Consider the following 56,780-nt stretch of genomic DNA (forward strand, 5'->3'; position numbering starts at 1 on the left):
TGATTTGCTGCTTATAAACTACCTGTTTTTAGTAACGGCAAGCTAAAGCTTACCCTACGCTTTACCTGGCAACCCAAAGCTTACCGCACTTAACCCGCCACGCGCTGCTGCTCCAGAAACTTATCCGCCGTGCGCAGGCTAAGTGCCATGATAGTCAGCGCCGGATTGACACTCAACGCGCTCGGGAACACCGAGTTGTCGCAGATGTAGAGGTTCGGCACGTCGAAGGCGCGGCCGTCGCGGTCCACCACGGCATCGTCGCCGCTCAGGCCCATGCGGGCTGTGCCAATAACGTGCGCATAGCGCTGAAACGACCAGATATCGGTGGCCCCGGCGGCGGCCCAAATGTCGCGCATCATCTTTTCGGCGTGGGCATTCATGCGGTGCTCGTTTTCCTGAGCCGTGAAGTGCAGGCGCGGCTTGGGAAGCTGGCGGGCGTCCTGCTCATCGCTCAGCTCCAGGTAGTTGCTGGCATGGGGTAGGCAATCACCCAGAATATTGATGCCCGCGATGTGATTGAACTGCCGCATGTAGTCGCGCAGTGGCTGGCCCCACAGCTTGCGGCCCCGCGCCACCTGGCCCGAAAACGTAACCGGCATCACGCCAATGCTTTGCAGCAAATAGCCGCCTACAAAGTCGGCATCCTTAGGCCGGTGTGTATCCTGCGAGATGAGGCCGCCCGGAATGCCTTTGTTGGGCCGCACCTCGTCGGGGAAAGTGCCCCACACCTGCACGCCGGGGTGGGCCATCAGGTTGCGGCCCACCTGCCCGCTGGTGAGGGCCAACTCATTGAGCAGCAGCAAACGCGGCGTTTCGACCGAGCCGCCGCAGAGAAACAGGTTTTTGCAGGCGAGGCGATGGTTTTGGCCGTTCTGCACGTACACCACCGCCGACACGTGACCCCGCTCGTTGCGCTCAATCTCCGTCACGAAGCTATTGGGCCGAATATCCGCGCCGTGCTTCACCGCCAGCGGAATAAACGTCACGTCCATACTCGACTTGGCCCCGTTGGAGCAGCCCGCCTGGCAAAAGCCGCGGTTGGTGCAGGCCGCGCGCCAGCCTACCCCCTCCTGAAAGTAGCGCGCCGACAGCGCCGCGTTGGGTGCCGGCGAGGTCTGAATGCCAACCTTTTCGGCCCCCCGCATCATCAACTGCGCAGCGCTGTTGAGAGGCAGCGGGGCCAGCGGGTAGCCAGCGCTTCGGGCTGGCCCCCAGGGGTAGGGAGTAGGGCCGGATACGCCAATAAAGCGCTCAACCTCTGCATAATAAGGCACCAGGTCGTCATAGGTCAGGGGCCAGTCCTCGCCCACGCTAAAGTCGCGCCTGATGTGCAGGTCGTCGGGCAGCGGGCGGGGCGTGTAGGCCGTGTAGTGTAGCGTCGAGCCGCCCACGCCGGTGCCCGAGTTGTTCTTGCCCATCGCCAGCGGGTCGCCGCCGGCTGCCAGCCGCTCATCGTTCCAGAACAGAAAATCCTGGGCACGCTCGTCGGTGGCAAAGTCCTTCTCGGGGTTGTGCCAGGGGCCGGCTTCCAGGGCCACCACCCGCAGCCCGGCCTGCGCCAGGCGGGCCAGCAGCGGCGCGCCGCCCGCCCCCAGGCCAATCACGATGCAATCGACTTCCTCCGTGGCGGGGGGTAGGGGCTGCGCTTTTTCCTGGGTAATCTCAGCCGGAGCCAGCTCATTTTCGGCCAGCAATTCGCGCAGCAGCGGGTCCTGAATAGCCGGCTCGGTAGGCGTCAGCAAGCCTTCTTCGGCAATTTCTTCGTCAGGCATAAATATAGTGTAGGGTAAGCTTTAGCTGGCACCGCAGGGCCGTAATAAATTCAGAATCAATCAACTAATAGACAAGCCTCAGCCCGGCAAGCTAAAGCTTACCCTACGCTTCTCTAGGCTCCTTTTCGTTGAGGCCGATTTTAGTCCAGGCGGGCAGGTCGGCGTAGCCCACGTAGCCAATCTCATCCTGCGCCCACGGGTGGGCGTAGTAGGTTTCGGTCAGCTCGGCCAACAACTCTTCAAAGAAACGGCCGGCCGGCAGCGTCTGCCAAACGGTGCCGGGTGGGTTTTCGCCCGCCAGCGCACCAATTACCTCATCCTTCTGAGTAGGCGTAAGCGCTTCAAAGTCAGCCTGAAACAAGCTCCGCGAAATTTCCTGAATGCCGCCCAGACCCATGCGGTGCGCCTCGCGGTCGGGGGGTAGGGCGTCGTAGCGCCAGCCATCGGCGCGGCCTTCAGCCAGGCGCTGGTCCACGGACGGCGCGAGCGGGATGGGCACCGGCCGCTCGGGCTGCGGAAACAGCTGGGCCGCCACGGCTTCGAGCAGCCGAAACGTTTCGGGTGCCAGAAACCGGGGCTCATACGCGGCCCCGGTTTCGGCCAGGCGCTGGCTGAGGGCCGCGCGGGTCGCCGCCGACACGTGCGGCGAGGGTAGCAAATCCTGAGAAGTCATAAAATAAAGGCAATTTGGCGCAAGCCTGCCGGCCACTGGCTCAGCAGATTTGCTTCAATCTCAACGGCTAAATGGGCCAGATGTTTACTCGTCGCTGCTGAGCTTGCCGCCCGTCACGTGCACCAGCGCGCCAGTCATAAACGAGCCGTCTTGCGAGGCCAACAGCACGTAGGCCGGGGCCAGCTCCTCGGGTTGGCCGGGCCGCTTGAGCGCCACTTCGTGGCCAAACTTCGCGATTTCATCCAGCGGCATGGTGCCGGGGATGTTGGGCGTCCAGACCGGGCCGGGCACCACGCAGTTTACCCGAATGTTGCGCTCACCCAAATACAAAGCCAGCGACTTGGTAAGGGCGTGAATACCAGCCTTCGTGCACGCATAATCCACCAGCAGCGGAATGCCCACGATACCCACGATGCTACCCGTATTGATGATGCAGTCGCCACTTTTCAGGTGCGGAATCACGGCCTGCGCCATCCACATATAGCCCAAAATATTGGTGTCGAACGTGCGCCGAATCTGGGCCTCTGGGATGTCTTCAAACTTCTCCTGCGCCATCTGAAAGGCCGCGTTGTTGACCAGAATATTCAACCCACCCAGCTCGGCCCGCACCAGCCGCACGGCCTGGAAAGCCTGCTCACGGTCGCGCACATCGAGCTGCAAAAGCTGGCACTTGCGGTTTTCCTGTTCCACGAGGCGCTGGGTTTCTTGCGCATCCTCCTGGTTTTCATTGAATAAGATGGCCACGTTGGCCCCTTCTTTGGCAAAGGCAATGGCCACGGCGCGCCCAATGCCCGAGTCGCCCCCGGTGATGAGCGCCACCTTGCCTTCGAGCTTGCCGGCGGCGCGGTAGGCAGCCAGGCTGCTCTGGGGTTGCAGCTTCATATCGGCCTGTTTGGCGGGGTAGGGCAGCTTTTGAGCGTGCCCTTTCATGTCTTTGGCGGTGGGGCGCTTGGGCGTCGTCGTGGGCTTGGCGGGCTTGGAAGTAGGCATGGTGGAAAAGGCTGGCGAAGACTTTAACTTACGTAAAAACCGCCCGCGCGGCCAGCCTGCGCACTAGCAGGCTGGCAATTTTTCGTCGGTCGGCCCCAAACAATCGAACAAGAATAGTATTTGTAAACCAACTTCCTGATTAGCGATAGAATAGGACTGTAGCAAGTCAAGGTATTTTTTATGAGACAGATTGCAAGTGAAGATTCACCCCTTATGGATTCTCCCGACGCAATCCAAAACGGCATGAATTTGGTATTTCGCACGGGCTATTATGCCGCTATTTTTTATTCCCCGTCAGAGTTAAAATTAATGCTGAGATTATTACTTTTTTTATGCTGCTTAAGCTGGTTCGGAACTGTTGCAGCCGCGCCGCGCGAGCCCGTTGAGCCCCCGCGCCTGAGCGGGCAGTGGCAAGGGCCGTTGAAAGTGCCCGGCGGCTCGCTCACGCTGCTGATTACCATTGTGCCGCTCAGCAACGGCACCTACTACGCGGCGCTCGACGTGCCGCAGCAGCACATCAGCCGCATGCCAGTGGAAGTGGTGCTGAAAGACGATAACCTGACGCTGCGCGTCGAGCAGGCGGGTAGTCGCTTCGAGGGCAAAGTGCTGGCCGGGGGTAGCCAGCTGAGCGGCACTTGGCAGCAGCCCGGCCTCAAAACGGAGCTGACGCTGAGCCGCGGCACCGCCCCGGCCGCCGCCCAGGCCACCAAAAAGCTGCGCCTCACGCCGCCCTATCGCGAGTCGGAAGTGACATTCTATAACTCTGACGACAAAATAAAGCTGCGCGGCACGCTCACCACGCCCAATGGCGAAGGGCCCTTCGCGGCCGTGGCGCTCCTCTCCGACTCAGGCCCGCAAGACCGCGACTCGGAGCTGCAAGGCTACCGGCTATTCGGTATTCTGGCCGATTACCTCACCCGCCACGGCTTGGCCGTGCTGCGCTTCGACGACCGGGGGGTAGGCAAATCGGGTGGCGACTACGCCCGTTCCACTACCGCCGACCTGGTTGGCGACGCGCAGGCCGCGCTGGAGTTTTTGCGCAGCCGCCCCAACGTGGCCTCCTCGCAAGTGGGCCTGCTGGGCCACGGCGAAGGGGCCAACGTGGCGCTGCTGGCCGCCGCCGCCCCCGCGCCCGACGAGGCGCCGGCCTTCGTGGTATCATTAGCGGGCTATGGGCAGTCGGGGCGCGACGTGCTGCGCCGCCAGCAGGGCGAGATTATGCGCCTCATTGGGGCCGATGGCGGGCAAATAAAAGCCGCCCAGGGCCTCTACGACCAGCTAGTGGAAATCGTGCGCCAAACGCCCAACCAAGCGGCGGCCCGCACCAAAATCATTGCCCTGCTGCGCGGTAGCAACACGGGCGTCGATGAGGCGATGGCCCGCGCCCGCGCCACGCAGCTCACCTCGCCCTGGGCCCGCTTTTTTCTCGATTTTGACCCCGCTGCCCGCCTGCCGCTGGTGCGCTGCCCGGCGTTGCTGCTCAACGGCACGGCCGACTTGCAGGTGGCGGCCAGCCGCAACCTGGCGGTGCTGCAGCGCGGGCTGCGCCAGGCGCACCAGCCCGTGCAGGCGCACCGCCTGGCGGGCGTCAACCACCTGTTTCAGCCCGACCGTGCGCAGTGGCCCATCGTGGCTGGCGAACAGCAGCCGGCCTTTTCCCAGGAAGCCTTCAACTACTTGCGTGACTGGCTACTACCCTATGTAAAACAGGCCAAAGCGCCGGTGCCCGTAACGGTGCGCCGCCCCGCTCCGCACCCCAAAACCCTCACGCCGCCGCACAATTCTAGTCGCCGGGGCGTGGCTGCCGCGCGGTAGGGCGCGGGTGGCGCTAGGGTAGGGGCCGCAGCACCACCCGGCGGTTGCGCGGGCGCTGGTCGGGCTGGCGGTTGTCGGCCACCGGGCGGCTGCCGCCGTAGCCCACGGCCCGCAGCCGCGCGGGCGCCACGCCCTGCATAGCCAGGTATTGGCACACCACTTCGGCCCGCTGCCGCGAGAGCCGCTGGTTGATGCTGGGGTCGCCCTGGTTGTCGGTGTGGCCTTGCACCTCGAGGCGGAGGGTAGGGCGCTGGGCCAGGGCCACCGCCAGCGTGTCGAGGCTGGCCCGCACGGCTGGCAGCAAGTCGGCGTGGCCTTGCTCAAAATACAAATCCCGCAGCGTCACGGCTTGCCCAGCGGCCAGGCGGGCGGCCATCCTATTGACGCGGCCTGAGTCAAGTGGCGCGGCAGGGGGTAGGGGCCGCGTAATGGGCGGCGCGGGCGCGGCGACCATTGCCAGGTAGCTCCGGGGTCGCACTTTTAGCGTAGCAACCGGCGGCTTTGGCAGCAGCGCTGCCTTGGCAGGAGCATCCTGGCGCGGGGCGTTCACCTTCACTGCCTGGAGTTGAACTGGTGGTGTGGGCCGGGCAGGAGGCGCGGGCGGCGGGGCTGCCACCACGGCCGGCTGCTGGCTAAATAAGTAGCGCGTCGGAATAACAACGGGCCCGGCTTTTTCCTCGGCCACGCCCCAGAGGTTGCGCCAGTTGCCGGGGGTAGGGCCCACGGCGGGCGCTTCCCAGGCCAGCCGCATCCGCGTGGAGAAAGAATACTGGCAGTAGTCTATTCGCAGTGAATAGGGCTCGCCGGCTTTCAGGTCCACGGCCAACTGGTAGTAGCTCAGGGACTGCCCGCGCCACTCATTCAGCAGCTCGCGGCCATTGAGCCACAGCCGGATGCCATCATCCACGCTGAGGTGCAGCACGTAGTGGCCCGTGGTGGGCGGCACCAGCCAGCCCGTCCAGCGCACCGAAAAATCCTCAGCTTCCAGGCCCGCTGCCGGGCTCTGCCCGTGCCAGTCGAAGTTGATAGTCGCGTCGCGCCGGGTCAGCACTTTGCGCTCAAAGTTGTGCCCATCGTAATAAGTCCCCACCAAGCCATTGCCGGCCTGGCGCGCTTGCGCCCCCGCACCCAGGGGTAGCAACCCCAGCAGCCACCAACAAAAAGGCCATCCAAACCGCTTCATGTGGTAAAGATGACCTTTTTCTGTAAATGGTTGTCAGCAAGCAGCTACCAAGGCAGGTGCTCGGCGTCGTGGAAGTAGCCGCCGGTGGGGCCGTCGGTGGGCAGCAGGGCCAGGCGCACGGCAGTTTTGGCACCCTCGGCCACTTCGAGCGGGGCATTGTCGCCGCCCAGGGCCGTCTTGACCCAGCCAGGGTGCGCGGCATTTACCTTGATGGCCGTGCCCGCCAACTGCTGGGCCAGCACCACCGTCAGCATATTCAGCGCGGCCTTCGACGAAGTGTAGCCCGGCGTGGCCCAGCTACCCCCCTGCCCCTGGCTGATAGCCGTGAGCGACCCCAGAATACTGCTCTGATTCACGATGCGCCCCGCCGGGGCCTGCCGCAGCAACGGCAGCAAGGCCTGCGTAATGGCGTAAGGCCCAATGACATTGGCCTCGTAGGTTTGGCGCAGCGTGTCGGGGCTCACGTCGGGGCCATCGTCGAGCTGCACCCCGGCATTGTTCACCAGAATATCGAGCCGGCCGAAGGTCCGGTCAAAGTAGGGGGGTAGGGCCGCGATGTCGGCGGCGCTGGTCACGTCCAGCTCCACGGCGTGGGCCGCGAGGCCCTCGGCGCGCAGCTGCGCGGCCGGCGCGTCGGCCTTGCCCTGGCGGGCTCCCAGCACCACTATAATGCCCTGCTGACCGAGCTGACGGGCTATTTCCAGGCCCAGGCCCTTATTGGCCCCCGTGATGAGGGCAACTTTTGAAGCGTGCTTTTCCATGCCCCTTTAAAGCCGGCCGGCCCGCAAAAAGTTGGCCCCGCAGTTATGGTCTTTGTGAAGGGAGGTGCTCAATGGAACGTCATTCCGAGCTTGCCGAGGAATCTCGCCCGCGTCGTTGACCGAAGCCCGAACGGCGCGAGCGAGATTCCTCGACAAGCTCGGAATGACGTTCTTTTTTCGTGACGAGTATAACTCAAAAATTCAGGCCGCAGTGAAAGCAGTGGTGCGCCCGCCCTTGCAGGGGGTAGCGCCGCAGCCGCGACAGCAGCGCCACAAACCAGTGCGCCGCCCCCGGCGCGGCCGCCGCGTCGTAGCTCACGTCATGCGAACTGCAGCGCGGACACGCCTGGCCGTCAGCGGTTTCTTCAGTAGGCTCGGCCAGGCCACCGCGCGAGGCCTGCATCACGGTGGGCTCGCGCAGGGCCTCGGCGGCGCGGGCCGCGTCGCGCTCATACACGTGTAGCCGCACGCCGCCCGCCACCGGGCTATACATGCGGTTGAGCGACACCATATTTTCGTTGGTCAGAAAGCATGGAATACCCGCCGCCTCCAGGCGGGTGCGGGCCAGGTGCGCCGCCAGCGGCTCGTAGTACGAGTCGAGCACGATAATATTCTCTGATTTAGGCCCGGTAAAATTAGTAGTCATGAAACAGGAGCGGCTGGCTGGGTGAAACTAGTAAGGCGCTCGTTTTTATACAACAAGCCGCCGCCCATAATCATTTTTTAGTAGCCGCTTGCAGGTCCTTGGCCGTGCGCTGGGCGCGCAGGGTCGTGAACTCGGCCTGCCACGCCCGAATGCGCACCTCGTCGCGGGCCGGCAGGTCGAGGCGCACGCGGGCCAGCTGCGTATTGAGGCGGCGGTAGGTGTCCTGCGCGTAGTCCCAGTCGCGGGCATCCCAGCCAGTGCGGCGCACGCGGGTAGCGCGCAGCAGCTCGCCGTAGGCCTCCGCGATGGTTTGCACGGTGAGGGTAGGAATACGTTCGGCGTAGCTGCCCAGCAGCTGCTGGTCCATTATTTTTTGCTTGCGGGCATCGAGCGGCACCGCCCGGCGGGCGTGGTTGGCCGAGTCGAAGCTGGCCGTTTGGCGGCCCAGCCGGCGCAGGGTGTGGCCCGCCTTGCTGGCAGCCGTATCCAGCTTACTTGCCTCCTGGCGCACTATTTCCTGGCGTTCGCGCGGGGTCGAGTCGCAGCTCGTCAACCCAAATAGTCCGAGCAGGCCAGTGGCCAGCCCCCAGTAGGCAGCTTTCATACCGCCAAGCTACGGCCGGGGCGGGGCTTAGGGTTGCGCCAGCCGAAAATTGAGAGGTAGCTCATATTCCACGGCCACGGCGTGGCTGCCCAGCCGGGCCGGCACCCACTGCTCGGGCACGGTGCGCGCCACGCGCAACGCTTCCTCGTCGCAGCCCGCCCCAATGCGCTGCACCAGGTGGTAGTTGCTCACGCGCCCCAGCGTGTCAATTACGAAGGCCACCACCACTTTGCCCTGCACGTTGCGGCTTATCGCCGCCGCCGGGTACACCAGCCTGGTTGTGTATTCGGCCAGGGCCACGTCGCTGCCGATGAACAGCGGCGGCTGGTCGGGGCGCACGTAGCTCCACTGGCCGGGGCTCACTTCGGCGTGGCACGTCACGTCGGCTCCCGGCCGGAAATAAAGCAGCTTGCCGTGGTCGTAGTCGTAGCGCTGCACCACTACTTTCTCGCCCGAATGCGTGTAGCCATAATATTCCCAGGCACCAATTTTCTTGCCTTTTTCTAAAAAGCCTTTTTCAAATTTTGTGTCCCGCAGACGCTGGGCCTGTCCAGGCTGAGCACTTAGCAAACAGCTTATTAGCACTGAAAATGCACCTAATAAATAACGAGTAGAAAGAATCATAGAATGGGTGGGAAAAGTAGAAAAACACAAACTTAGAACGCCGAATATACACGTTCCCTTCGAACTTGCCAAAGGGGGTAGGGCCGGCCAAAAAAAAGCACCGACCACCCGCGAGGGTAGTCGGTGCTTGCAGTAGCGCCGCCAAGCGGGCCACTAGCGCACTTAGGGCATCAGCACTTTGTTGATGACGTGAATTACGCCGTTACTCTGCATTACGTTGGCAATGGTCACCGTCGCGATGCCGCCTTTCTCGTCTTTCAGCTCGATGTTCTTGCCTTTCATCATGGCCGTCAGGTCTTCGCCCTGCACGGTTTTGAGCATGGCCTTGCCACCGCCAGCCTTAATGGCTTTCATGAGGTCAGCGGCAGTCATGCGGCCGGCTACCACATGGTAGGTCAGGATTTTGGTGAGCGTCGCCTTGTTTTCGGGCTTCAGCAGGGTCTCTACCGTGCCGGCGGGCAGGGCGTTGAAGGCCTCATTGGTAGGGGCGAATACGGTGAAAGGACCGGGGCCCGACAGCGTTTCCACCAGGCCAGCAGCTTTCACGGCGGCCACCAGCGTAGTGTGGTCTTTCGAGTTAACGGCGTTTTCGATGATGTTCTTCGTGGGATACATCTCGGCACCGCCTACCATCACCGGTTTAGCTTTCTGAGCCGAGGCCGTCTGAACGCCGGCCGTGCCAAGCAGTGCCACAATGGCGAGGGTTGCAAATGAGAATTTCATGGGTAAAAAAAAGGTAAAAGAAAAAATAATTTAAGGTTGCAGCCTGCCCCACCTACGGCCCAACCTTACCAAGTAGATTTTGGGTGAGCCAAAAAATATCCTGTAGGAGTTGCAGCAAGTATTCGAAAGCTGCGGTGCCTCGCGGCTGAGTCGGGGGCAGGCCGGCGCATCCCTAAACACGGCCCAATACTCCAGCTTATGCGAGTTATACAAACAATTTTATTTGGTTGTCCAGAATTTTTTTGCTTGAAAATGAAGGCACAAGCTCTCGGAAAGCAAAAAAACAGCGCCCCACCCTTGCCTGCACCCGCCTCTTGCCTACCTTTGCACCACCAACCGCCACCAAGGCGGACAAACCTCAAGCGAGAGTAGCTCAGTTGGTAGAGCGCGACCTTGCCAAGGTCGAGGTCGCGAGTTCGAACCTCGTCTCCCGCTCCAAAAAAAACGCTACCCTCGGGTGGCGTTTTTGGTTTATCCCCTTTATGGCCGCCAATCGAAAATGCCTGAGCACCGACGAAGAGTTTTGCCAGGCAGTGGCCGGCAGCTTGCCGGTGCGGCAGGTGCTGAGCCACATCGGGCTGGTGCCGGCCGGCGGCAATGACAAAACGGTGCATAGCCGCATCGCTAAGCTAGGACTGGATACGAGCCATTTTACGGGGCAGGGGTGGAACCAGGGCGCACGGCACCGAATGTTGAGCCAGCCTTTTTCGTGGCATGGTATCTTAACCGAGAATTCCAGCTAGTCTTCAACCTGCCACCTGCGCAACCTTCTGATTCAACACGGCTTGAAAGAAGCAACGTGTGCGCAATGCGGCTTGCGCGAGTGGCGCAACCAGCCCATTCCATTGGAGCTGCACCACGTCAACGGCATTAACAATGACCATCGCCTCCCTAACTTGCAGTTGCTTTGCCCCAATTGCCACGCGCTGACCAACAATTATCGGGGTAAGAATCAGCGTCGAAACAAAACCTAACTACCTGAGCCAGAGTGGTGTAACCGGTAGCCACGCAGCACTTAAACTGCTGTTTCCTTACGGAAGTACGGGTTCGAGTCCCGTCTCTGGTACGAAAAACCCCGTTTCTACGCTAGAAACGGGGTTTTTATTATTTGGGGGTACAATCTGGGGCATTACCTGCGATGGACATCTGCTCTTCAAAGTAGTTAGCCTTTTTTTAGCTTAATAGCACGCGCAAGTTTCATCATGGCGGCCAGCCAGTCCCCAGGTTTGCACAGCGCTTCGCAGTGCTGGTGCAGTTATAGTGGATGGTAGCTCCCGCCGCCCGTATGGCAGTATAGCGGGCCTTGACGGCTGCGCTTGTGCCGCGCGCGCGCGTCGGGCAGCACCAGATACAAAGCCGTTTTGTGCTCGGGTATGGAGGAATGCCAGTCCGTCAGGCGCAGGATGCCGCTACGGATGCTGGTGTTTTTTCTCCACCTTGAAGTCGCATCAGAGCAGGAACAGAGACTATCGGCAGGGAAAATCCAGGCGGGCGGATGTCTCAGAACACAGCCACTTTTTTGAGGCTCTGGCCCTTCTCAAATCTCCTTAGTGGAGATTATTGTTGCTACGCCCGCGCTACCCCCTATTACCACCAGTATTTTCAGGTCAACCAAGCCGTCTGGTCCTGCGTGATGGGTAAGCCGCCCCATCCGCCGCTCACGCCGGCCCAGTGGGCGCTCTGGGCGGAGCTGGCTGAATTGGGCCGGCAGAAAACCCAGCCTATGGGGCCGACGAACGAAAGCCGCCGCGCCGTGCTAGCGACTGCCCGTGCTAGCCTACGGCACAAATTAGCCGCTGAATTCGGGACCCTTTTTGTGGCTCCTTACTGGTCCCCCACGCTGGCGGGCGTTGAGCTGGCTGCCTCCGGGGGCGCTCCGGAGTGGCGTTTTACCTGCTCACGCAGCGGGCGGCGCAAGCAACAGGGCAATGTCGTTGTCAACTCTGGCAGTGGAAATCAGTCTTCGTACTCGATTAGGAGGGGCGAAGCTATGCCAGGCAAAGGCTACGTAACAGGTGGGCCAAACTTTTAACCGAAGCTGCCTTTTTAAGCAGGCGCGCCGCCGGTCGGGATGGAAACCGCGCCGTAGTGGTGCTGGTAAAAAGCAGTAATTTTAGGTAATGGCAGCGCTTTCTCTTGAACAGCCACTACCGGTTTATTCGCTAGCCCAACCGGCCGTCGGCAGCCGCTTGTTTCAGCTGGCCCGCGTGGAAGGCACGTTGGCCTACGCGGCCGACGTGCTGTTGCCGCACCGCAAGGACTACTACCAGCTGGTTTTCGTGCGGCGCGGCGGCAGCCGGCACTAGGTGGATATGCGGCCCTACGTGCTGCAAGACAACACCTTTTACTTTACGGTGCCCGGCCAGCTGATGGTCAAAGAGGAGCCGCAGCCCCTGTGGGCCACTACCCTGGCGTTCGGCGGGGAGTTCCTCGCTTTGCAGCAGCACACGGCCCTGGCGAAGCTGCCGCTGCTGCAAAACCTGCACGACGCCCATGAACTGCGGCTAACGGCGGCGGACGCGGCCTTCGTCGAGGACCTCCTGGACAAGCTGGCGGCCGAGTACGACCGCCCCCCCGGCCAGTGGCAGCACCGGATGCTGGCCGCCTACCTGGAAGTGTTGCTCATTCACCTGAGCCGGCTCTATACGCAGCAGTTTGCTGCCGCGGCCGTGGCCGACCAGTTGCTGAAAAACTACCGGGCGAAGATTGAAGAGAATTTCCGCGAGCAGCACGAAGTGGGTGCGTATGCCGCTTTGCTGCATATTTCCGCCGGGTATTTGAGTGAGGTAGTGAAAGCGCAAAGTGGCAAGCCGGCCATCACCCACATTCAGGAGCGCCTGGTGCTGGAAGCCCGCCGCCTGCTGTTTCACACCCCCAGCTCGGTGAAGGAAATTGCCTTCGACCTGGGCTTTGCCGATGCTTCCTACTTCACGCGCTTTTTCAACCGCGAAACCGGCGTTACGCCGGCCGGGTACCGCGCCGGCAGCCGGGAAATGTACCGGTGATGCCGAAGAATGTGCTGCTGGCCCGCCAACCGGGGCCGGTAGCTTTGTAGGATAAAACAAGCCCTCATTACCGGAGCCAATAGAAGCAGTGGCCTGGAAGCCGCCTGGCAGTTGCTGCGCGCCGGCTATTACGTGTACCTCGGCAGCCGCGACCTGCCAAAAGGCCAGCAGGCCGTGGCGCAACTACACGCGGAAGGATTAACGCAGGTAGAGCCGGTCGCCATCGATGTGACTGATATTGCCTCCATAGAGGCGGCTCGCGTGGCGGTCGGCCAAAAGACCGACGTGCTCGACGTGCTGATTAACAACGCGGGCATCAACGGCGGGCGGCCCCAAACGGCCCTCGGCACGCCCACCAGCGGGTACAAGCAAGTGTTTGATACTAATGTGTTTGGGGTGATTGACGTAACCCAGGCGTTTATCGACCTGCTGCGGCAGTCGCCCGCGCCCCGCATCGTGAACGTCACGTCCGGCATGGGCTCCCTCACGCTGCACAGCGACCCTACCTGGCGCTTTTACCCCAATAAGGGGGCGGTGTACCACCCGTCCAAAACGGCGCTGAATGCCTATACCGTCATGCTGGCCTACGAGCTGCGCGATACCCCTTTCAAAGTAAACGCCGTGGACCCTGGTTTCACCGCGAGCGATTTCAACAATCACCAGGGCACCAGCACCATCCCCGATGCCGCTGCCCGCCTGGTAAAAGCCGCTACGGCTGGCCCGGACGGCCTGACCGGCCAGTTCTTCAGCGACGAAAACGCGCCGGATACGGGCATCAGCCCGTGGTAAAACTGGCCAGTTGGGGTAGCCCTGGTTGAATTAGAATAGAGCACGCGCCGCTACCTACTGGCGCGTGCTCTATCTTGACAAGTGCCTGACTGGCTGCAAACTGGCTTACCCAGCAGCCTACGCCTTAGCAAGCACCTGGCTTGATGAGTCAGCGTAAACCTAAGGACCTTAGCTTTGCTTTCGTAAGGAACTTACTGGAAGAAACCTATTTTTTCTAATAGCCCGTTGAAACAATGGAAGAAAATGAAGCTAGTGATGCTGCCTATTGCCCGGTCTATTTAACGGGGCTGCGCGACTCAATGGACCTTCTTTCCGGCAAATGGAAAATGCGCATCATCGGCTCCCTCATCTTCGGCAAAAAGCGCTTCATGGAACTCATCAGCCACGTACAGGGCATCGCCGCCAAGATGCTTTCCAGCGAATTGCAGCACCTGGAGCTAAACGGACTCGTTAAACGAACCGTGCTCAATACGAAGCCCATCACGGTAGAATATGAGCTGACCGAATACGGGCATTCGCTCAAGCCCATCATCGACCAACTGGCTACCTGGGGCATCCAGCACCGCCGAAGGGTGAATCAGCGACCCGAACGGCAAGAAAGCGCAGCCTGAGGCTTACCCTGAGTTGCAATAAAGCTGTTTAGGAAGTCTAAAAAACCACTACTGAACGTCATGCTCACCAGGCCCTGGCGGCCGGCGGCCGGCCAGGGCCTGGGCGTGGCCTACTTACCGTAAACGGTTGTCAGGTAGGCTTTCAGGTCGGTGGGCCGGCGGCCGAGCAGCCGCTCGAAGGTGGGGCTAGCAAGGTCAAACTCCCCGTCCTTCATCGCGCCGGCCATGCCCCCTAGCAACTCAATCAGGGGCTCGGGCACCTGGTGCTGGCGCATCCCGGCGGCCATGTCTGCGCCCGAAATAGCGACGTACTCCACGGGCTGCCCGCCGGTCTCGCTCAGCGTGCGGGCCACGTCCTGGAAGGAGTAGGCGGGGCCGGGGGCAATGTCGTAAGTTTGGTTGTCGTGGCCGGTAGTGGTCAGCACGTTGGCCAGGGCCTGCCCGATTTCGTCGCGTAGCGCGTAACTCACCCGGCCCTCGCCGGCGGCGAAGTAGAAACGACCGCTCGGTACCGCCTCCTGGCCCACGAGCATCGGCAGGATGTCGAAGTAGAGCGTATTGCGGAAGATGGTGTAGTTCAGGCCCGAAGCCCGCAAGTGTTCTTCAGTAGCTAAGTGGCCTGGCGAGGCTTCAAACTTAGAAGCCGACGACGGATTGACGATGCTAGTGTACACCAGGCGCCGCACACCGGCCTGCTGGGCCGCGTCGATGGCCTGCCGGTGCTGGCGGATGCGCAGTTCAGTTTCTGTCTCGCTGGTGGAAACGAGCAATACTGTGTCCACGCCCTGAAAAGCCGCGACGAGCGAGGCCGGGTCGTTGTAGTCGCCCTGGCGCACCTGCACGCCAAGGGGGGGTAGGGCGGTGGCTTTTTGCGGGTCGCGCACGACGGCGACGATTTCCTGGGCGGCTACCTGGGGTAGCAGGGCCTGAATGGTGGCGTGGCCGAGTTGGCCCGTAGCGCCGGTGATGGCTAGCATGGGTTGGTTCTTAAAAGGGTGTTGGTTACTTTTGATAACTCAAAGGTATTCGCAGCCCCTAACCTGGCGCAAGAGGGTACGCAATTCTTCCTTAGGCACATGCAGGTAACCGCTGTTGATAATCAGACCCTTGAAAACGGCATCGCCGCCCAAAAAATCCTTGCCGTGCCGGCCGATGGCTTCGCGCTCTGCCCCGTGCGCGACATTCTGGACCGCGTGGGTGACAAATGGTCGCTGCTCTGCATTCTCTACCTGGGCAGCACCGAGCGGCTGCGCTTCAACGAGCTGCGCCACCGCATCGCGGGCATTTCGCAGCGGATGCTCACCGTCACGCTGCGCTCGCTGGAAAACGACGGCTTCGTGCGCCGCACCATATATGCTGAGGTGCCGCCCCGCGTTGAATACCGCCTCACTCCCCTCGGCCAAAGCTTGCTGGGCGCGGTCATCGAACTGGGCAACTGGGCCAAAGACCATGCGCCCGCCATTGCCGAAGCCCGCCAGCGCGTAGCAGCTTCGCTGGCGGCCTCGGCGACCCCGGTTTAGGTGCCCGGAACGCGCGGCGCGGCGGGCCGCTGTCCTATGCCAGGAGCACAGCAAAAACGCTGGGGTAGTAGTAGTTAACAGCTTCGCCGGTTAGCTTGGCGCGTCGTGCTTATTGATGAAAATGATAAGCTAAATAGCCACGTCTCCCCCGCTAATATGGATACGGCCCAACTGCCCCATAATTTTTGCGGCGTTCCCATACCCGCCGTTGGTTTCACTGGGGTGGGTAGCACGAGCCTTTGTTTAGGAGGCTGCTACAAGTTGGTGGGAATAGCTATTTCCTTTTCCAGTCTAAGTACCCGTTGCTAATTAGTTTGCTATAAAAGAACGTCATGCTGAGCTTGTCGAAGCATCTCTACCACGAGAGTAATCTCAACGTTTAGAGTGAGTTACGCAGTAGAGATGCTTCGACAAGCTCAGCATGACCGTCTACTTTACCATGAACTGTGTTAGAATTTAAGAGGCCTGGGCCAGTTTCGAGCAAAAATCAGCTTGGTAGGGCACACCCGATTTGATAATAGCAAAGGCCTGCTTGAGGAGTTTGTTGCAGACGGCAATCAGGGCTAGTTTCTTGTTCTTGCCTTTGGCCACTAGGCGGTCAAAAAGGGCCGCACAAGCCACGTTCGTTTTCTTGGCCGAAAAGCTGCACATAAAGAGCTTGCCGCGAATCAGCCCCCCACCCATTTTGGTGATGCGCACCTTCCCGCGGATACTCGTGCCCGAGGTATGCTCGCGGGGGGAGAGACCGGCTAAGGCAATGACTTGCCGGTAGTTATCGAAGTGAGTGAAGCCGCCGACAAAGAGCAGTAGCATGCCCGCTGTTTTGCGCCCAATGCCAGGAATGGAGCACAACAGCGTCATTTCCTGCGCAAAGCGCCGTTCTAACAGGGCCAGTAGTTCGGCCTCTACCGCTTCCACTTGCTGCGTTAAGGTCTTGAGCAGCTGCTGAAGCCGTTTCAAAGCGAGTTTGCTCACAATAGGTTGGTGCTGTAAGGCTTCCAACGAGTTGCTAATCATCACTTTTTGCTTGAGTAACTGCTCATTGACCTGTTCTAGGTGCCGGCACTCGACCAGGACCGCTTCGTCCGGCTGCCAGACTTTCAACGGCTGTTGCTGACCATAGCGCAACAACCACTGCGCATCTTTGCGCTCGCTTTTGCCCTTACCTAAGTGCAGTTGAATGAAGCGTCTAATTACCAGCGGATTGAGCACGGCCACCTGTCCGCCCTGTTCATGCAGGTAGTAAGCCAGGGCCAGATTATAGGTGCCCGTGGCTTCCATCACAAACTGGCACTGCCCGCCGCACGCCTTCACTAGCTGCTGAAAGCCCGCTTTGGTATTGCTGACTTCCAGGTGCTTAATCTGGTCATTTACTTGATAACAGACGGCCAGCGTGGCTTTGCTCACGTCCAGGCCGACAACGGGTAACGAAGAGGCGATAACCATTAAGTACAGCAGTAAAAGAGTGGAGAAAAAGTAGTAAAAAAGGACTTCTAGGGTGTCTTTTACTATCCTGATACAGGCTCGGTGGCCTACTGGAACTGTCCAAAGTGACCCTAAAAAAGAGCGGGGATTGTCATGTTAAACGGGCTCCAACGCCCCATAAGATTAGAATCTTATTCCGCTCCTTTCCTTTCATTGGCCCAAATTAGAGGGCGTACCTGAACATAGGATAAACTATTTACCAACGGGTACTTAGTCTGGGCGACCACAGTATCATTGGTCCCGGCGGTGTTCAGGTAACGCAAACGGGAAGTGGCATTTATCATGATGAATTACCGGAAATCCCTGGCACCAATTGCCATGCTTTTCAGATTTGGATAAATCATGCTGCCAAGGACCGGTTGGTTGAGCCGAAAGCCCTTCATCTGCCTGCAAAAGAGGTACCCGAGTTCAAAACCGAGAAGGTTCTGCTGCGGGTAATTCAGGACAACTACCAGGATTTACAATCGCCGATGAAATTGGTAACCGAAACGTTGCTTTTCGATGTCACGATGCAACCAAATGCTACCCTTGAATTAGCAGCCAGGGAAATGGCCTTTATCTACTTGATTTCGGGCAAGATTGTGGTGGATGGCAAAGAAATAGCCGGCCCCAGTCTGGTTAAATTTGAAAATGAAGGCGATAGCATACAGATAACAACAAGCGGAGAGAAAGCAAATTTTATGTTTGCTTCCGGCACCCCGCACCATGAGCCTATTATCTACGGAGGACCTTTTGTGATAGAGTTACTAACTACTTATTATCAATCACTTAACTTATAAACCTGTCATTTTGTAATTTGCTAATGCGGTGCAAATTCGTATGGCATCGGTAAACTTAGCCTTTTGTCTCATTCGGTTTTCGATGCGTAATATAAAGAATGATTTCACCTTAGCAATGGCATTTTCAACAGCTATTCTTACCTGTGAAAAGAGCGAATTAATTGCTTTTTGTAGCTTAGTTAAGGGATGATATTTGCTCGCTTTATACGGAATCCAAACGTCTTTGCATTTGACTGCTTTTGTTATGCCTGTAAAGCCAGAATCGACATGCAGCCGATACGCACTCAAATCAATTCCGCCAAAAATATCTTTAAAAATAGTAAAATCATGTACATGCCTAGGGTAGGCCTTGCTAATGAATAAAATTCGCTTATCAAGGGTGCAAATAATTAGCCATTTTAGGGTGTGAAATTTTTTTACCACTGCAATGCTATTTTTGAACTTGCTGATTAACAGCGCGTTCGATTGGCACTTCGGTTACATCAATCACCAGGTCAGTTATGCCTGCAAATTGCTCATTAACGGCCTCCTGATTCCTTTCCATAAAAGTATTTTGTACTTTTTGCTGTTGTAAAGCCGCTTGTAAGTGAGGCTTAAGGAGTTCCAGATACATGCTGGCGTTCGCGTCTGAAATACCAAAATACATGCCCATATTTTGAAGAGTGGGATACGCTTTATGATAGTGCAAAACAAAAAAAGTGCCTCTCTTTTGTCCGTTAAAACAGGCTGCACCTGCCGGGCATAACGTGGGGATTCCTTGGGAATATATAAAGGAGCGAAATGCTCATAAAGTGCCGAAAACTCTACTAGCGAAAGACCAGTTGCTGCTTTGTACTGCCTATCATTGATAGCGTTGTGATAAATGCTGGATGGCATAGAAAATGCTTGTTGTAAGTAGAATTTATTAGTTATGTACGTAAAAACTTGCTAATCAGTTGTTAGCAAGTCTGATGACTACTCAGCAACAAATGCAGGAAACCCGCCAGCGCCAGCAACGAGGTGAAATGGGTTTTTTGCTTCCAGTATAACCTTAAAATAAGTTGGTTGCCTCTTTAATCACTGATGTTACGCCACGGGGAGTAGCGCGAACTTTGTAGTTCGCGTCCCCGCGCCGTTAAAGCCAGTAGAACGGCGCGGGGACGCGAACTACAACGTTCGCGCTACTCCCCGTTACCATCTCGAATAAGGTAGTGCGTAACATCAGATGAGTAACCGGATGAATAAACGTGGCTTTTGGCCCTTCCAACCGCGCCGGCCCGACGGGCAGACTAAACGCATTTGGCTAGCGTGCTATCAGCAGACCTTTGCGGGCATGTCCCTGCTCACGCACTTGGCCGAGGTACCCGATTTTCGCCAGCCTGGCCGCAATTTTCGTCACCCCCTGCTTTCCATTCTCGTTATCAGTGTATTAGCCGTCTTGTGCGGGGCCGACGATTTCGAAGATATAGCCGACTTCGGCCAGCAAAAACAGGTTCCCCTAGCCCGCCACCTGGCCCTGCCCCACGGCGTGCCCGCCGCCGACACGTTCCGCCGCGTCTTTCAGCACCTGGACGCGGCGGCTTTCAACGCCGCCTTTTTGAACTGGGTACGCCAGTTGCTGCCCGCCCCGGTCGCCGCCCAGGTCTGCGTGGACGGGCAGACGTTGCGCGGCAGCGGCCCGCAGGCGCTGCACGTAGTCTCGGCCCTGGCCCGCGCCGAGGGCCTCTGCCTGGCGCAGGTGGCGACCAGGGGCAAGGGGCAGGAATTGGCCGCTATTCCCGACGTGCTGGCCCTGCTGGACTTGTCGGGCGGGGCGCTCGTCAGCCTCGATGCGCTGGGCTGCCAGCCCGCCATCGCCGCCCAGATTGGCAACCAGGGTGGCCATTACCTGCTGGCCCTCAAGCAGAACCAGCCCACTCTGTGCGCCGAGGCCGAGCGAGCGTTGGCCGGCGTTCGGCCCCAGGCTGAGGCCACTGGCTGGGCCAGCCACAACACACCCGTGCGCTGGCAAGTGGCCGTGCAGACCGACCTGCGCTGGGTCAACGAGGATGGGCGCTGGCCGCAGCTGGCGGCCCTGGTGCGGGTGGAAACGGTGCGCTATCCGGCCGGTAGCCCGCCCCAGGCCCAGCCCCCGCGCTACTACCTCAGCAGCCAGCCTGAGCTAACGGCGGCCCAGGCCCTGACGGCCGTGCGGGGACACTGGGCCGTAGAAAACCAACTGCACTGGCACTTGGATGTGACCCTGCGGCAGGACGCCCACCGCCTACGCGACGAGCGAGCCGCCGAAAATCTGGCCCTGGTGCGCAAAATGGCCCTAAATCTGCTGCGCGCCGATCCCTCGTCCGGCAGTCTGAAAGTCAAGCGCAAGCGCTTGGGCTGGAGTGATACCCATTTAGAGGCCCTCTTGGCCCAGATTGCCAAATGCGGTTAGTCTGCCGGTATGGTACGCTAAGTAGATTACTCGCTTAATCCACGTTACTTTGCTTTCTTTAGCTAACCCGAAGCAGAGGCTCGATTAGGATGCTAGCTAGTACCCGTGTTCGGCAGGAAGTATCATGAACCGTGTTGACCGCCTGTTTGGCATCATTATCCTGCTGCAAGCCCGCAAATACGTGCCCGCGGAGCGGATAGCTGAGCAGTTCCATATCAGCGTCCGCACGGTGTATCGCGATATCAAAGCGCTGGCTGAGCAGGGAATCCCCGTCAGTTTCGAGGTGGGGCGGGGCTATTTCCTGGTGGCGGGGTATTTTTTACCCCCGGTAGGCTTTACCGCCGACGAAGCCAATGCCTTAATCCTGCTCGGAACCCTGGGTACGGCCCTGGCCGACCAGTCCATTCAGCCGCACGTGATAACTGCCCTGCAAAAAGTAAAAGCCGTCCTCCGTGGCCCCGACCAGGACCGACTGGGGCAACTAGCGGACAGTATTCGGTTGCGGGTGCCGGAATACCGGGAGGGTAATACGAACTATCTGTCTACTATTCAAGCCGCTATCGCCAGTCACTACGTGCTGGAACTAGCGTACCAGGACAAAGCAGGCGAGCGTACCCAACGCCGAATCGAACCCATCGGCCTAGTGTTCTACAACTTCGCCTGGCAACTGGTAGGCTGGTGCCAGCTGCGGGGGGGCTACCGCGAGTTCCGGGTGGCCCGCATCCACCGGCTGACGGCGACAACCCAGCCGTTCACTAACCAAGCCCCGCTCTCCCTGGCCGAGTACCTGGCCCGTCTGAATCTACCCCACGCAGGCTAATTTTTTCGCCGGGTTACCGAGGACTGCCATAGGGTTGTCAGTGCGCGTACCGCTCTTTGTGGTATCCACTCCCTTTTTCACCCCTATCCCATGAATTTCACTTCTGTTCGTCTTATCACCGCTGATTTTGAACGCCTGTTTAGCTTCTACGAGAAAATTAGCAGTCAGCCATTTACGCGCTACACGCCCAGCTTTGGCGAGTTGCACACTAGCGGGGCTACGCTGGCCATCGGCGACACCAGCACCCTGGCCCCCTTTGGCGGGGAGCAAGTGGCCAGCCCCGCCACCAACCGCACGGCCATCCTGGAATTCCGGGTGGCCGATGTCGATGCCGAGTACCAGCGCCTCGCCCACCTGCTAGGCGAAGCGGTGGTACAAGCCCCCACTACCATGCCTTGGGGTAATCGTTCGCTGCTCTTCCGCGACCCCGATGGCAACTTACTCAACTTCTTCACACCCGCCACCCCGGAGGCTATCGAGAAGTTCGCCAGCCAGCCGGTGGATTAACGAATCCGGCCCTCAAGGATAGTAAAAGCCCTCCGCTAAAACCAATATTTTCGCGGAGGGTTTTTACATTTATTTCAGTTAGTATGTTGTTTTACAATATGTTAGCTAAAAAAATTTCTTCCGCGACAAGCCGGACGCCCGTCTTTGTCAATAATCAGAAAATCAACTGATTAAGTGCCTAACAAGTAAATCCGCCTGTCTGAAAAATGAACCTCCGTAAGGCACTTCTCGAGTCCGAAACCAGCCGTTGACGGGCCAGGCAGCCGGGGCTAGGCCGCGTCGTCTTCGCTTCGCAGCAGGTGGAAGGCCCCCGCTGGCGAAAAGCCTGAATGGTGCAGCCGTACATTTTCTTGGAGGTGCGCGAAAAGTGACGCGTGTCGGTGAAGCCCCGCTCGGCGGCAATTTCCTTGGTCGAGCTGTCGGAATGCAGCAGGCAGGCTTCGGCCAGCTTCAGGCGCGAGGTAGTAAGGTAGGTTTGCAGCGACTCGCCAGCGTGGGCGCGGAAGTACTCGCTGAAGTTGGTGGGCGATATATTGGCCTGCTCGGCCAGGGCGAGTACGCGCAGCGCCGCGTAGTCAAACGACCTTTTAACCAAGGCCACCCCTATCGTCATTTTGACTAAAACAAAGGGCATTTTGGTTAAGCCGATTTTTCAGGCAGCAGCGACCTTTGTACCGTCAACAAACCGAAAATAACTCCTTATGAAAGCGATAAGAATTCATGCTTTTGGCGGACCGGAGGTCCTGCAACTAGAAGACATCGCCCGACCGGTGCCAGCGGCGGATGAAATTTTAATCAAGGTGTATGCCTGCGGCGTAAACCCGGTGGACTGGGTTATTCGAGATGGCAGCAGCGAGGTCATGAAGTCGTTTTTGACTTTGCCGCTGACCCTGGGCTGGGATGCGGCCGGCATTGTGGAAGAAATAGGCAGCGAGGTAACCACCTTTCAAAAAGGCGATGCCGTGTATGGGGAGCCTAATTTTCCCGGTGATGGCAGCTATGCCGAATACTGCGCGGCCAAAGCCAGTCAATTTGCCCTCAAACCGAAGACCATCAGCTTTAACGAAGCGGCGGGAGTACCGCTGGCTGGTCTCACGGCCTGGACGGCCCTCTTTGAGCAAGGTAAGCTTCAGCCCGGCCAACGCATCTTAATTCAAGGGGCCTCGGGGGGGGTAGGCGGCTTTGCAGTGCAGTTTGCCAAAGCGAAGGGGGCGTATGTAATCGGTACCACTTCGGTCAGCAACCTGGAGTACGTCAAGCAACTGGGGGCCGATGAGGTCCTTGATTACCGGAGCCAGCGGGTAGAAGAGCTGGTGCATGACGTGGACGTAGTGTTGGAAGCGTCGCCCCTGCGCGATAACGCGGAGCGCCTGAAAACGGTAGCCGTCCTGAAAGACGGGGGAATCTTCGTGACGGTTAACCTGGATTTTCCGTTCAACGAGGAAGTCACCGCCGCCCTGGCCCAGAAAAACGCCACCGGCGAGCTATCGGCCAACCAACCCCGGCAGGAATGGCTCGCCGAAATGGCGGAGCTGATTGATGCCGGCAAGGTGAAGGTGCTCATCAGCCAGGTGTTTCCGCTGGCGCAGGTGGCGGAAGCCCACCGCGAAAGCGCCACCTTGCGGGTCCGGGGCAAGCTCGTGCTGGAAGTCAGAAAAGAAAGCGAGCCAGCATGAGGCGTTTTCAAACGATAAGCGAATTTCACGAGTTCAGGCAGTTGCCTAAACCCCAGCATCCGCTCATCAGCGTAGTAGATGTAGGCACGGTTCCGCCGCCGGGTGAGGACGAGCCGAGTAGTTTGCTACTGGATTTTTACACTATTTCGGTCAAAAGAATACGCAACGTCCACGTAAAATACGGGCAGCATCCGTTTGACTTTAAGGAGGGCATCCTGTCCTTTATGGCACCCAACCAGGTGTTTAGCCTGGCGGTTGATAACAAAGACGAAGCAGTAGAACAGTCAGGGTGGGTGATATTCATCCACCCTGATTTTCTTTGGAATACGCCGCTGGCCACCACCATCAAGCAGTACGATTTTTGGGATTACGCGCTCCACGAAGCCTTATTTCTTTCGGCCAAGGAAGAAGCGACCATCCTGCATATCATTCTGGCGATTGAGCAAGAGTATAGTGCTAATATTGACCGGTTTAGCAAGCAAATTATCATCTCGCAGGTGGAGGGTTTGCTGAATTACGCCGACCGGTTTTATCATCGCCAGTTCCTTACCCGAGAAAAAGCCAACCACCAGGCACTGGAACAATTGGAAAAAGTACTGCATAATTATTTCAACAGCACTGATTTAGCAGCACGAGGCTTGCCAACCGTGCGATACGTAGCCGAACAGTTGCATATTTCACCCAGGTATTTAAGTGCTTTATTGCGCGTAGCAACCGGGCAAAACACCCAGCAGCACATTCATGCGAAGCTGATAGCCAAAGCCAAAGAAAAATTATCAACTACGACCCTGACAGTAAGCGAAATTGCTTACGAGCTGGGGTTTGAGCATTTGCCTTCGTTCAGTAAGCTATTCAAGACCAAAACGAGCCTGTCACCTTTGGAATTTAGAGCTTCTTTTAATTGACCGAAAGACGGACTAGCGCCCTGTTTGCCTACTTTTTAACAACGCCCGACTCACGTAAATGCTATGAAAATAATCGTCACTGGCTCCCTGGGAAATGTCAGCGGACCGCTCGCAGAAACGCTGGTCCGCAACGGGCACCGCGTCACGGTCATCAGCAGCGACCCCGGAAAAGCGGCGCAAATCGATGCCCTGGGTGCCACCGCCGCGATTGGGTCCTTAGCCGATGGGGACTTCATCCGGCAAACGCTCACGGGGGCTGATGCCCTTTACGCGATGACTCCCTTCAGCTTTACCGCCCTTGACCAATCGGCTTATTTGCGCGAAATCGCAACGAACTACGTGCAAGCCATTCGGCACAATGGCCTCAAAAGGGCGGTGGTGCTCAGTGGCTGGGCGGCCGATTTAGTGCCGTCGGTGAGTGTGGAAGACGTATTTGCGCCGCTGGCAGGTGTCGCCGTCACGTTCCTGCGCCCGGCTTATTTTTACATAGGACTTACGCAAAAGACGTCTGTCATTGCGAGCGAAGCGCGGCAATCGCACCAGAACGACTGGCGCGGGTGTCGTTCTGGTGCGATTGCTTCGCTTTGCTCGCAATGACAGACGATTTGCGTAAGTCCTATTATAGTAACTTTTACCAGTCCTCAGCGGCCATTAAGCAGACCGGCCGCCTCACGGCAGTTTGTGGCGGTGAAGACCGAATCGTCTTCGTCTCGCCGAAGGACATTGCGGCCGCGGCCGCCGAGGAGCTGGTGACCTCAGCCCCGAGTCAGGTGCGCTACGTGGGCAGCGAAGAGCTGACCTGTAACGAAGCGGCCCGCATTATTGGCACCGCTATCGGCAACCCCTCACTCCACTGGACGACGATAGCCGAGGAGCAGCTGCTGGCGGCCTATAAAGGGATGGGGCTACCGGATGCGCTCGCGAAAAGTTTTGTGGAAATGGAGGCGACCATGCACAACGGCACGGCGTTGGCCAATTTTCACCGGGCAAACCCCACGCTGGGCAAAGTGAAGTTGGCAGATTTTGCCAAAGAGTTTGCCGTCGCCTATCAGGCCCACTAAGTAGTACCCCGTGGCAGGCCTTCGCAAGTTCTCCCAGTCGGGTGCTACCCCTGCCCATACTCACCATCTTCCGGCCCACTTGCACACCGACCACCACCACGGCGCGCGGGGCTGCCGCCTTACACGCCAAATCACAAGTGGTTTGTTGCCCTATCCTGACCCCAGGGGCCGCGCCCGCTAGCTTATCCCCCCCACGCTACTGCTCCGGCGGCTGGCGGCTGAGTAGCTGGTTGCTGGGGCAGTAGCGTCATTGACCGTCATTTGGCCTCGAAAAAAGCCAGCGTCAGGGCCCAGGCTTTGGGGTGGTAGCTGGGGCGCTGGTGACAGAAAAAGCCGTGGTCAGCGTAAGAGATGACCGCGTTGAGGTAGGGCTTGCGGGCGGCTTGCAGGGCCTGCACTACCTCCGCTACGTGGGTTGGGGGAATATGCTGGTCCAGTCCGCCCCACACGAACAGGTGTGGAGCGTGCAGGTCGGCGGCGCGGTCCAGGAGGGTGGGTAGGCCGCCGCCGTAAAACGAGACGGCCGCCATCAACGGTAGTTCCGCATTGGCCAGAAACGACACGCGCCCGCCCAGGCAAAAGCTCAGGCTGCCAATCTGGTCGGTGGCCACCTGGGGCTACGCGGCGAGCCAGGCGTAGGCGGCGTGCAAGTCGGCCGTGAGCCCGGCGGGGGTGAGCGATTGGGCGTGCGCCAGGTCGCTGGCAAGGTCGCTATACGGGATTTCCAGGCCCGGCGCGGCCGTGCGATGAAACGGCTCCGGGGCCACTACCACGTAGCCCGCCCGCGCCAGCCGGTCGGTTACGCTCCGCAGGGTAGGAGTTCACCCCAAAAACTTCCTGCAAGAGCAGGATAGCCGGGGCCGGCGCGTTTAGCTCAGCCGGGCGGGCGGAACAGGCCGACATCTGGGTACCGTCGGCCACCGATAAAATCAGGGAATTAAGCAAAGTAAGCAGACCTAAGTTCAAGTGAAACAGCCGATTAACGGCCGCTAGGCCAGGGGGCGGCCGTCTGCGCCGGGCGGGTCGAGCGGGTGCCGGGCCAGCGGATGCACGGCCACCTGCATCCACGGGTAGAGCGGCAGGCCCGTGATGAGCGCGTGCAGCTGCGTCGCGTCCTCGGCCCGCCACAGGCCCCAGTTGCCGAACTGCGCCGGGATGCGCCAGATGCGAACCAGATGCCCCTGCTCCTGAAGCAGGTACGCCTGGGTGTGCTCCTCTTGAATGAGGTGCTGGCGGGTGGTCTCCGCCACGTCGGGCGTAAAGTGAATGGTGATATTGAGCAAAAATTCCATTTGATAATTAGTTAGTTAGGAGTAGGAACCGGGGCCGCGCTGGTAGCTTCTCCCGGCTGGTGCAGCGTGTAGTCGGCCATGCCCGACCAGTCTTTTTCGCCCAGGCCCGCCGCCACGGCCGCGGCCATGCGGGCATGCACGGCGGCCAGCAGCGGGAGTTGCTGGCCCGTTTTGGCGGCGGCGGCCGTGGCGAGGCCCAGGTCCTTGAGGCCCAGCTTCATCCGAAAGCCGGCCTCGAAGTCGCCCCGTACTATTTTCTGGCTGTATTTTTCGTAGGCGCGGCTGCCGTTGAATTGCGTTTGCAGCATCAGGTCGAAGAAGGTTTCCGGGGCCAGGCCGTGGCTGCTGGTCAGCACGGCAGCTTCCGCCAGCGTCTCAATGACGAGCGCCAGCATCATATTACCGGCAATTTTGGCCGCGTTGGCCTGCTTGGGGTCTTCGCCCAGCACCCACGTCTTCTTGCCCAGCACGTCGAGCAGAGGCTGCACGGTGGCCACGAGGGCCGGCTCACCGGCTACCATAAACGTGAGCTGGCCCGCCGCCGCCACGTCGGGCCGGCCAAACACGGGAGCCGATAAGTAGCCGACCCCCGCCGCCGCGTGCGCTGCCCGCAGCTCATCGGCAAAATCGACGGAGATGGTGGCCGTCACCACATGCACGGCCCCCGCCCGCGCCGTGGGCAGCACCCCCGCGTCGAGCAGCACTGCCCGAATGGCGGCGTCGTCGGCGAGCATTGTAAAGATAACTGCCGCCTGAAAAGCCTCTTGGGGGCTCGCCACCATTTCTGCCCCCGGCAGCACTTCCGGCGAGCGGTTCCAGGCCCGCACTTGGTAGCCGGCCTGCACCAGGTTGTGGGCAATTGCGCGGCCCATTTTGCCCAGGCCAATAAAGCCGACTTCCAATTGGGGGGTTTCGGGTTCCGGGCGGGCCGCCGCGGTGTGGGCGGCCAGCCAGCGGAGCACCGGGGCGAGGGCCTGGTCGGAATTCTTCTCGTAGAGCAGGCCGTGGCCGTTGCCCCGCACGCCGTGGTCGGGCAAGTGCAAGTGCTCGGCCGCCGCGCCGGCCACCCGTAAAAAGTCCACGATGGCGGGGCCAAACGCGGCGAAAGTCGAGGCTTCGCCGGTAACCACGGCCACCGGCAGCCCAGCCAGGGCCGGCAGTTGCAGCGTGGCCGGGTTGGCGGCCCGCGCTTCGGCCGCCGTGGCGCGGGGCGGGTGGTAGGCCACGAGCGCGGCCGTCAGCCCCCAATCAAGGGTCCCGATGCCGGGCGTAGTGGCAAATGGCGGTCCCATCGGCTCCAGGCTGACGATGGCGCGGACCAGGCCCGGCCGGCGGTCGGCCACCAGCCAGCCGGCCGGGCCGGAGGCCGAGTGCGTAATAATAATCGCGGGTCCGATGCGGTCGAGCAGGCGGGCCAGCCGGTCGGCATCCATCTCCTGCGAGGCAGCCAGGTCGGCGGGAATGGGGCCGTAGGCGGCCATGAAGTCATCAAACGCCGCCGCATCCTGCGGGTCGAAGGGCCACTGCGTCTGCCGGTCGGCCGCCGCATCCGGGAAGTAAACTTCCTTGGCCCGCTCGTAGGAAAAGGGCGAGCTCATGGACCCCATAATCTCGGCGTGGTAGGGCGAGCGGCCGTGGCCGGGCCGGTCCACGACCAGCACGGCGTAGCCGGCTTCCACCAGGCGCTGCGCCCAGCCGGGCCGGCCGTCGGGCGTATCGCCCCACTCGGTGCCCTGCAAGGTGCCGCCATGCACGAGCACCACGGGGTAGGGCTGCGTCACGCGCTCGGGGGCTTCCCATTCCACGAACAGCGGCCCGCGCTGGTACGTCTGCCCGTGGCGGCTGACCCGCTCACCGGGCACCCAAAAACAGCCGCGGCGCGACGCGCGGACGGGCACTTCGGCCCAAAATGGAAGTGGCTGGGCCGGGCTGGGCTGATTGGCTGGTTGCATGGTTTCTACTGTTGAGGAGCGATTGGAAAGCGGTTGCTGCAAAGCTGCCCCGGCAAACCAGGTTGTGGAGGAGTCCAGAGCAGGGAGGAAAATGCCCTGCAAAGTTCCGACCCCGGCGGCCCGGCCGTTTTACCCGATTCAAACCAATGCTTACGAAAATCAGCACACCCGCGCCGCCGTGGGGGCCTGGCCCGTGTGCCGCCGAAAAAAAGCGGTGAAGTGGGCAGGCTCCTCAAAACCCAGGCAGTAGCCAATGTGCGCTACCGGCCAGTTGGTGTGCAGCAGCAGGGCCTGCGCCTCCTGCACCAGGCGTTCGGCCAGCAGCTGGGTAGTGGTTTTGCCCGTGGCGGCCTTCAGCATCCGGTTCAGGTAGTTGCTATGCACGGCCAGCTGGTCGGCAAACGCCTGGGCCGTGCGGAGGCGCACGCGCTGCTGCGGCGACTCAATCGGAAACTGTCGGGCCAGTAGTTCGGTGAACAGCAGGGTGATGCGCGTGGCGGCGCGGGCCGGCCGGTCCAGCACTAGGGCCGGAGCCAGCTTCTGCGCCCCGTGGATAAGCTCCAGCACATAAGCCCGCAACAGGTCATACTTATAGACGTAAGTCGAATTAATCTCGGCCAGCATCTTCTCAAAAATAGTCTGCACCGGCAGGCGCTGCGCAGCGGTAAGGGCGTAAACCGGCTGCCCGCCCGGCGCAAACACGGGGAAGCCAGCCTGCGCCAGGGCACTGGCTTCCGCTAAAAATGCCGCCGTAAAAATGCAGAATATCCGGCTCTGCGGGCCGCCCAGGGGTTCCCAGAGGTAGGGCACCTGCGGATTCGCAAACAGCAGGGCGCTGCCAGCTACCGTCACTACTTTATCGGCGTAGTGATAGCGGTTGTGGCCCGTTACCAGGCTGATTTTATAGAAATCCTTGCGGCTGTACTGCACCGGCCGGGCAGCAGGACCCGCGTAGTCCGGCTGGTCAAATACGTTGAAGTGCCCTAAGCCCTGCCGCAGGTCCGGCGGCAGCCCCGGCACCTTGGTGCGGTAGAATTCTTCTAGTGTAAGCGTATCGGCCATTGCGCAAAGTTATACGAATCAAACTTTCGGCTGGCCAGTACCAATCTTCTGGTTAGGGGAGCATTCTATTGGCTGCCCCCAGCGGCGGGGCGGGCTGGCGCGCCACAGGAGCAGGGCCAGCCCCAGGGCCGCGCTGAGCAGCAACCCCAGCAGCAGCACCAGCCCGTGCCAGGCGTGGTGCTGGAGGACCACCCCGCTGAACGTGCCCACCAGGCTGGACCCCAGGTAGTAAAACAAAAGATAGAGGGAGGCGGCCGCCGCCCGGTTGTCCGGCGCGCGCCGCCCGGCCCAGCTGCTGGCCAGCGTGTGCGCCCCGAAGAAGCCCAGCGTCAGCATCCCTACCCCCGTCACCACGAGCCCAAGCTGGTCGAACCACGTCAGCAGCAGCCCGCTCAGCATCAGCAGCGTAAAGGCGGCCAGCGTGGGGGGTAGGCCCCACTTCTCGGCCAGTGGCCCGGCGGCAAAGGAGCCGCCCAGGCCCACGGCATACAACAGGAAGACGCCGGCCACGACTTGCGGGGCCAGGCTGAACGGCGGCGCTTCCAGCCGGAAACCCAGGTAGTTATACAGGCTCACAAAGCTGCCCATCGCCAGCGCCGCCAGCAGACAGAGCCCAAGTAGGCGAGCATCCTGCGCCGTGCGGCGGATGCTGGCCAGGAGCGCCCCGCCCCGCAGCCGGTGGGGCGTGAAGTGGCGGGAAGGCGGCAGGCGGCGGCCAAATTCCAGCGCCAGCCCCAGGCACCCCAGGCCGATAAGGGCCGCCACGACCCGCCACGAATACCACCCCGCGAGCAGCGTGGCCGCCACCCGGCCCAGCATCCCGCCCAGAATGGTGCCGCTGATGTAGAAGCCCATCGAGCGGCCGAGGGCCGCGGGGGCCACTTCTTCGCCAATGTAGGCCATCGCGGTGGCCGCCACGCCCGCCAGCAAAAAGCCCTTGAGCGCGCTCACCACCAGCAGCCAGGCAAAGCTGGGCACCAGGGCGGAGGCCGCAGTCAGGGCCGAAGAACTCACCAGGGCGCTCACCATCAGTTTCTTGCGCGAAAATCGATTGGCCAGAAATGTGCCCAGTAGCAGCCCCGCCGCCAGGGCCAGCGTAGCCGTCGAAATAACCAGGCTGCTGTGCGCCGGCGTCAAGTGAAAGTAGCGGCCCAGCACGGGCAGCAGGGGCTGCAAAAAATAGAGCTGGGCAAACAGGCACAGCCCGGCCAGAAACATGGCGTAGGTAAGGCGGCGGTAGGCGGCGGTGCCCCGCTCGGCGGGGGGGGTAGGGAGTAGAGTTGGGAGGCCAGGCATAGTGCCAAAAAAGCGGCCCCTGGAGGTGCCGTTGCAGCCCAATATCTGCTGGTCGCAGGGCTTTAGGAGCGATGCCTTGACCGACGGCCAACGTTTCCGCACCCTGAATGTCAGTGATGACTGGAACCGGGAAGTGCTCGGTATCGAAGTGGATTTTTCGCTACCCCCTATGCGGGTTGTGGCCCTGCTCACGCAGGTAGTCAGCCAGTACGGCTGCGGGTGGATAACGGCCCCGAGCTTATCAGCCAGGTGTTACAGACCTGGTGCCAGCGTCAGGGAATTGACCTGCGTTGGATTCAGCCAACGAGTCCAACGCAAAACGCCTATGTTGAACGCTTTAACGGCTCCTTTCGCCGCGAGCTGCTCAATGCCCACTTCTTCACCAGCCTGCGCCAGGTGCATGAACACTGCCAACTTTGGCAACACGATTACAACCACCTGCGACCGCATGAGGCCCTTAACTTCTTAACGCCCATCGAGTTTCGTTAAGCTGCCTGACCTCTGCTTTTGATTGGCCTACTCTGACGGGGAGCTTACAGTAGGCCAGGAAGAGGCGTTGCAGTTCGGTCATGGCAGGCGGAAAAGGCTAGGGTACGAGGGTGCGGCGGGGGGGTAGGAAACGAGCCAACCTCGGCCAAGGCGAATAAAACAAGTGCCCCGCAGCGAACCGCCACGGGGCATTGCCTTTGTAAACAAGCCCGTTTAGAGGAGCTTATCCAGCGTAATCGGCAGGTCGCGCAGACGCTTGCCCGTGGCGTGGTAGATGGCATTGGAGATGGCGGCGACCACGCCCAGCAGCCCTATTTCGCCCAGGCCCTTTACTCCGATGGGGTTCACAATATCGTCGCTTTCCTCCACGAAAATCACGTCAATTTTGTGAATGTCGGCGTTCACCGGAATGTGGTATTCGGCGTAGTTGTGGTTCATAAAGCGCCCGAAGTGGTGGTCGGCGACCGTTTCCTCCATCAGCGCCATGCCGATGCCCCACACGGTGGAACCCAGTACCTGGCTGCGTGCGGTTTTGGGATTCAGGATACGGCCGGCGGCCACGGCGTTCACCACGCGCGTTACGCGCACGATACCCAGGTCCTCATCTACTTTCACCTCCACGAAAACGGCGTTGTGCGAGTGCATGGAATACTTCGACTGTTTAGCCGTGTCAGGCTTACCCCCGCCCTCGGCTTCCACGGTTGGCTCGTCGCTGGCCGCCAGCACGTCCCGAATCGCTACTTGCCGGCTGATGTCCTGGTTGGCGCCGATTACCCCGTTCACGAATTGCACGTCCTCATAAGCGAGGTCGGCGAGGGGCGAGTTGTCCAGCTGCTGGGCCAGTTGCAGCACTTTTTTGCCGAGCGCCTGGCAGGTGTCTTGCACGGCCGAGCCGACCGAGGCAGCCGTCCAGGAGCCGCCCTGAATGGGGGATTGGGGTAGGGTTGTGTCGCCTAGCACGAAGGTCACGTCTTCAATGGGCAGGCCCATTGTCTGGGCGGCCAGTTGAGTCATGACCGTGTAGGTGCCCGTGCCAATGTCGTTGCTCCCGCTGCTCACCGTGAGGTGGCCATTGGCGGCGAGGCTGGCCTTGGCTTTAGTGGGCTTTTGCTGCGCATCCCAGATGCCGGTGCCCACCCCCCAACCCACCAGCAGGCGGCCGTCGCGCATGGAGCGCGGCTCCGGGGTGCGGGCCGCCCAGCCGAACCTGGCCGCTCCTTCGTGGAAGCAATCGCGCAGGCGCTTGCTGCTGAAGGGCTTGTCAGTGCTTTTATCCGTTTCCGAGTAGTTCAGCAGGCGAAATTCCAGCGGGTCGCGGCCCGCTTGATAGGCCATCTCGTCAATGGCGATTTCGAGGGCAAATTCGCCCGTGGCGGCCCCCGGTGCCCGCATGGACTGCGGCGTGTAGATATCAAGCGCGACGATTTCGTGCGCCAGCGTCACGTTGTCGCAATTGTAGAGGACGCCCGAGTTGGCCACCACATTTTCGGCGTAGTCCTCGAACCGCGAGGTTTCGGCCACCGCGTGGTGTTGCAGCGACGTCAGGTGGCCCCACTCATCGGTACCCAGTTTCAGGTTCTGAATGGTGGCGGGCCGGTTGCCGATGCTGAACATCTGGTCTCGCGTCAGGGTCAGGCGAATGGAGTGCTGAAGCTCCAGCGCCGCTAAGGTTGCAAAAAACATCTGGTGCTGCGGCCGCAGCCCCGAGCCGAACCCGCCGCCCATGTACTTGGTAATAACCTGGGTATCATCTTTGGCCAGCCCAAAAACCCCGCACAAATACGCCTGCACATTGAAAACGCCCTGGGTTTTGTCGTAGATTTTCATCTTCTTACCATCGCCCAGCCACTCGATGGTCGTGGCGTACATCTCCATCGGGTTCTGGTGCTGCGCCTGGTGCGTGTACGTGCCGGCGTGCTGATGCACGGCCGCCGCGAAGGCTGCCTCCGCGTGGCCGTAGGGTTTGGGCGGGGGCGAATAGCTGCCCTTAGAAGCTGTTTGGGTTAAATTTTCTTGACTATTCTTCTACTATTACTTAGTAAGATAAAAGCATTTTCACTGGCTATTTTTCTTTCGTAACATCTTGCTAATCTGCGGTTATTCGTAACCCAGGCTAGTGTGCGCTCAACAATCCAGCGCTTGGCATGGATGCAAAAGCCCTTCCGCTGGCGCACTATCTGCGTGGGCACCTCCACCCGAATTCCGTACTTGTTAGCCATGTGGTCCACAAATTCGCCGCGAAAGCCGCCATCGATATAAATGATTTTGACTTCCTGCAGCAGGACGTTATGGGCGAGTAAGTCGTCCCAGAACTGGATGGCCGTCTGCCCATCATGGGCATTGGCGGCCGTCACTTTGCTGGCCAGCACATTGCCGAGCGTATCGGCGACGACGAAGCGCTTACGGCCTTTGATAAGTTTGCCCCCATCAAAGCCGATATGCGTGGTGCTGGTGGCCGAATTTTTCACGCTTTGGGAGTCGATAATCACGGCGCTTGGACAAGCATTTTTTTTACACTCTCGCGGTAATCAACGTTTAAACAAGCGTTTATACTTTCAAACAAGCCTTCTTTCTCCCACTTGCCAAAGTAGAAATAAACAGTTTGCCAAGGTGGAAAATCGCCGGGTATATCGCGCCAGCCGCACCCGTTTTTCAGCACGTATAAGATACCATTGAACACGTCCAGCAGGGGCCATTTACTGGTGCGCCGCACCACAATCAACGGTAAAATTCGCTGCCAATCCCGCTCAGATAAATCCGAAGTATAAGATTTTTGACGCATAAAGAAAATAAGAGGGTTTTACCTCAAATTTAACTCAAACAGCTTCTTAGCCTTCGGCGCGTGGCCCTCGTGGCGCACCTGCTCCAGGTCGGTGACAAACGCCGCCGCCTCGTACTCAATGTGCAGGATAGAAGCCGCGTAGCGGGCCAGCTCGAAGGTCTCGGCCACCACCAGCGCCACCGGCTGCATACTGAACAGAATTCCGGGCGATTGCAGCGCCCGGAAGGGCGAGCCGCCGGGGGCAATTTCATCCTGATAACTGCTATCTAGCCAGGCTAGTGAGGGCATATTTTCGTGCGTGAACACCCGCTTTACGCCGGGCAGGGCCAGCACCGGGGCCGCGTCAATTTTGGTGATTTTACCCTTCGCGATGGGGCTGTTCACGAGGTAGCCGTACCAGAGGTCGGGCACGTCGTAGTCGGCCGCGTAGTTGGCCGCGCCCGTCACCTTGGCCGGGCCGTCCACGCGGCTCGTGGGCTTGCCCACGTAATCGGTGCCCAGCTGGATGGTGGGCGGAGTGGCGATAGTCTGACTCATAACGGGTTACGGATTAGAATTCAGGAATGCGTTGGGGTCGAGCTGGTAGTCCATCTCCACGGCCTGCTTCAGGGCCCGCACGATGGCGCGGCGGCCCAGCTCTATCTTAAACGTGTTCGCGCCGTAGCCCTGCGCCGACTCGAACACCTGGGCGGCTACCCGCCGGAACAAGTCGGGCGAGGCAGTTTGGCCTTCCAGCAGTTGTTCGGCTGCCTGGTCGCGCCAGGGCTTGTGGGCCACCCCGCCCAGCGCGAAGCGGGCCGTTTTGATGGTGTCGCCGGCCATTTCCAGCCCCACCGCCACACTCACCGTGGCGAAGGCGTAGCTGGTGCGGTCGCGCAGCTTGAGGTAGGTAAAGTGCTGCCGGTAGCCCTGCGCCGGCAGGTCGATGGCCGTCACCAACTCGCCCGGTTTCAGGGTGTTGTCATACTGCGGCGTATCGCCCGGCAGGCGGTGGTAGTCCTCAAACCGGATGGTCCGCTCGCCCGCTGGCCCCTGCACGCGCACCACGGCTTCCAGCGCGGCCAGGGCCACGCACATATCAGAAGGGTGGGTAGCAATGCAGCTCTCGCTGGTGCCCAGCACGCCGCACACCCGGTTGTAGCCGGCCAGGGCCGAGCAGCCCGTGCCCGGCTCGCGCTTGTTGCAGGGGGTAGCGAGGTCGTAGAAGTACAGGCAGCGGGTGCGCTGATTGAGGTTGCCGCCGTTGGTAGCCGCGTTGCGCAGCTGCGGCGTGGCCCCGGCCAAAATGGTCTGGCTCAGCAGGGGGTAGCGCGCCTGCACTTCGGGGTGGTAGGCGGTGGCCGAATTGGTCACGAGCGCGCCCAGGCGCAGGCCTCCACCGGGCAGCTCCTCGATGCGCTGCAAGGGCAGCCGGCCCAGACTGGTGAGGTGGGTAGGGCGCGCCACGTTGTACTTCATCAAGTCCACGAGGTTGGTGCCGCCGCCCAGGTAGGCCGAGTGTTCGTGGCTGGTCTTGTCGGCCACGGCCGCATCCACGGCTTCGGCTTGCGTCAGGGTAAAGCTGTTCATGGGTTCTAGGTTAGCAGCTAACAGCTTAAGATATAGGAATAATAACCAAAGTGCCGTTGTCCACCACGGCCTGGCCGTCGTGCAGCACCTCCATCACGGCCGAGAGGATGTTGGGGTAAGCGCCGCAGCGGCAGAGGTTGCCGCTCATCAGCTCGCGCACCTCGTCGGCGGTTTTGGCACGGCCCTCGTTAAGCAGGCCCTGCGCCGAGCAAATCTGGCCGGGGGTGCAGTAGCCGCACTGAAAGGCATCATGGTCAATGAAAGCCTGTTGCAAGGGCGAGAGGTTGTCGGCGCTGCCCAGGCCCTCAATGGTTTCGATTTGCTTGCCCTGGTACACCGTAGCCAGTGCCAGGCAGGAGTTAATGCGTTGGCCATCAACGAGCACGGTGCAGGCTCCGCATTGGCCGTGGTCGCAGCCTTTCTTGGTGCCGGTCAGGCCCACGTGCTCGCGCAGGGCGTCGAGCAGGCTGGTCCAGGGCGCGATGTGAATGGTGCGGTCCTGGCCGTTCACGTGCAGGGTCACCGCCTGGGCGGGTACGATAGCCGGGGCGGGTGGCCCCAGCGGGGCTTGGAGAAAGTGGGGCATAAGAACAATGAAAAGCGGAAGCGTAACAGTCGTACGCCTCCACGGAAGGATTTCTAAAACCAGCGCCAAAATGGCCAACCCAGGCGTGGGCCCAGCTTCCCCAGGCCAACGGCCTCGTTTAACTAACCAGGGGGCCGCAATAGGTTGCGGCCCCCTGGCAGTTGTGACCTAGTTACTTCCAGCTAAGCGCACCAGTAGGAAGGACCGCGGGGGTGGCGCTGGAAAAACTAGTTATACCGAAACCTTCGGTAGCCGCTTGAGGAGCGCCTCGGCCAAAGGGCCCGACGAAGCCGGGTTTTGCCCGGTGAGCAGCAGGCCATCGGTGACTAAATGAACGGCCCAGTCGGCCGCCCGCGAGTAGAGGCCGCCTTCGGCTTTCAATTCGTCTTCGAGCAGAAACGGCACTGCCGCGACCCGTTTCACGCCTGCTTCTTCGGTGTTGCTGAAACCGGTGAACTGTTTGCCCGCGACCAGCGGCGAGCCGTCGGCTTTCTTCACGTGGCGCAGGGCACCGGGCGCGTGGCAGACGAGGGCCACCGGTTTGCCGGCCGCCAAAAATGCCTCAATCAGCCGGATGGAGTGCAGGTCCTCGGCCAAATCCCACAACGGGCCGTGGCCGCCGGGGTAGAATACCGTGGCGAAGTCGTCCTGTTGCACGCTGTCGAGGCGCACCGTGGTGGCAAGCTGCGCCTGGGCCGCCGCGTCCGCCGCAAAACGCCGGGTGTCGTCGCTCAGATACTTGGGCGTGGTACTCATCGGGTCGCACGGCGGCCCCCCCCCTTTGGGAGAGGCCAGCACCAGGTCGATGCCGGCATCCTTAAATCGATTGTAGGCGGCGGCTACCTCTTCGAGCCAGTAGCCGGTCTTCTCGCCGGTGTTCCCCAGTTGGTCGTGCGAGGTGATGACCATCAAAATTTTCATGGCAGTTTGTCGGTTAGTGAACGTTTGGTTGCGTTGAAACGGTGTACCCGCTCAATGGCCACAAAGGTCCGCTACCCTGCTCAGGGAAACTTGCTGCATTCAAACGGATGCTTGCTCAATTCAAACCTGGCGCACGGCCGAGGGAGCCAGGCCGGTCTGCTTTTTAAAAAAGTGGTTGAAATGAGCCGGCTCGTCGAAACCCAGGCTGTAGCCGATTTCGGCCACGTTCCAGTCGGTGTGCCGGAGCAGGGCGCGGGCTTCGCCGGCCAGGCGCTCGGCGATGTGGGCGGTCGTCGTGGTGCCGGTCGTCTCGCGCACGCAGCGGTTGAGGTAGTTGACGTGCACGCTCAGCTGCCGGGCAAAGTCGCCGGCCGAACGCAGGGCAAACCGACGGGTCAGGGATTCGATGGGAAACTGCCGCTCCAGCAGCTCCAGGAAAGCGCTCGTCAGCCGCACCTTGGCATCGGGCTGCTGGTAGAGGGTGTCGGCGGGCCGCAGCTTCAGCGCATAGTGAATCAGCTCCGCCACGTAGTTGCGCAGCAGGTCGTACTTGAGGGGGTAGTCGGAATTGATTTCGGCGAGCATCTTCTCAAACAAGGCGCTCACGGCTGTTTGCTGGTCGGCCGTGAGGGCATAAACCGGGTGGCCGCCAGGCTGAAACAGCGGCTGGTCCAGCAGGCTGGGGCTGCCCTGCCCCCGGAAGAACTCCTCGCGGAAAAGGCAGTAAAAACCGGTGGAAGGGGCAGAAATCGGCTGGCAGCTATACGGCACCCGCGGGTTGAAAAACACCAGGGTAGGCTCCAGCATCTCCAGGCTTTTGTCGGCGAAGTGGTAGGCGTGGGGGTCGCGGTTGAGGGCAATTTTGTAAAAGTCCCGGCGACCGTAAGAAATCAGCTTGGCGCTGGGGACCCGCACTTCCTCCAGCCGAAAAACGTTGACCTGCTCCACCTCTGGTTGGGGCAGCCCTTGGAAGTAGTGCTGGTAAAAAAGGGGGAGCGACTCGGACTTGAGCATCCGGCAAAGTTACCCAATCAGGACTTACGCAAAATTAGCAATAACACAGCCTGTTACAGCAGCGCCGGAATAAATGGCTAACTTAATTGCTGACGCAAAAACGCCGCCCAGGGCAGCAGACTAAACCCATTGGGATAGGCTTAACCGTCCTATTCTTCTCGAAAGCAGCCTTTTATTTTTGAATGTTGCTTCAGCCGCAGCCAGAAATTCAGAAAAACTAGGTTATCAGGCTAATTTACTGGTCGAGCTTTTCCGAATGCGTTTAGTCTGGCCTTGTAGTATGGAATGAGGATGCTATACTTGTGTGCTGATAGGCTGATAATGAGCGGATTATGAACGTTTTCTCCCTTCCTTCATCTTCTCTGCCTTCCCCATGAAACAACTTTTGCCGCTTATTCTGCTGGCTGGCACCAGCTTCGCGGCTCAGGCCCAAACTCAGCCCGCGGCACCTGCCGAAACAAACCAGGTGGCAACGGCCACGACTGCCGCCGCGCAGGGGCAGAATGCCGCCGTCCTCAAAGCAGGCAGCCTGGTAGTGCTGGAAACTACGATGCCTTTGTCCTCAAAAAATGCGCAGATGGGGCAGTCGGTAACCATGCGGGTTAAGTACGATGTGGTCGTCAACGGCAAGACGGCTATCAGGGCGGGCGCGCCGGGTAGCGGCCAGGTAACGGCGGCCGAGCATCACAAAGGCCTGGGAAAAGAGGGTAGCCTGGCCATTAGGCCCAGCGTAGTGCAAGCGGTAGATGGGCAGATGATACCCGTGGTGGGAGCCAGCACAAGTGCGGCGGGCAGTGGCACGGCCGGGGCCGCTATCGGCCTGGCAGTGGTGGTAAGCCCGCTTTTTTTGCTGCATAAAGGCAAGGAAGCCAGCATTCCCGCAGGCTACGAAATGCAGGCAACCGTGGCAAACGAAACGGTTATCAACTAACCCGCCTGACTGCTGGCGGCAAGCTGCTGAGCAGCGAATCAGGCCTAATACAAAGCACGCAGCCAGCGCTACTCACTGACAGCATAGCTGCCGAGGGGTAACGCTGGCTGAGTGCTTTTCAGTGAAATGCCCTCGCTGACAGAGGGTTGAATGGATTTGCGAGCTACTGCTGGCTGATGCCCGCCCGCAGCATAGGCTCCAGCACGGCCCATACATTGGCGGCCAGCACGTGCTGGCCGGCGGCGTTGGGGTGCACGCGGTCGGGCAGGTTGAGGGCGGGGCGGCCCGCCACGCCCGCCAGCAGCGACGGCACCAGCCCTACCCCCTCCTGCTGCGCCAACGTGGCGAACAAGGCCCCGAATTCCTGCGCGTAGCGGCTGAGGCCGGGCACGGCCAGCGGCCCCAGGTCGAAGGGCACCTCCAGGCCGGCCAGCACCAGCGGCGCGGCCGGAAACTGCCGCCGCACCTCGTGCAGGATGTAGCGCAGGTTGGCCGTGGTTTCGCGCACCGGAATGCCGCGCAGGCCATCGTTGGCGCCCAGCGCCAGCACGAAGGCGGCGGGGGCGTGGCGCGCCAGCACGGTGGGTAGGCGCTGGCGGCCGCCCGCCGAGGTTTCGCCGCTCACGCCGTAGTTCAGCGCTTGGTAGGGTAGGCTGGCCGCGTCGAGCTTGGGCTGCATAAGCGCCGGAAAGCTGGCGGCTGCCGGCAGGCCGTAGCCCGCCGTGAGGCTGTCGCCGAAGAAAATCAGGTTGTTCATAGTCAAAAAATGGCCCCTTGGCGACCCCCAAACGGGGTTGCCAAGGGGCTCAATAAGAACCTTGCCTGCGCGGCAAAAGTGCCCTTACGGTGCCAGTAGGGTCAGGCCGAAGAAGAAGAGCAGCTGCACCAGGTACACCAGCGGCGCCAGCGGGTTGCGCTTGGGGAAGGGCGTGCGCACAAACAGCAATTGCATGAGCAGCGCGAGCAAAAACCAGTCGCGAAAATTGCGCAGCGGCACCAGGTCGCCGGTCCAGTGCCAGAAGTCGTAGCGCCCGGCCACCGGCTCCACGCACAGGTCGAAGCCCACCATCAGGGCAGTGCCCACCAGCACCCGCACCCACCAGGGTATCGGCAGGTAGGCCGCCAGCATGCCCGCCAGGTAGGTGGTTATCACCCAGTTGAGCCCAATAAGCCAGGGCGCGCCCATATACTGCGGCCCCAGCGTGGCCCCGTAGGTGTAGTGCCCAAACAGCAGGCCCGTGTTGGTGCCCACTATCTCGGCCACCATGCCCAGCAGGAACGCCTGCATCACAAACAGCCAAAACAACAGGCCGCGCTCTGGCTGAAACGCCGCCAGCAGCCCCGCCGATAGCAGCAGCGTGAGGGGCGTGTATTTCAAATAGAAGGCCTTGTCGTGGCTGAACGCCAACCCCAGAAAGCCCGTGATGTGAAACAGCAATATCAAGCCTTGCGCCAGGCGCAGCCGGGCAGAAGAAGCCGCCGGCGCGGATACGTTCGATAACTCCATTTTGAGGAGTTAAGAGTTGAGAGTTAAGAGTTAAGAGTTACTAATGGCTGATACCAGGAACGACCATTAGTAACTCTTAACTCTCAACTCTTAACTCTTAACTTATTTAGTAATTAGCTCGGCGACAATTTTGGCCGAAAGTAAACACAGCGGAATGCCGCCGCCCGGATGCACCGAGCCGCCGCAAAAGTACAGCCCCGCCAGCCGGCCCGAAAAATTAGGATGCCGCAAAAAAGCCGCCAGCGCGTTGTTGCTGGAGCTGCCGTACAAAGCGCCCCCAAACGACGACGTATCGGCCGCGATACCGGGTGGCGTCCACACCTTTTCGGCCCTGATAAGTGGCTCTAAATCAATATTCAGCGCTTGGCTGAGCTTGGCCAGCACCACGCGCCGCGTTTTGGCGGTGAGGGCGTCCCAATCCTGGCCCTCGTCGTGGGGCACGTTCACCATCACAAACCAGTTTTCGTGGCCGGCCGGGGCGTCGCCGAGCGTTTTTTTGGAGGTGATGTTGACGTAGATGGTCACGTCGTCAGCCACGGTTTTCTGCTGAAAAATGGCGTCGAACTCCGCTTTGTAATCGGCCGAAAAAAAGATGTTGTGCAAATCCAGCTCGGGAAATTCGCGCCCTACCCCCCAATAAAAAATCAACGCCGACGACGAGCGCGGCTGGCCCAAGGTGCGCTCGGGCGCGGGCTGGTGGGGTAGGAGGCGGCGGTAGGTCGGCACCACGTCCATGTTGCTCACTACCAAGCCGAAGTCGTACACATCCTGGTCGGTGCGCAGGCCCGTGATGAGGTCGCCGGCCGTCAGAATCTCGCGCACCGGCTCATTAAATCGAAATTTCACCCCAAACTCCGCGGCCAGCCGGTGCAGGCTGCTAGCAATGGCGTAGATGCCGCCCTCGGGATAAAACGCGCCGATGCCGTGCTCCAAATGCGGAATGAGCGAGAGCGTGGCCGGTGCCTGGTACGGGTCGGAGCCGTTGTAAGTGGCGTAGCGGTCAAAGAGTTGCACCAGCCGCGCATCCTGCCCAAAGGCTGTTGAGTGGCGGGCGTGCATGGTGCCCGTGAGGCCGAGGGAGGGTAGGGCGGCCACCGCTTTCAGCGTTTCGGCGCTGAAATAGGTGCTGGCTTTGTGCAAAGATTTGTGCAAAAAGGTGCCCGCCGTGGCGTCGTAGGCCCGGCCGCTGCGCTGCAAGAATGCTTCAACTTGCCCGGCCGGCACGCCCAGCTTCTGCTCCACTTCGGCGGCGAATTTTGGCGCGTCGGCCCAGGCCGTGAGGCGCGTGCCGTCGGCAAAAAAGTAGTTGGTAATCGGGTCGAGGCGCTCGTAGCGGAAGTAGTCGGCCGGGTCGCGGTGGGCCAGCCGAAACACGTCGTCCACCAGCTGCGGCAGCGTGAAGAGCGACGGCCCAGCATCGAAGCGGTAGCCGCCGGGCAGGCTGAACTGGTGCATTTTGCCCCCAAACGAGCCGCCGGCCTCAAACACCGTGACTGGGTGCCCGGCCACCGCCAGCCGCGCCGCGGCGGCCAGCCCGGCCACGCCCGCCCCAATGATGGCCACGGGCTGGCGCGGGGAGAAAGTTTTCTTTTTCGTAAACACTAAGCCTCTAACCAATGGGGCCGGGGTAGAAGTTTAGCGGGCCGCGCGCTACTACTCCACGGCCAGCACGAGGCCCTTCAAATACGCGCCCTCCGGGTGAAACAGGCTCACCGGGTGGTCGGCGGGCTGCGTGAGGCGGTGCAGGATGCGCGCCGGCCGCCCGGCCTCGATGGCGGCGGCCAGCACCGCGCCCTCAAACAGCTCGGGACTAACGACTTGCGAACACGAAAAGGTAAAGAGCAACCCGCCCGGCGCGAGGTGTTGGATGCCGGCCGCGTTCAGGCGCTTGTAGCCCATGAGGGCGGCGTGGCGGGCGCTCTGGTGCTTGGCGAAAGCGGGCGGGTCGAGCACCAGCAGGTCGTACTCGGCCGAGTGGCTTTTGAGGAACGTGAGCACGTCGTCGGGGTAGGCGGCGTGGCGGTCGGCGTGGTGTGAAAGCTCGGCGTTGCGCTCGGTTAAGGCAATGGCTTTCTTGCTACTATCGACGGAATGCACCAGCTCGGCGCCGGCTTCCAGAGCATACACTGAGAAGCCGCCGGTGTAGCAAAACGTGTTGAGCACGCGGCGGCCGGCCGAGTAGCGGGCCAGCAGGGCGCGGTTGTCGCGCTGGTCGATGAAGAAGCCGGTTTTCTGGCCCGTTTCCCAGTCCACGGCAAACTGGTGGCCGTTTTCGTGCACCAAGTGCTCCTGGCCGGTGCTCGCGCCGAAGAGGTAGCCGTTTTTGCCGTCGCCCACGGCATGGCCGGGCGTGGTTTCGGCACTCTTGTCATAAATGGCGCGCAGCTTGTCACCAAACACAACTCGCAGGGCATCAGCGATTTCGGGGCGGGCGCGGTACATGCCCACGCTGTGCGCCTGCACCACGGCCACGTCGCCATACACGTCGATGATGAGGCCCGGCAGGCCGTCGCCTTCGGCGTGGACGAGGCGAAAAACATTGGTATCGGCCGTGCCCGTGAGGGCCAGGCGCTGGCGCAGGGCGTAGGCATTGGTCAGCCGCTTCACCCAAAAGTCGGGGGTAGGGAGCGCGGCTTCCGGCCCAAAATCCAGCATGCGCACCGCGATGGAGCCGCTGCCCGAGTAGTGCCCTACCCCCAGCACTTCGCCCGATTGGGTTTCGACGCGCACCGCCGCGCCCTCCCGCGGCTCGCCCACCGCGCGGGCAATGGCCCCCGAAAATACCCAGGGGTGGCGGCGGCGCAGGGAGTGGTCTTTTCCGTTTTTGAGGACGATAGTGGCGGGCATTTTTTGATGCTTGGGGGTTGGTGCTTGGTGCTTGGTGCTTGGGCGCAAAGGTCGCACCTTTCCCCTGGCTTATTTCTTCTGCCCAAACATCAGGCACCAGCCCCTAAACACCAAAAGCCCGCTGATATACCGGTCCGCGCAGCCGGAACTGCGCCCACATGGCGGGGTAAATCAGGAAGTCGAGCCAGCGGCGGCCAGTGCTGAACTGGATATCTTCCACGATAATGCTACCCCTACCCCCCGGCGCGGGCTCGATGAGGTGGCGATGCCGCCACTGCCGCAGCGGCGCGGGCAGGATTTGGCCCTCATCCACGAAGTAGTGGGTGCCGTCGGGCAGCGCGCCGTTGTCGGTAATGAGCGAAGTCCAGCGCCAGCGCTTAGGGCCGACTTGCAGCTCAATAATAACCGTGTCGCCGGTGTTGTTGCCGTCGTAGCGGATGAGGTGAAATTTTGGAAACGGCGGGGCCAGGGCCACGAATAGTTCGCGGGTGAAGCCCGCCAGAACCTTGGCCGGCGGCTGGGCCACGGGAAAGCGGAGGAGCAGATGCATGGCCGCTTATACGGCTGGCGTGAGCGAAACACCACTGCAAGCTTTTTACCGGGCCGGCTTTGGCGAAACTCCTTGGGTAAGGGGCTCAAAGAGTGGCACTAACCAAGCCAGCGCTACCTCCGAATGCGTAGCTCCCGGATAGGTTTCGGTGATGCTCAGCGTTAGCCGGGCCGAGTCGGGGCCGACCGCGGGGCTGGCCAGGGGTAAGAAAAATTCGCGGTGCTCGGTGTCGGGCAGCGCCCAAATGGTTGACTGCGTGCCGTCGGCTGAGCGCAACTGGCAGGTTTTTGCCCGGCTGAAGCCCTGGTACACGCCGCTGTTTTTGCAGTAGCCATTGCGTAGGCGCAAGCCTACGAGGCGGTGCCCGGCGAGCGGCCCGATGGTTAAGGAAAGCCGGGTTTCGGGCAGGAGCGGGTTGGCGGCATCCGTCGCCGTGCCGCTAATCCAGGCTTTCAGCGTGTCGCGCTGGAGCAAATTGCTGACTTCGTAGCTGTTATCGTTTTGCGCGGGGCGGGTAGTCGTGGCCATGATGGCCGTGCAGGTTCCGCAGGTCACGCGGCGATTAAGGGGTTTGTATGGCTTGGCTTCGGTAGCGGCCGGCTGGTCGGCAGCGGGGGCGCCGGAGAAGGTGGCGATGGCCAGCCCTGCCAGCCCCACGGCCCCGGCCGCCGCCCCCCATACCAACCCCTGGTGCAAGCGGTAGCGGCGCCGAGCGGCCAGCGCCCCGCCGGCGGCCCCCAGCCCCAGCCCCAGCAGCGCGTAGCCGGGCCAGCCGCCCTCGCCTACCCGCCCATACGCCGAAAGGTCCAGCCCCAGAAAAAGGTTGACGGCCAGGTAGCTGAACAAATAGTAGAGCAGCCCCAGCACCGGAATGGCTAGGAGTGCCAAAAAAACGTAACGCCCGGTTTTGTTGCTGCCGGGGGAGGTAGCAGAGGTCATAGCTAGTGCGCGGGGATGATAAAAAAGCCAGCTAATCGTTAGTCAAGGGTTAGGGTCATGGGGACCTGCCCGCCGACGATGGCATACTTCGTGCCCGCATAGTCGTTGCCCTGCCGCTGTAGCACGCACCGGGCCGACTGGCGGCCCCGCGTAAATTCCAGCAATTGCAACTCGCCCGAGGGAGCCAGGCTCCCGGTCAGGCGATAGACTTTGCCGGGCTGCTGTTGATAGTAATAGTAGCCGCTTAAGACGCCGGTTTTCTGGAAATCAAGCGAGTATTTTACGGCCAGGTTGTCAACCGTGCCGCTGCACTGCTGGTGGCCAACTGGCCTGGCAGCAGTAATTGCCGGGGCGGCAGTATCGGGCCGCACGGCGGGCTTCGCCTGCGTAGATGCTTTGGCAAGGGTAGCTCTCGGCTGAGCAGGGGGGGTAAGCGCTTGCTCCTCCGCAGGAGCTGGCTCGTCTTCCTCCGCCAACGGGCCCAGGCTGGCCCGGCGCACCCAGCCGCTGCCGGCCAGGCTGTTAGCTACCTGCGCCCAAGCATGGGCGCGCCGCACCAGCTGCACCGTGTCGCCCGCGTGCAGGTAAGCGAAAGGCTTGGCGGAGGAATCAACCCAGCTGGCGCGCAAAGGGGCCACGCGCACCACAATCTGCTGCCAGCCCTCGGCCGCGGTGCTGCTGGTGTCGGGTGCCGGGGCATACTTAACAATGGGTTGCTCACGGACCTCCGCCGGGGCGGGGGGGGTAGGCGAAACCGTAGTAGCCGGCGCGGTTGGCCCCTCAACTACCGTGGTCGTATTTTCGGCAGCAGTTTCTACCTCAGTAGTGGCATATATTAACCCTAGCAGCAGCACAATAGCTATCCACCCCAACACCTCCACTGGCCGGCCTAGCCCGAAGCGCCGCCGCGCGGCAATGGCCCCGCCAGCCGCGCCCAACCCCGCACCCAGCCCCGCGTAGCCGGGCCAGTGGCTGGCCGACAGCCGGCCGAAGGCCGACAGGTCGAGGGCGAGCATCGTGTTCAGGCCCGCGTAGCTGAGCGCGTAGTAAGTTATCAGCAACACCTTCCAGCCCAACCAGATAGCCAACACTAGCAGCAGGAAGTACAGGAAGGTATTGTTTTTCTTGCCCGCCGCGCTCATCGGGCCGCCGGGGTTTTAGCCAGCCGGCGCAATGCGCTGACAAACAAATACCCTACCCCCCCCAGCAGCGCCAGCGCCAGCAGAAACACGCCCCCCGTTCCGCTAACCGCCGCCTCGGCGCGGTCGAACGGGAGCAGGGTGCCCCGCGCCAGAAAATGCTGGTAGTTTTCCTCCCCCAGCAGTTCGCCCAGCAGAAAGCGAATGCTGCCCAGCGCCGCGCCCAGCGCCAGGGCCGCGCCGCCCACGAACAGCAAAAACTCCCTGACCGGAAAAACGGCCTCGGCCACTACTGGCAGCTGGCTTTTGGTATAGACAGTAGTAATCTTTAGCTGAGCCTGGTGGCGGCCATCGCGCGGCATCTGGGTCGGGTTGCCGGTCAGCCGCACGCTCAGCTGCTGGCCGGGCGCGCGCTGGTCAAAATATAGCTCCGTGGCCGAGAGCTGCACGCCCTCCAGGGCCGGCACCAGGCTCAAAAATACCCGCACCGGGCCGCCCGTCGTGTTGGTCAGCGTGAGCGGGCGCTCGGCCAGGGCCTCCCCGCTGAGGCCGGTCAGGTCGAGGCTGGATAAGTCGGCGGCGAGGGTCGGCGGGGCGGCTTGCGGCTCAATGGTTTCGAGCAGCGCCTGCACCGCCAGCTGGCGGCCCCGCTCCGAGTCCGGCTCCAGGCCGGGGCCGCGCAACGTGCTGGCCAGCTGCGCCTGCCGCTCCAAAACGCCGCTTTGGTTGAGTGTGGCCAGCCACGGGCCGAAGTTGCCGGCCGTCAGGCTGCCGTACACCATTTTCCAGGTGAACTCGTCGCGCCGGATATAGTAGGCCAGCTGCGCTAGGCTCGTAAACGACTGTTCGCCAATCCAGAGCGGAAACCGCGGGTTGGCCGCGTGCAGAAAGCGCCGGAAGTCCAGGGCCTGCGCCTGGCCGGGGCCGGGCAGCGCCGCCTTCACCTCGGCGGTAGCCGCCGCCCGCAGCCAGAGGGGTAGGAGCTTCTGCTTAAACGCCTCCTCGGCGGCGGCAAAATCGCGGGCCGAGTCGGCGGCGCGGGTCAGCAGCTGCGCTGGGCTGGTGAAGGCCGGCACCGTTTTGCCCAAGTAAAACGGCAGGCTGGGACCGAGCAGATACAGCGCGCTCAGCCGCTTCTGGTCCTGGTTGAGCCGCAGGTCCTGCGTGATTTCGCGCAGGTCCTGGCCGGTACTGCGCTCTTTGAGGTCGTCGGCAATTCCGCCTAAGAAATTGGCACTCAGCAGGTCGCGCTTCACGCGCTCATCGTCAGCCGTGAAGGCTTCGTACAGCAGCTGGCCCGCTTCGGCCAGGCTGTACACGTCCTGGCCCAGCACCTTGGTGTGGGGGCGGTTGGTGAGGGGCACCCCGCCGGGCGTCCAGTCGGCCAGCAGTAGGTTGGGGCTCTGGTTGAGGGTTTTGACCGGCGCGTAGGCGGCGGCCCGCATTTTTTGGAGCAGGTAAGTTTCGGCTTCCGATAGCGTAAAGCCGGAGGCTACCCCTTCGGTGGCGGCCAGGCGCAGCATGGTGGGGGTCAGCACCGGGCTTTGCAGCAGCAGGCGCAGGTAGCCGTCGGTTTTTTGGGCGGCGGCTTCGTGGCGGCGGCGGCTCAGCTCCGCGAAGCAGGCGGCCCGGCCGGCGGCATCGGCTAGGGCGGCGGCGGCGGCTTGCAGGCGGCCCTGGGCTTTGGTCACCGTGCCCGGCCGGTACACGTCCTCCAAATCCTGGTTGCCCGCGTTCAGCAGGCGCAGCTTTTGCTCCCAAAAGGCCGCGAGTACCCGCTGGTTGGCCGCTACCTGGGCGTCGCTCACCTGCGCGTGCAGCGCCGCCGTTAGATAGAGTTGGGTGAAAACGTTGTCAGCCAGCAAGGTTTCCCAGTCGGACCCGTGCTCGTAGGCGGCGGGCACGGCCAGCAGCGGCCCGGTCAGGGTCGCGTTTTCCAGCCGCTGAGCCAACTCGCTAGGGTTAAACTGCGGAACCGGCTCGGGCAGGGGGGTAGGGGAAGCCGCGCCCGCGCCCGCAATGCGCCGCCCGCCCAGGGGCGAGGGTGGTGGCTGAGAAGACCCAATTTTGGCCATAGCTGATTATAAGGATAGGGGTAGTTAAAGTTTTGTTGGACCGTCATGCTGAGCTTGTCGAAGCATCTCTACCGCTTCAGCCGCATTGTTGAACGGCGCGGCTGAAGCGGTAGAGATGCTTCGACAAGCTCAGCATGACGGTCTTTTTCGTTTTTAAAATTTTATATAATCTCAATATAAAATTCAGTTCGTCAACGAATCACGGCAGTTCCAGCTGCACCACCTGGATGCGAGCTTTCAGCTCCTCCAAATTCAGGCTTATGCCGGGCGGCTCAATGGTTTTTTGCACTGTCTTACCATCGTAGCGCACGCTGGCTTCGATGATGCCGCCGGTATCCTGGGCCAGCCGCACCTGCACCGGGCCGGCCGGGTTGCCGAGCTGCAATGTCCCCAGCGGCCCCCGCGGGTAGTCGCGCACCTGCGCCGATTCGCCCTCGTACACCTTGAGCGTGGCGTTGGCATCGGCCTCAAAGCTGTCCTCAAACACGGCCTGCGGAATGGGGGTGTTTCTATGAAGCAGCAGCTCCACGTAAGCCTGGCCCCGGTCGTCAAGCAGCTCAATACCGATGCTATGGGATACCACGTCGGTCACGGCCGCTTGGCGGCTGGCGTAGAGCGCCGCGCCAATGCTGATGGCCGTGTCGTAGCTGAAACCGGGGCGCACCAGCGTGAGCGGCCGGCCGGCTTCCTGGGCTAACATCTTGGCAATCATGGGCATCCGGCTGGCCCCGCCCGCCAGCACAATCTCATCAATGTCGTGCCAGCTCAGGTTTTTCTCCTGCAATACCTGCTGCAAGGTGGCGCGGCATTTGGTGAGCAGGTCCTGGCTGCGGGTCTCAAATACGAAGTCGGGCGCGGTGGCACTTTTGCCAAACGAGAACCGGGCGCTGGCCTCGCGGTCCAGCGTCAATTCCAATACTTCGGGCGGCAATTCGAGCCGCATGGTGGCCTTGGGCGCGTCGGAAAGCGCGATTTTGGCCTTGAGGGCTTCCTCCTGCACCTGCCACAGCAGCTCGTCGGGGATGGGCCGGCCGAAGCGCTCGCGGTGGGCCTGCTTGGCGTACTGCTCAATCAGCTCGTCCCAGTCCCTACCCCCCAGCTCGAAGGCCCCGTTGCTGGCTACCACGTCGGCGCGGCCGGGGCCGGTGCGCATAATGGTCACGTCGAAAGTGCCGCCGCCCAGGTCGAATACCAGCACGGTTTGCTCCTTATCGAGGTTGGCCCCGAAGGTGAGGGCCGCCGCCGTGGGCTCGTTGATAATGCCCGCTACCCGCAGGCCCGCCGCCAGGCCGGCCAGGCGCGTTTCGCGGCGCTGGCCTTCCCGGAAATACGCCGGCACGGTGATAACGGCCTCCAGCTCGGCCGTGGCTACCTGGTCGGCCGCGAGCAGGCCCACTTGGGCGAAGTGGGTGGCCGCGCCCAGCCGGAGGTAGCGCAGCAGCAGGGCTTGCAGGCCGGCCGCCTGGTAGTCGTAGCCGGCCAGGCGATACTTGCCGTTGAGCTTATCGGCCGGCTTGCCCAGGTCACGCTTGAAAAATTGGTACACCGGGTTGGCCACGTCGTGGCGGCGGGCGGCGGCTTTGCGCCCAAAGCTGGCCCGCGCCCCGGTGAAGTACACGATGGAAGGCGTGGTTTGGCCGCCTTCCAGGTCGGGCACCACCACCGGCTGCCCATCGGCCCCGATGTAGCTCACGCAGCAAAACGTGGTACCCAGGTCAATGCCCAAAATCGGAATCATAACATCTTCTCCAACATGATATTAAGCAGGTAGCGCACCTCCATAATGAACACCGGCTCCACTACCCGCTGGCTGGGCTCCTGCGAGGCCAGCCGGGCAAAGTCGTTGCGCAGGTTGTTGCGGATGGCCATGCGCTCCTGCTGGCTCAGGGTAATTTGCTCGCCGGCCGGCAGAAAGCCGTTTTCCTGGCCCACGCTGTTCAGAATTTGCAGGAAGTAGTCAAGCTGGGTTTGCTTGGCATCTTGCAACAGCGTGGTGTGGCCTTCAAATAGCATGTCGGCCTGTACGGGCTGGTAGGGCGGCACGTCTTCGGTCAGGGTAATGGTTTCGCCCATCACGATGCCTTCGAGGGTGGTTTTGGCTTTTTGCTGGCCAAACACGAAGCCGCCCGCAGGCTTGGCCGTGGCGTTGGTGCCGCCGGCTCGCTCCATGTTGTCGATGACGACTACGCCGCCGGCCGCCTCGTTCTTCTGGCCTGCCGACTGCTTCTGGTGCAGGTGGTCGTAGTCGAGCAGCATTCGGTCGGCTTCCGGGGCTACCTCGCCCATTACCACGCAGGCAAACAGGTTGTTGAGGAACTTGGCCGCCAGGCCATCGGCCCGGAACTTGCCGTGGTCTATCCAGTCCAGCATCTTGCTGGCGTTGCCGCCCCAGTGCAGGCTCAGGCCCGCCCTACCCACCTTGGTAGCGAAGGAGCCGCGCATGAACTGGTTGAGCGCCAGCGCCAAGTGCCCGGCGTAAAAAGCCAGCGCCCCAAACTCGACCACCAGCACCCGCCGCAAATGCATAATATCGCGGATGTTGGATACCTTGGCCAGCGCGGCCGAAATCTCCTTGTGTTCGCGGCGCAAAATGAAGTTCATGCGCGAAGCAAACTTGCTATTGGTGCGCGCCTCGCGCAGGGCCGCATTGGCCTCGGCGCTCAGCAGCTGGTCGCCAATGCGCGGGTTGCGGGCCATCACTTCGGCGATTTGCCGGCCGGCCAGCAGCACCGAGGCGTCGTACTTGATTTCGTTATCCACCCAAATGCTGAAGTCGGTGGTGCCGCCGCCCACGTCGATGCAAATGGAGCCGTCAATCTTGTTGGCCCGGTCCGTGGACAGCTTCACGGTCTTCTCGCTGGAGAAAAACTCGCCCGCCGCAATGCCTTCGGTCACGAACTTAGGCTCGCGTCCGATGGCCAGCTTGCCCGAGCGCGTGTTCAGGGTCAGAATGTTGCCGGGCTCCTCCACCCAGTTGGTTTCCGGCCCGTAGAGCAGCTTTTGGCCGTCTTTCAACTCGTCCGGGTCGCTGCTAAACAGGCCCTGGATGGTGCTGGTCCACTTGCTGCGGTAGTCCTGCTCGCGGGCCTTGTTGAACGACTTGGGGTAGGTGCAGCGAAACTCGATGCGGCCCACGCGCCGGCGCACCAACTCCACCATTATCACGAACACCAGCGCCTCCAAGTAGTCGTTGAGGTTGCTGGTGTCCTCCTCCTCCCATTTCAGGTCCACCAGCACGTTGTCGGGGTAGCGCGGCTTGTCGGGGAAGTACAGGAAATAATCGAGCAGCAGGTCCTTGCGCATGCCGGGGTTGTACTCGCGCAGCGCCGTGGGTGTGGGCAGCGGCACGTCGGTGGTGGGCACGAAAAAAGCCTGGGCGAAGCTCTGGCGGGTCCCAGTCTCCGCCGCCAGCAAAGAGCGCAGGTAGTCGGAGTTGAAGCGCAGCGTCATTGGCTCGGCCTGCTCCTCTATCAGCGTAAACACGTTGGTGTTAGACGTGCCAAAATCAACCCCCACGATGGCCGAGCCCCGGAACGTGCGGCTGATAATGTCGCGGTCCTTCTCCACCAGCACCAAGCCGATGGGCTGCTGGCTGCCGCGCTCGGTCAGCTCAATGCCCTCCGGAAAGCAATCTACGCCGCTGATGCGCGTCAGCTCGGCCCGCAGGCGCTCGGTGGCGGTGTCGAGGCGCTGGATGCGCTCGGTGAGGTAGAAGTGGGCGGTGCCGTAGTGCACCGGCCGGGCCGCCAGCCGCTCCGTGTCGGAGAATAATAAGTAATAGCGCGCCCAGAACTCGCCCATGTAGTTCGGGAACAGCTCCAGCACGGGCACTTCGCGCTCCACCATCACGCCCTCGCCCACGGCCTGCATGCCGCCCCGCGTGAGGTAGGTTTTGCGCACTTCCACGCTGCGGCCGTTGCGCAGGGGTAGCCACATGGAGAAAATAACCCGGTCGTTTTCTTCGTGGTAGCTGGGTTTTAGCTTGTCCACGATTTCCTCCACCGAGAAATATTGCAGCACCTCTTTGCGCAGGGGTAGTAAATAGCGGCTCGACCCGCCGTTGGTACGGGCCTCGGCCCCCGGCAGGAAGCCACCCGTGCCGGCCGCTTTTGTGAGCGTGGAAGTCAGAAAATACAGCTCCGGCCGTATCCACAGCCCCTTGTCCTTGCTGATGTCGGAGTTGTTGATGCGGGTGCCCGAAGCCTCCCGAAACAGGGTCCGAATGGGGTCGGGCCCCAGCTCCGCCGGCTTAATGCCCTGCCAGAGCTTGAGGTTCTGGCTCAGCAGGTTAGCCTCAATGACGATGACGTGCTCCAGGCCCGCGGGCATCCGCTTGGCGTCTACTTCCAGCGCGTAGTCGGAGATGTTGCCCGTCGTCGCGTTTTTGTCGCGCTGCAAGGGGCGCAGCAGCAGCTGGTAAATGCTGCGCGGCCCCAGGAAATCCGCGTCGTTGATGCTCAGCGGCAGGGGCGCAATCTCGAATTCGGGCGCGTCCAGCGGGGCGTAGTCGGCCAGGCCCAGCTCGCGCCGGATGTCGCGCTGCCAGGCATCGAGCTGCCCGTTGAGCACGCGCACGGCATCTTCGCCGGCCGCGTCCTCGTCGTTGTTGGCCAGGTCCGCAAATTCGCGCTTCAACCACGACACCCACTCGCCCACGCTCTCCAAATCCTCGCGGTTGCTGGCGGGCGGCGGGCACAGGTAGCCCTCGGCATCTTTGAGCGGAAAGGGCTTGTCGCGCAGCTTTTTATTATAATCGGCCGACGTAAAAACCAGGGTGGAAGGCGAAAAAGCGCCCAGCGTTACCCCGTCGAACTTGATGAGCAGAAAGTCCGTCCAGTTGTACTCAATGCCCCGTTGCAGGCGCACCGGCCGCGGAGCTAAGTTGAGCAGTGCCCGCGCAAAACGGCCCTGGTTGAGGCGCACCGGCGTAAACGTAAGCTGCTGCAAATCGGGCTTGATGCGGTGCAGGGCCAGCAAACTCAGCAAGCCGCGCCACTCCTGCGTCACGCGGGCGCGCAGCGGGTGGTTGGTGCTATCGAGGGCGCTCTGAAACGTCAGGGGCCGGGCGTAGGCGTCGGGCACCGACGACACGCCCCGGTCCTGCGCCTCGCTGGCCACCTCAATGCCATCGGAAATAGCCCGGATAATGCGCTTGTCCTGCGCCTCCCAGTGGCCGTGTTGCTTGGGCTCAGCCACGTTGGCCTCGGCCAGCAGCTTGGGTAGAAAAAGGTGTTTTTGAGCCATTGTAAGTAGTTGGCTAGTAGCTTCTATTCTGATTAAGTACTCTGCTATAAATAACGGACTAGGCGGCGCGGCCGGGTCACCTCACCCCCTGACCCCCTCTCCGAAAAGGAGAGGGGACACCGGACGATTGAGTTAAAAGTTAATAATTAAGAGTTGAAGCTGTATTGAATTTTAACTTTTAATTGTTTTCCGGAGAGGAGGTAGGGGGGGGAGGCGCTCGTCCGCGCCGTTGAGGTAGATAACTCCGCCGCCACCACGCTAGCGAGTAGCCGCGTTGTCTTGGTTGAATTTCTTGGCCGCCCGAAAAAAGATATTCAGGTAGCGGTCGGCTGCGTGCTGGCTGTAGTCTTTTATCTCGCTGTTATTCAGCACCGAAGCGGTGTAGTAATCGAAGTCGCGGCCGCCCGGCTGGCCCCGGTACAGCAGCCCGATGTTCTGCTTCCATTCCTGCGGCAGCTTGAGGGGTAGCACGGCTTTGCTGTCGGCTCCCTGGCTGGCCAGCAGCTTATCGCTGTCGATGAGCTGCACGTGAGCGCGGTCGTCGAGGTCGGTTATCCAGCGCAGGTAGCGCCGGGCGTAGGAGGTCATCAGCCCAAACAGCGCGCGGTTGTCGCCGTGGGTGGGGTCGTCCTTGGCGCTGTCGCCACCCTTAAAGCTATCCTTGTACCACGAGGCCAGCTTGGTTTCGCTGCGGTTGGCGGGGTCCAGATGCCGGTGGCCCACCGTGAGATAGGTGTAGCAGAAGAGCGTAAAATCCCCGATGTCCCGCCGAAAATCGCTGCGCAGCCCGGCCAGCTGGTCGCCGTAGCGCGAGAGCGGCAGCTGGTCCCAGGTCACGGTCGGCGTTTCGCGGCTCGCGATGAAGTAGCTCTTGTCGGCCCCTTCCTTGGGCTGCTCCTGCCGAAAGAAATCGAATGCGGCCAGTGCCGAGGCCAATTCCACGTAGTGCGGGCGGTTTTCCTGGGTCGAGGTGCCCGTCGAGAAGTTGCCGACCTTCTGGGCCAGCGAATCACCAATAAAATAGTACTGGTCAAACGCCAGCTGCTTGTCATTGTAATAATGCAGGGCCGCCTTGGTCGCCATCGGAAAGTCCTGGGGCGTCACGAACATCGTTTCGCCCTTAGTATTGTCCACTGCGAAATCAAAGTAGGGCAGCACCAGCGCGCCGCCCAGCAGCACCTTGCTGCGGTTGCCGCCCAGGCTGGTTTGCAGGTCGGCGTTGTATTTCAGCACCTTATCGGCCCCGAGGGTAGGAAAGCCGGCCGCCCCGGTGCCCCCAAAAATGGAGCCCACCAGAAACACCCGCCCCGCCCCGGCCTCCGACGGCATATTGTCCTTCAGCATCTTGAACGGATACTCGTTCATGGGCGGGTCGGCCATCACGACGGCCCCGATGGACGGGTGCCCCCGGAAGCCCTCGTTCAGCTTCGTATCCAGCTCTGACTGCGTAAAGAGCAGGTCGGCCACGTCGGCCAGCGGGCCATCCTGCGAGCGCAGGTTGGTGTAGCCAATGTACTTTTTCAGCGTCTGGTCGGCCTCATCAAAAATGGACCACACGAACGGCGCGTCGCCGTCCGGAATCACGATTTCCGTTTGGAAAGCCGCGTTGGTTTCCTCCCGCTTGAAGGCCGCCCGCAGGCGGCGATATTCCTCAATCAGCGTTTTGGTGCGCGTGAGGTTGCCGTTGCCCGCATCCGGGTCAATGAGCAGCAAATAGACCTTGCCCTTCGGGCCGAAGCCCGCCGCGCAGCAGTGAACAAATGCCTCCAGCACTCGCGACCCCGTGCCGCCAATGCCAATCAAAAAATTTTCCTGCATGGTTACAAGCAATTGGCCAGCAGTAAGTTGCTACTGGTCATTAAGCAATTAAAACGCCCCCGGCTATCGCTGCCAGCAGCTGAGGGCCAGTTATTTGGCGTAAGGCACGTTCTCGACTGCCCGCGGCGAGAAGAGAAACGTGGCCAGCCAATACAGCACGGCCGTCAAGAGGAGGTTAATGCCAAAGTAGATGGCAAACCATTTCGGCTCCATGCCTTCGGCGCGGTTCAAATACCACAATATCGCCGTCAGCACTACGGAAATGAGTATCAGGCTCAGAAACAAGCTGCTGTATTTGCTCTTGGCCGCCCCCAGCTGAGTAGCAGTAGCCGGCTGGCTGCCATAAAAGTACCAGTAGCAAGCCAGGCCGCTCCCGAGCAGCGCCCCTACCCCAAACACGGCCCGTAGCTGGCTGGCCAGGTCTTCGGGAGCCAGGGTAGCCAGGCTGGGCCCCTCAGTGAGCGGGTCGGCCATAAAAATAGCGAATACTGCCCATAGCAGGCCGCCTAGCACGAGGGTAGCTAAGTAGTTGATAGGTGCGCTTTTCATACGCGAAAGTGAACGGGGGTAGGGTGAGAAAGAGGAAAGGCTCGGTGATTTGCCTTCAGCAAGAACGCTATTTGCGAATAAAAATCAGGTACAAACGCCCGTATTTCGGCTCAAATTGCGTAGCCGAACTCACGGCCAGGCTGCGCACGAAATCATCAAGGCCCAGGGTTTTGAGCTTGGCGGCGGCCGAGCTGGCCTGGTTGAAATCGGCGGTTGAGTTGGCCGTAATCCAAGCGGGCAGCTCTACCCGGCCCAGGTTATCGTATTGCCAGGTAAGCTGATAGGCTACGTAGTCGTTGTTGGCGGGTAGCTTGAGGCTGGCCGTGGCCTGGCCCGCGATTTTGCCGTTGCCCACCGCACCCGGCCGCAACGTGAGGCTTTGGTCGTCGGCCACTGAGTCGCGGGCGGCTTTATCCTTGCGGAAGACGTGCGCCCGCAGGTTGGCGGCGCTCACGGGCAGCGTATAAGGCTCGGCCTCATAGGTGATAGTATAGTCCACGGTGCCCTGCTCGCCTTTGCCAGGGTTCCAGTTGAAAGCGAACACGTTACCCAGGTCTTTGTACGCATTGCGAGCCGAGGAAACGTTGATGGCCTTGCTGTCGCGGGCCTTCGTGGCCTCGGCCTTAAAGCTTTTCACGGGGTAGCGCGTGAGCAGCAGCAGCTGGTCGGCCTGCACGTAGGGCTGGTTTTTGAAGGCCGAAAAAATCAGGTTGATATTGGCTTTCGAGCCAAAGACCACCAGGTATAGCGCCCGCGCGCCGGTCACCTTCACGGGCGGCTGCACGTCGGCCACGTAGCCATCGTAGTCGCTCTTGAGGCCCATCATGCCCATTTCAACCCCTTGCTTGAAGCACTTGTC

54 protein-coding genes, 2 tRNA genes and 2 pseudogenes (1 of these 58 cut by a window edge) are annotated in these 56,780 nt (G+C 61.1%); 18 read left to right on the forward strand and 40 right to left on the reverse strand.

The features are described 5' to 3' along the window. Nucleotides 1-89 precede the first annotated feature (89 nt). From A0257_15000 to A0257_15010, 3 genes are all read right to left on the reverse strand, one after another. On the reverse strand, nucleotides 90-1,661 hold the full coding sequence (locus A0257_15000) for a ribonuclease BN (protein ID AMR29793.1): 1,572 nt from the start codon (nucleotides 1,659-1,661) through the stop codon (nucleotides 90-92). 214 nt (nucleotides 1,662-1,875) lie between these two features. Beyond that, nucleotides 1,876-2,445, reverse strand: coding sequence for a hypothetical protein (locus A0257_15005; protein AMR28266.1), 570 nt, complete (start codon nucleotides 2,443-2,445; stop codon nucleotides 1,876-1,878). Nucleotides 2,446-2,529: 84 nt separating this feature from the next. After that, nucleotides 2,530-3,435: a short-chain dehydrogenase gene (locus tag A0257_15010; GenBank protein ID AMR28267.1), complete on the reverse strand. Its 906-nt coding sequence runs from the start codon at nucleotides 3,433-3,435 to the stop codon at nucleotides 2,530-2,532. A 213-nt stretch (nucleotides 3,436-3,648) separates the two neighbouring features. Between A0257_15010 and A0257_15015 the strand changes: the two genes are divergently transcribed. Further along, nucleotides 3,649-5,250, forward strand: coding sequence for a hypothetical protein (locus tag A0257_15015; protein AMR28268.1), 1,602 nt, complete (start codon nucleotides 3,649-3,651; stop codon nucleotides 5,248-5,250). 13 nt (nucleotides 5,251-5,263) lie between these two features. On the opposite strand, the gene A0257_15020 is transcribed toward A0257_15015, so the two are convergent. From A0257_15020 to A0257_15045, 6 genes are all read right to left on the reverse strand, one after another. Then, nucleotides 5,264-6,391, reverse strand: a complete 1,128-nt coding sequence (locus A0257_15020; GenBank protein AMR28269.1) for a hypothetical protein — start codon at nucleotides 6,389-6,391, stop codon at nucleotides 5,264-5,266. 86 nt (nucleotides 6,392-6,477) lie between these two features. After that, nucleotides 6,478-7,194: a short-chain dehydrogenase gene (locus tag A0257_15025; protein ID AMR28270.1), complete on the reverse strand. Its 717-nt coding sequence runs from the start codon at nucleotides 7,192-7,194 to the stop codon at nucleotides 6,478-6,480. A 193-nt stretch (nucleotides 7,195-7,387) separates the two neighbouring features. After that, nucleotides 7,388-7,840 (reverse strand): hypothetical protein, encoded by a 453-nt coding sequence (locus tag A0257_15030; GenBank protein AMR28271.1) that lies wholly within the window; start codon nucleotides 7,838-7,840, stop codon nucleotides 7,388-7,390. A gap of 70 nt (nucleotides 7,841-7,910) precedes the next feature. Continuing rightward, nucleotides 7,911-8,444, reverse strand: a complete 534-nt coding sequence (locus tag A0257_15035) for a hypothetical protein (protein AMR28272.1) — start codon at nucleotides 8,442-8,444, stop codon at nucleotides 7,911-7,913. 27 nt (nucleotides 8,445-8,471) lie between these two features. Continuing rightward, nucleotides 8,472-9,014 carry a hypothetical protein gene (locus A0257_15040; GenBank protein ID AMR28273.1) on the reverse strand — a complete coding sequence of 181 codons (543 nt, stop codon included), beginning with the start codon at nucleotides 9,012-9,014 and terminating at the stop codon, nucleotides 8,472-8,474. Between the two features lie 216 nt (nucleotides 9,015-9,230). Beyond that, nucleotides 9,231-9,791: a fasciclin gene (locus tag A0257_15045; GenBank protein ID AMR28274.1), complete on the reverse strand. Its 561-nt coding sequence runs from the start codon at nucleotides 9,789-9,791 to the stop codon at nucleotides 9,231-9,233. A gap of 362 nt (nucleotides 9,792-10,153) precedes the next feature. Here A0257_15045 and A0257_15050 point away from each other — a divergent pair. The 7 genes and pseudogenes from A0257_15050 to A0257_15080 all read left to right on the forward strand — a co-directional run bounded on the left by A0257_15050 (nucleotide 10,154) and on the right by A0257_15080 (nucleotide 14,196). Beyond that, nucleotides 10,154-10,229, forward strand: a tRNA-Gly gene (locus tag A0257_15050). A 44-nt stretch (nucleotides 10,230-10,273) separates the two neighbouring features. Continuing rightward, nucleotides 10,274-10,534, forward strand: a complete 261-nt coding sequence (locus A0257_15055; protein AMR28275.1) for a hypothetical protein — start codon at nucleotides 10,274-10,276, stop codon at nucleotides 10,532-10,534. Between the two features lie 239 nt (nucleotides 10,535-10,773). Continuing rightward, nucleotides 10,774-10,860, forward strand: a tRNA-Leu gene (locus A0257_15060). Nucleotides 10,861-11,424: 564 nt separating this feature from the next. Further along, nucleotides 11,425-11,823 (forward strand): hypothetical protein, encoded by a 399-nt coding sequence (locus A0257_15065; GenBank protein ID AMR28276.1) that lies wholly within the window; start codon nucleotides 11,425-11,427, stop codon nucleotides 11,821-11,823. An 88-nt stretch (nucleotides 11,824-11,911) separates the two neighbouring features. Further along, nucleotides 11,912-12,796, forward strand: a pseudogene (locus A0257_15070) (AraC family transcriptional regulator). Between the two features lie 51 nt (nucleotides 12,797-12,847). Then, nucleotides 12,848-13,585, forward strand: coding sequence for a short-chain dehydrogenase (locus A0257_15075; protein ID AMR28277.1), 738 nt, complete (start codon nucleotides 12,848-12,850; stop codon nucleotides 13,583-13,585). Nucleotides 13,586-13,818: 233 nt separating this feature from the next. After that, nucleotides 13,819-14,196, forward strand: a complete 378-nt coding sequence (locus A0257_15080; protein ID AMR28278.1) for an HxlR family transcriptional regulator — start codon at nucleotides 13,819-13,821, stop codon at nucleotides 14,194-14,196. Nucleotides 14,197-14,306: 110 nt separating this feature from the next. Here A0257_15080 and A0257_15085 read toward each other — a convergent pair whose 3' ends face one another. Then, nucleotides 14,307-15,173, reverse strand: a complete 867-nt coding sequence (locus A0257_15085) for a hypothetical protein (GenBank protein AMR28279.1) — start codon at nucleotides 15,171-15,173, stop codon at nucleotides 14,307-14,309. A 99-nt stretch (nucleotides 15,174-15,272) separates the two neighbouring features. On the opposite strand from A0257_15085, the gene A0257_15090 reads away from it, so the two are divergent. Then, a complete protein-coding gene (locus tag A0257_15090; GenBank protein AMR28280.1) occupies nucleotides 15,273-15,716 on the forward strand; it encodes a transcriptional regulator in 444 nt (147 codons plus the stop codon). Nucleotides 15,717-16,172: 456 nt separating this feature from the next. Here the strand turns inward: A0257_15090 and A0257_15095 are convergent, their stop codons facing one another. Further along, nucleotides 16,173-17,162, reverse strand: coding sequence for a hypothetical protein (locus tag A0257_15095; protein ID AMR28281.1), 990 nt, complete (start codon nucleotides 17,160-17,162; stop codon nucleotides 16,173-16,175). 398 nt (nucleotides 17,163-17,560) lie between these two features. On the opposite strand from A0257_15095, the gene A0257_15100 reads away from it, so the two are divergent. From A0257_15100 to A0257_15115, 4 genes are all read left to right on the forward strand, one after another. Then, on the forward strand, nucleotides 17,561-17,980 hold the full coding sequence (locus tag A0257_15100) for a hypothetical protein (GenBank protein ID AMR28282.1): 420 nt from the start codon (nucleotides 17,561-17,563) through the stop codon (nucleotides 17,978-17,980). A gap of 1,312 nt (nucleotides 17,981-19,292) precedes the next feature. After that, a complete protein-coding gene (locus A0257_15105; protein ID AMR28283.1) occupies nucleotides 19,293-20,390 on the forward strand; it encodes a hypothetical protein in 1,098 nt (365 codons plus the stop codon). 124 nt (nucleotides 20,391-20,514) lie between these two features. Then, nucleotides 20,515-21,210, forward strand: a complete 696-nt coding sequence (locus A0257_15110) for a DNA-binding transcriptional regulator (protein AMR28284.1) — start codon at nucleotides 20,515-20,517, stop codon at nucleotides 21,208-21,210. Between the two features lie 90 nt (nucleotides 21,211-21,300). Next, a complete protein-coding gene (locus A0257_15115; protein ID AMR28285.1) occupies nucleotides 21,301-21,717 on the forward strand; it encodes a glyoxalase in 417 nt (138 codons plus the stop codon). 178 nt (nucleotides 21,718-21,895) lie between these two features. Here A0257_15115 and A0257_15120 read toward each other — a convergent pair whose 3' ends face one another. Beyond that, nucleotides 21,896-22,330, reverse strand: a complete 435-nt coding sequence (locus A0257_15120) for a hypothetical protein (GenBank protein AMR28286.1) — start codon at nucleotides 22,328-22,330, stop codon at nucleotides 21,896-21,898. A gap of 88 nt (nucleotides 22,331-22,418) precedes the next feature. Here A0257_15120 and A0257_15125 point away from each other — a divergent pair, with 88 nt between their 5' ends. The 4 genes from A0257_15125 (at nucleotide 22,419) to A0257_15140 (ending at nucleotide 25,359) form a co-directional block, all read left to right on the forward strand. Beyond that, nucleotides 22,419-23,393 carry an alcohol dehydrogenase gene (locus A0257_15125; protein ID AMR28287.1) on the forward strand — a complete coding sequence of 325 codons (975 nt, stop codon included), beginning with the start codon at nucleotides 22,419-22,421 and terminating at the stop codon, nucleotides 23,391-23,393. After that, the gene (locus tag A0257_15130) at nucleotides 23,390-24,298 is read left to right on the forward strand and encodes an AraC family transcriptional regulator (protein ID AMR28288.1); all 909 of its coding nucleotides are present in this window, start codon (nucleotides 23,390-23,392) and stop codon (nucleotides 24,296-24,298) included. The genes A0257_15125 and A0257_15130 overlap by 4 nt, the downstream gene beginning before the upstream one ends. Before the next feature lie 63 nt (nucleotides 24,299-24,361). Further along, nucleotides 24,362-24,895: a hypothetical protein gene (locus A0257_15135; GenBank protein ID AMR28289.1), complete on the forward strand. Its 534-nt coding sequence runs from the start codon at nucleotides 24,362-24,364 to the stop codon at nucleotides 24,893-24,895. Then, nucleotides 24,892-25,359 carry a hypothetical protein gene (locus tag A0257_15140; GenBank protein AMR28290.1) on the forward strand — a complete coding sequence of 156 codons (468 nt, stop codon included), beginning with the start codon at nucleotides 24,892-24,894 and terminating at the stop codon, nucleotides 25,357-25,359. The genes A0257_15135 and A0257_15140 overlap by 4 nt, the downstream gene beginning before the upstream one ends. Nucleotides 25,360-25,616: 257 nt before the next feature. Here A0257_15140 and A0257_15145 read toward each other — a convergent pair whose 3' ends face one another. From A0257_15145 to A0257_15215, 15 genes and pseudogenes are all read right to left on the reverse strand, one after another. Continuing rightward, nucleotides 25,617-25,970, reverse strand: a complete 354-nt coding sequence (locus tag A0257_15145; GenBank protein AMR28291.1) for a hypothetical protein — start codon at nucleotides 25,968-25,970, stop codon at nucleotides 25,617-25,619. A gap of 378 nt (nucleotides 25,971-26,348) precedes the next feature. Beyond that, complete coding sequence (locus A0257_15150; protein AMR28292.1) at nucleotides 26,349-26,651, reverse strand: muconolactone delta-isomerase; 303 nt, start codon at nucleotides 26,649-26,651, stop codon at nucleotides 26,349-26,351. Between the two features lie 11 nt (nucleotides 26,652-26,662). Beyond that, the gene (locus A0257_15155; protein AMR29794.1) at nucleotides 26,663-27,553 is read right to left on the reverse strand and encodes an oxidoreductase; all 891 of its coding nucleotides are present in this window, start codon (nucleotides 27,551-27,553) and stop codon (nucleotides 26,663-26,665) included. A 45-nt stretch (nucleotides 27,554-27,598) separates the two neighbouring features. Next, nucleotides 27,599-28,603, reverse strand: a pseudogene (locus tag A0257_15160) (lysophospholipase). Nucleotides 28,604-28,762: 159 nt separating this feature from the next. After that, entirely contained in the window at nucleotides 28,763-29,665 is a 903-nt protein-coding gene (locus tag A0257_15165) for a transcriptional regulator (protein AMR28293.1), read from the reverse strand. An 18-nt stretch (nucleotides 29,666-29,683) separates the two neighbouring features. Then, the gene (locus tag A0257_15170; GenBank protein AMR28294.1) at nucleotides 29,684-30,961 is read right to left on the reverse strand and encodes a hypothetical protein; all 1,278 of its coding nucleotides are present in this window, start codon (nucleotides 30,959-30,961) and stop codon (nucleotides 29,684-29,686) included. Between the two features lie 252 nt (nucleotides 30,962-31,213). Then, complete coding sequence (locus A0257_15175) at nucleotides 31,214-31,411, reverse strand: hypothetical protein (protein ID AMR28295.1); 198 nt, start codon at nucleotides 31,409-31,411, stop codon at nucleotides 31,214-31,216. Nucleotides 31,412-31,663: 252 nt separating this feature from the next. Next, nucleotides 31,664-33,376, reverse strand: coding sequence for an aldehyde oxidase (locus A0257_15180; protein AMR28296.1), 1,713 nt, complete (start codon nucleotides 33,374-33,376; stop codon nucleotides 31,664-31,666). A gap of 77 nt (nucleotides 33,377-33,453) precedes the next feature. Next, nucleotides 33,454-33,939 (reverse strand): hypothetical protein, encoded by a 486-nt coding sequence (locus A0257_15185; protein ID AMR28297.1) that lies wholly within the window; start codon nucleotides 33,937-33,939, stop codon nucleotides 33,454-33,456. After that, the gene (locus tag A0257_15190; GenBank protein ID AMR28298.1) at nucleotides 33,936-34,172 is read right to left on the reverse strand and encodes a hypothetical protein; all 237 of its coding nucleotides are present in this window, start codon (nucleotides 34,170-34,172) and stop codon (nucleotides 33,936-33,938) included. The genes A0257_15185 and A0257_15190 overlap by 4 nt, the downstream gene beginning before the upstream one ends. Before the next feature lie 78 nt (nucleotides 34,173-34,250). Further along, nucleotides 34,251-34,769, reverse strand: coding sequence for a hypothetical protein (locus A0257_15195; GenBank protein ID AMR28299.1), 519 nt, complete (start codon nucleotides 34,767-34,769; stop codon nucleotides 34,251-34,253). Between the two features lie 6 nt (nucleotides 34,770-34,775). Beyond that, nucleotides 34,776-35,801 carry an FAD-binding molybdopterin dehydrogenase gene (locus tag A0257_15200; GenBank protein AMR28300.1) on the reverse strand — a complete coding sequence of 342 codons (1,026 nt, stop codon included), beginning with the start codon at nucleotides 35,799-35,801 and terminating at the stop codon, nucleotides 34,776-34,778. Between the two features lie 25 nt (nucleotides 35,802-35,826). Further along, a complete protein-coding gene (locus A0257_15205) occupies nucleotides 35,827-36,387 on the reverse strand; it encodes a (2Fe-2S)-binding protein (protein AMR28301.1) in 561 nt (186 codons plus the stop codon). A gap of 231 nt (nucleotides 36,388-36,618) precedes the next feature. Then, nucleotides 36,619-37,308 (reverse strand): dimethylallyltransferase, encoded by a 690-nt coding sequence (locus A0257_15210; GenBank protein ID AMR28302.1) that lies wholly within the window; start codon nucleotides 37,306-37,308, stop codon nucleotides 36,619-36,621. Between the two features lie 120 nt (nucleotides 37,309-37,428). Beyond that, entirely contained in the window at nucleotides 37,429-38,322 is an 894-nt protein-coding gene (locus A0257_15215; protein AMR28303.1) for a transcriptional regulator, read from the reverse strand. Nucleotides 38,323-38,707: 385 nt separating this feature from the next. On the opposite strand from A0257_15215, the gene A0257_15220 reads away from it, so the two are divergent. Continuing rightward, nucleotides 38,708-39,253, forward strand: a complete 546-nt coding sequence (locus tag A0257_15220; protein AMR28304.1) for a hypothetical protein — start codon at nucleotides 38,708-38,710, stop codon at nucleotides 39,251-39,253. 163 nt (nucleotides 39,254-39,416) lie between these two features. On the opposite strand, the gene A0257_15225 is transcribed toward A0257_15220, so the two are convergent. The 13 genes from A0257_15225 to A0257_15285 all read right to left on the reverse strand — a co-directional run. Further along, a complete protein-coding gene (locus A0257_15225; protein AMR28305.1) occupies nucleotides 39,417-40,010 on the reverse strand; it encodes an arylesterase in 594 nt (197 codons plus the stop codon). Nucleotides 40,011-40,094: 84 nt separating this feature from the next. Next, nucleotides 40,095-40,760, reverse strand: a complete 666-nt coding sequence (locus A0257_15230; GenBank protein AMR28306.1) for a hypothetical protein — start codon at nucleotides 40,758-40,760, stop codon at nucleotides 40,095-40,097. A gap of 102 nt (nucleotides 40,761-40,862) precedes the next feature. After that, the gene (locus A0257_15235; GenBank protein AMR29795.1) at nucleotides 40,863-42,323 is read right to left on the reverse strand and encodes a phytoene dehydrogenase; all 1,461 of its coding nucleotides are present in this window, start codon (nucleotides 42,321-42,323) and stop codon (nucleotides 40,863-40,865) included. A 90-nt stretch (nucleotides 42,324-42,413) separates the two neighbouring features. Next, a complete protein-coding gene (locus A0257_15240) occupies nucleotides 42,414-43,607 on the reverse strand; it encodes an SAM-dependent methyltransferase (GenBank protein ID AMR28307.1) in 1,194 nt (397 codons plus the stop codon). A 103-nt stretch (nucleotides 43,608-43,710) separates the two neighbouring features. Beyond that, nucleotides 43,711-44,157, reverse strand: coding sequence for a hypothetical protein (locus tag A0257_15245; GenBank protein AMR28308.1), 447 nt, complete (start codon nucleotides 44,155-44,157; stop codon nucleotides 43,711-43,713). A gap of 45 nt (nucleotides 44,158-44,202) precedes the next feature. Next, the gene (locus A0257_15250; protein AMR28309.1) at nucleotides 44,203-45,096 is read right to left on the reverse strand and encodes a hypothetical protein; all 894 of its coding nucleotides are present in this window, start codon (nucleotides 45,094-45,096) and stop codon (nucleotides 44,203-44,205) included. Between the two features lie 38 nt (nucleotides 45,097-45,134). Then, complete coding sequence (locus A0257_15255; protein ID AMR28310.1) at nucleotides 45,135-46,238, reverse strand: hypothetical protein; 1,104 nt, start codon at nucleotides 46,236-46,238, stop codon at nucleotides 45,135-45,137. Then, on the reverse strand, nucleotides 46,235-48,310 hold the full coding sequence (locus A0257_15260) for a hypothetical protein (GenBank protein AMR28311.1): 2,076 nt from the start codon (nucleotides 48,308-48,310) through the stop codon (nucleotides 46,235-46,237). The genes A0257_15255 and A0257_15260 overlap by 4 nt, the downstream gene beginning before the upstream one ends. Before the next feature lie 199 nt (nucleotides 48,311-48,509). Beyond that, complete coding sequence (locus A0257_15265) at nucleotides 48,510-50,048, reverse strand: hypothetical protein (protein AMR28312.1); 1,539 nt, start codon at nucleotides 50,046-50,048, stop codon at nucleotides 48,510-48,512. Continuing rightward, nucleotides 50,045-53,554, reverse strand: coding sequence for a hypothetical protein (locus A0257_15270; GenBank protein AMR28313.1), 3,510 nt, complete (start codon nucleotides 53,552-53,554; stop codon nucleotides 50,045-50,047). Before A0257_15270 ends, A0257_15265 begins: the two co-directional genes overlap by 4 nt. A 258-nt stretch (nucleotides 53,555-53,812) precedes the next feature. Further along, nucleotides 53,813-55,372, reverse strand: a complete 1,560-nt coding sequence (locus A0257_15275; GenBank protein ID AMR28314.1) for a hypothetical protein — start codon at nucleotides 55,370-55,372, stop codon at nucleotides 53,813-53,815. A 90-nt stretch (nucleotides 55,373-55,462) separates the two neighbouring features. Then, nucleotides 55,463-55,921 carry a hypothetical protein gene (locus A0257_15280; GenBank protein AMR28315.1) on the reverse strand — a complete coding sequence of 153 codons (459 nt, stop codon included), beginning with the start codon at nucleotides 55,919-55,921 and terminating at the stop codon, nucleotides 55,463-55,465. A gap of 67 nt (nucleotides 55,922-55,988) precedes the next feature. Beyond that, nucleotides 55,989-56,780, reverse strand: the 3' portion of a protein-coding gene (locus A0257_15285) for a hypothetical protein (protein AMR28316.1). Its footprint extends 492 nt past the window's final position; 792 of the gene's 1,284 nt are visible here — the last part of the coding sequence; its start codon lies off the right edge, out of view — the gene reads right to left on this strand; the stop codon is at nucleotides 55,989-55,991.

The organism is Hymenobacter psoromatis (assembly GCA_001596155.1).
In the GTDB taxonomy this organism is placed as follows: Bacteria; Bacteroidota; Bacteroidia; order Cytophagales; family Hymenobacteraceae; genus Hymenobacter.

Coding starts and splice junctions, on each gene's coding strand:
- A0257_15195 (AMR28299.1), bottom strand. CDS start 34,769: ATGAGTCAGACTATCGCCACTCCGCCCACCATCCAGCTGGGCACCGAT.
- A0257_15105 (AMR28283.1), top strand. CDS start 19,293: ATGTCCCTGCTCACGCACTTGGCCGAGGTACCCGATTTTCGCCAGCCT.
- A0257_15135 (AMR28289.1), top strand. CDS start 24,362: ATGAAAATAATCGTCACTGGCTCCCTGGGAAATGTCAGCGGACCGCTC.
- A0257_15170 (AMR28294.1), bottom strand. CDS start 30,961: ATGCCTGGCCTCCCAACTCTACTCCCTACCCCCCCCGCCGAGCGGGGC.
- A0257_15130 (AMR28288.1), top strand. CDS start 23,390: ATGAGGCGTTTTCAAACGATAAGCGAATTTCACGAGTTCAGGCAGTTG.
- A0257_15140 (AMR28290.1), top strand. CDS start 24,892: ATGACAGACGATTTGCGTAAGTCCTATTATAGTAACTTTTACCAGTCC.
- A0257_15120 (AMR28286.1), bottom strand. CDS start 22,330: ATGACGATAGGGGTGGCCTTGGTTAAAAGGTCGTTTGACTACGCGGCG.
- A0257_15015 (AMR28268.1), top strand. CDS start 3,649: ATGGATTCTCCCGACGCAATCCAAAACGGCATGAATTTGGTATTTCGC.
- A0257_15200 (AMR28300.1), bottom strand. CDS start 35,801: ATGAACAGCTTTACCCTGACGCAAGCCGAAGCCGTGGATGCGGCCGTG.
- A0257_15210 (AMR28302.1), bottom strand. CDS start 37,308: ATGAAAATTTTGATGGTCATCACCTCGCACGACCAACTGGGGAACACC.
- A0257_15085 (AMR28279.1), bottom strand. CDS start 15,173: ATGCTAGCCATCACCGGCGCTACGGGCCAACTCGGCCACGCCACCATT.
- A0257_15030 (AMR28271.1), bottom strand. CDS start 7,840: ATGACTACTAATTTTACCGGGCCTAAATCAGAGAATATTATCGTGCTC.
- A0257_15005 (AMR28266.1), bottom strand. CDS start 2,445: ATGACTTCTCAGGATTTGCTACCCTCGCCGCACGTGTCGGCGGCGACC.
- A0257_15025 (AMR28270.1), bottom strand. CDS start 7,194: ATGGAAAAGCACGCTTCAAAAGTTGCCCTCATCACGGGGGCCAATAAG.
- A0257_15035 (AMR28272.1), bottom strand. CDS start 8,444: ATGAAAGCTGCCTACTGGGGGCTGGCCACTGGCCTGCTCGGACTATTT.
- A0257_15080 (AMR28278.1), top strand. CDS start 13,819: ATGGAAGAAAATGAAGCTAGTGATGCTGCCTATTGCCCGGTCTATTTA.
- A0257_15165 (AMR28293.1), bottom strand. CDS start 29,665: ATGGCCGATACGCTTACACTAGAAGAATTCTACCGCACCAAGGTGCCG.
- A0257_15225 (AMR28305.1), bottom strand. CDS start 40,010: ATGAACAACCTGATTTTCTTCGGCGACAGCCTCACGGCGGGCTACGGC.
- A0257_15095 (AMR28281.1), bottom strand. CDS start 17,162: ATGGTTATCGCCTCTTCGTTACCCGTTGTCGGCCTGGACGTGAGCAAA.
- A0257_15110 (AMR28284.1), top strand. CDS start 20,515: ATGAACCGTGTTGACCGCCTGTTTGGCATCATTATCCTGCTGCAAGCC.
- A0257_15090 (AMR28280.1), top strand. CDS start 15,273: ATGCAGGTAACCGCTGTTGATAATCAGACCCTTGAAAACGGCATCGCC.
- A0257_15260 (AMR28311.1), bottom strand. CDS start 48,310: ATGGCCAAAATTGGGTCTTCTCAGCCACCACCCTCGCCCCTGGGCGGG.
- A0257_15215 (AMR28303.1), bottom strand. CDS start 38,322: ATGCTCAAGTCCGAGTCGCTCCCCCTTTTTTACCAGCACTACTTCCAA.
- A0257_15115 (AMR28285.1), top strand. CDS start 21,301: ATGAATTTCACTTCTGTTCGTCTTATCACCGCTGATTTTGAACGCCTG.
- A0257_15205 (AMR28301.1), bottom strand. CDS start 36,387: ATGCCCCACTTTCTCCAAGCCCCGCTGGGGCCACCCGCCCCGGCTATC.
- A0257_15280 (AMR28315.1), bottom strand. CDS start 55,921: ATGAAAAGCGCACCTATCAACTACTTAGCTACCCTCGTGCTAGGCGGC.
- A0257_15255 (AMR28310.1), bottom strand. CDS start 46,238: ATGAGCGCGGCGGGCAAGAAAAACAATACCTTCCTGTACTTCCTGCTG.
- A0257_15055 (AMR28275.1), top strand. CDS start 10,274: ATGGCCGCCAATCGAAAATGCCTGAGCACCGACGAAGAGTTTTGCCAG.
- A0257_15230 (AMR28306.1), bottom strand. CDS start 40,760: ATGGAGTTATCGAACGTATCCGCGCCGGCGGCTTCTTCTGCCCGGCTG.
- A0257_15010 (AMR28267.1), bottom strand. CDS start 3,435: ATGCCTACTTCCAAGCCCGCCAAGCCCACGACGACGCCCAAGCGCCCC.
- A0257_15265 (AMR28312.1), bottom strand. CDS start 50,048: ATGATTCCGATTTTGGGCATTGACCTGGGTACCACGTTTTGCTGCGTG.
- A0257_15045 (AMR28274.1), bottom strand. CDS start 9,791: ATGAAATTCTCATTTGCAACCCTCGCCATTGTGGCACTGCTTGGCACG.
- A0257_15150 (AMR28292.1), bottom strand. CDS start 26,651: ATGGAATTTTTGCTCAATATCACCATTCACTTTACGCCCGACGTGGCG.
- A0257_15240 (AMR28307.1), bottom strand. CDS start 43,607: ATGCCCGCCACTATCGTCCTCAAAAACGGAAAAGACCACTCCCTGCGC.
- A0257_15175 (AMR28295.1), bottom strand. CDS start 31,411: ATGCGGTCGCAGGTGGTTGTAATCGTGTTGCCAAAGTTGGCAGTGTTC.
- A0257_15065 (AMR28276.1), top strand. CDS start 11,425: ATGGGTAAGCCGCCCCATCCGCCGCTCACGCCGGCCCAGTGGGCGCTC.
- A0257_15125 (AMR28287.1), top strand. CDS start 22,419: ATGAAAGCGATAAGAATTCATGCTTTTGGCGGACCGGAGGTCCTGCAA.
- A0257_15250 (AMR28309.1), bottom strand. CDS start 45,096: ATGACCTCTGCTACCTCCCCCGGCAGCAACAAAACCGGGCGTTACGTT.
- A0257_15275 (AMR28314.1), bottom strand. CDS start 55,372: ATGCAGGAAAATTTTTTGATTGGCATTGGCGGCACGGGGTCGCGAGTG.
- A0257_15245 (AMR28308.1), bottom strand. CDS start 44,157: ATGCATCTGCTCCTCCGCTTTCCCGTGGCCCAGCCGCCGGCCAAGGTT.
- A0257_15270 (AMR28313.1), bottom strand. CDS start 53,554: ATGGCTCAAAAACACCTTTTTCTACCCAAGCTGCTGGCCGAGGCCAAC.